At 69.1% G+C, this 54,591-nt stretch carries 56 protein-coding genes and 3 tRNA genes (2 of these 59 only partly in view); 33 read left to right on the forward strand and 26 right to left on the reverse strand.

Annotated elements, in window-relative coordinates; all coding sequences use genetic code 11:
- Positions 1-529, forward strand: the 3' portion of a protein-coding gene (locus tag ACFWJ8_RS01750) for a response regulator transcription factor (protein ID WP_378808170.1). Its footprint begins 146 nt before the window's first position; 529 of the gene's 675 nt are visible here — the last part of the coding sequence; its start codon lies beyond the left edge, outside the window; the stop codon is at positions 527-529.
- A 59-nt stretch (positions 530-588) separates the two neighbouring features.
- Here ACFWJ8_RS01750 and ACFWJ8_RS01755 read toward each other — a convergent pair whose 3' ends face one another.
- Positions 589-1,071 carry a Dps family protein gene (locus ACFWJ8_RS01755; RefSeq protein ID WP_378808173.1) on the reverse strand — a complete coding sequence of 161 codons (483 nt, stop codon included), beginning with the start codon at positions 1,069-1,071 and terminating at the stop codon, positions 589-591.
- A gap of 165 nt (positions 1,072-1,236) precedes the next feature.
- On the opposite strand from ACFWJ8_RS01755, the gene ACFWJ8_RS01760 reads away from it, so the two are divergent.
- Together ACFWJ8_RS01760 and ACFWJ8_RS01765 are read left to right on the forward strand one after the other, a co-directional pair.
- A complete protein-coding gene (locus ACFWJ8_RS01760) occupies positions 1,237-3,384 on the forward strand; it encodes an acyltransferase family protein (RefSeq protein ID WP_378808175.1) in 2,148 nt (715 codons plus the stop codon).
- Positions 3,381-3,920, forward strand: coding sequence for a gamma carbonic anhydrase family protein (locus ACFWJ8_RS01765; RefSeq protein ID WP_378808178.1), 540 nt, complete (start codon positions 3,381-3,383; stop codon positions 3,918-3,920). Before ACFWJ8_RS01760 ends, ACFWJ8_RS01765 begins: the two co-directional genes overlap by 4 nt.
- 14 nt (positions 3,921-3,934) lie before the next feature.
- On the opposite strand, the gene ACFWJ8_RS01770 is transcribed toward ACFWJ8_RS01765, so the two are convergent.
- The 16 genes from ACFWJ8_RS01770 to ACFWJ8_RS01845 all read right to left on the reverse strand — a co-directional run bounded on the left by ACFWJ8_RS01770 (position 3,935) and on the right by ACFWJ8_RS01845 (position 14,501).
- On the reverse strand, positions 3,935-4,837 hold the full coding sequence (locus ACFWJ8_RS01770; RefSeq protein ID WP_378808180.1) for an alpha/beta fold hydrolase: 903 nt from the start codon (positions 4,835-4,837) through the stop codon (positions 3,935-3,937).
- Between the two features lie 375 nt (positions 4,838-5,212).
- Positions 5,213-6,085 (reverse strand): hypothetical protein, encoded by an 873-nt coding sequence (locus tag ACFWJ8_RS01775; RefSeq protein ID WP_378808182.1) that lies wholly within the window; start codon positions 6,083-6,085, stop codon positions 5,213-5,215.
- A gap of 25 nt (positions 6,086-6,110) precedes the next feature.
- Positions 6,111-6,476: a hypothetical protein gene (locus ACFWJ8_RS01780; protein WP_378808185.1), complete on the reverse strand. Its 366-nt coding sequence runs from the start codon at positions 6,474-6,476 to the stop codon at positions 6,111-6,113.
- A gap of 118 nt (positions 6,477-6,594) precedes the next feature.
- Positions 6,595-7,374, reverse strand: coding sequence for a hypothetical protein (locus tag ACFWJ8_RS01785; protein ID WP_378808187.1), 780 nt, complete (start codon positions 7,372-7,374; stop codon positions 6,595-6,597).
- A gap of 179 nt (positions 7,375-7,553) precedes the next feature.
- A complete protein-coding gene (locus tag ACFWJ8_RS01790; protein ID WP_378808190.1) occupies positions 7,554-7,772 on the reverse strand; it encodes a hypothetical protein in 219 nt (72 codons plus the stop codon).
- Positions 7,769-8,077 (reverse strand): hypothetical protein, encoded by a 309-nt coding sequence (locus ACFWJ8_RS01795; RefSeq protein ID WP_378808193.1) that lies wholly within the window; start codon positions 8,075-8,077, stop codon positions 7,769-7,771. The genes ACFWJ8_RS01790 and ACFWJ8_RS01795 overlap by 4 nt, the downstream gene beginning before the upstream one ends.
- Positions 8,074-8,295, reverse strand: coding sequence for a hypothetical protein (locus ACFWJ8_RS01800; RefSeq protein ID WP_378808195.1), 222 nt, complete (start codon positions 8,293-8,295; stop codon positions 8,074-8,076). The genes ACFWJ8_RS01795 and ACFWJ8_RS01800 overlap by 4 nt, the downstream gene beginning before the upstream one ends.
- The gene (locus ACFWJ8_RS01805; RefSeq protein WP_378808198.1) at positions 8,292-8,543 is read right to left on the reverse strand and encodes a hypothetical protein; all 252 of its coding nucleotides are present in this window, start codon (positions 8,541-8,543) and stop codon (positions 8,292-8,294) included. Before ACFWJ8_RS01805 ends, ACFWJ8_RS01800 begins: the two co-directional genes overlap by 4 nt.
- Positions 8,540-8,953 carry an HK97 gp10 family phage protein gene (locus tag ACFWJ8_RS01810; protein WP_378808201.1) on the reverse strand — a complete coding sequence of 138 codons (414 nt, stop codon included), beginning with the start codon at positions 8,951-8,953 and terminating at the stop codon, positions 8,540-8,542. Before ACFWJ8_RS01810 ends, ACFWJ8_RS01805 begins: the two co-directional genes overlap by 4 nt.
- On the reverse strand, positions 8,953-9,150 hold the full coding sequence (locus ACFWJ8_RS01815) for a helix-turn-helix transcriptional regulator (protein ID WP_378808204.1): 198 nt from the start codon (positions 9,148-9,150) through the stop codon (positions 8,953-8,955). Before ACFWJ8_RS01815 ends, ACFWJ8_RS01810 begins: the two co-directional genes overlap by 1 nt.
- A gap of 9 nt (positions 9,151-9,159) precedes the next feature.
- A complete protein-coding gene (locus ACFWJ8_RS01820) occupies positions 9,160-11,751 on the reverse strand; it encodes a hypothetical protein (RefSeq protein ID WP_378808207.1) in 2,592 nt (863 codons plus the stop codon).
- A gap of 169 nt (positions 11,752-11,920) precedes the next feature.
- Entirely contained in the window at positions 11,921-12,211 is a 291-nt protein-coding gene (locus tag ACFWJ8_RS01825; RefSeq protein WP_378808210.1) for a hypothetical protein, read from the reverse strand.
- 181 nt (positions 12,212-12,392) lie between these two features.
- A complete protein-coding gene (locus tag ACFWJ8_RS01830; protein WP_378808213.1) occupies positions 12,393-12,554 on the reverse strand; it encodes a hypothetical protein in 162 nt (53 codons plus the stop codon).
- Positions 12,551-13,900: an AAA family ATPase gene (locus tag ACFWJ8_RS01835; protein WP_378808215.1), complete on the reverse strand. Its 1,350-nt coding sequence runs from the start codon at positions 13,898-13,900 to the stop codon at positions 12,551-12,553. The genes ACFWJ8_RS01830 and ACFWJ8_RS01835 overlap by 4 nt, the downstream gene beginning before the upstream one ends.
- Complete coding sequence (locus tag ACFWJ8_RS01840; protein WP_378808217.1) at positions 13,897-14,172, reverse strand: hypothetical protein; 276 nt, start codon at positions 14,170-14,172, stop codon at positions 13,897-13,899. The genes ACFWJ8_RS01835 and ACFWJ8_RS01840 overlap by 4 nt, the downstream gene beginning before the upstream one ends.
- Positions 14,173-14,243: 71 nt before the next feature.
- Positions 14,244-14,501 carry a hypothetical protein gene (locus tag ACFWJ8_RS01845; protein WP_378808220.1) on the reverse strand — a complete coding sequence of 86 codons (258 nt, stop codon included), beginning with the start codon at positions 14,499-14,501 and terminating at the stop codon, positions 14,244-14,246.
- Between the two features lie 381 nt (positions 14,502-14,882).
- Here ACFWJ8_RS01845 and ACFWJ8_RS01850 point away from each other — a divergent pair, with 381 nt between their 5' ends.
- Positions 14,883-15,938, forward strand: coding sequence for a tyrosine-type recombinase/integrase (locus ACFWJ8_RS01850; protein WP_378808222.1), 1,056 nt, complete (start codon positions 14,883-14,885; stop codon positions 15,936-15,938).
- Between the two features lie 54 nt (positions 15,939-15,992).
- Here ACFWJ8_RS01850 and ACFWJ8_RS01855 read toward each other — a convergent pair.
- Positions 15,993-16,066: transfer RNA gene (locus ACFWJ8_RS01855), tRNA-Gly, on the reverse strand.
- Between the two features lie 130 nt (positions 16,067-16,196).
- On the opposite strand from ACFWJ8_RS01855, the gene ACFWJ8_RS01860 reads away from it, so the two are divergent.
- The 9 genes from ACFWJ8_RS01860 to ACFWJ8_RS01900 all read left to right on the forward strand — a co-directional run bounded on the left by ACFWJ8_RS01860 (position 16,197) and on the right by ACFWJ8_RS01900 (position 24,954).
- A tRNA-Pro gene (locus ACFWJ8_RS01860) sits at positions 16,197-16,270 on the forward strand.
- A gap of 78 nt (positions 16,271-16,348) precedes the next feature.
- Positions 16,349-17,866 carry a trigger factor gene (tig, locus tag ACFWJ8_RS01865; protein WP_378808225.1) on the forward strand — a complete coding sequence of 506 codons (1,518 nt, stop codon included), beginning with the start codon at positions 16,349-16,351 and terminating at the stop codon, positions 17,864-17,866.
- 168 nt (positions 17,867-18,034) lie between these two features.
- Positions 18,035-18,637, forward strand: a complete 603-nt coding sequence (locus ACFWJ8_RS01870; protein WP_378808227.1) for an ATP-dependent Clp protease proteolytic subunit — start codon at positions 18,035-18,037, stop codon at positions 18,635-18,637.
- Between the two features lie 32 nt (positions 18,638-18,669).
- Positions 18,670-19,347: an ATP-dependent Clp protease proteolytic subunit gene (locus ACFWJ8_RS01875; protein WP_018171011.1), complete on the forward strand. Its 678-nt coding sequence runs from the start codon at positions 18,670-18,672 to the stop codon at positions 19,345-19,347.
- Positions 19,348-19,557: 210 nt separating this feature from the next.
- Complete coding sequence (gene clpX / locus ACFWJ8_RS01880) at positions 19,558-20,826, forward strand: ATP-dependent Clp protease ATP-binding subunit ClpX (protein WP_378765465.1); 1,269 nt, start codon at positions 19,558-19,560, stop codon at positions 20,824-20,826.
- A 30-nt stretch (positions 20,827-20,856) separates the two neighbouring features.
- A complete protein-coding gene (locus tag ACFWJ8_RS01885; protein ID WP_378808230.1) occupies positions 20,857-21,828 on the forward strand; it encodes a serine hydrolase domain-containing protein in 972 nt (323 codons plus the stop codon).
- A gap of 35 nt (positions 21,829-21,863) precedes the next feature.
- Positions 21,864-22,982 carry an epoxide hydrolase family protein gene (locus ACFWJ8_RS01890; RefSeq protein WP_378808232.1) on the forward strand — a complete coding sequence of 373 codons (1,119 nt, stop codon included), beginning with the start codon at positions 21,864-21,866 and terminating at the stop codon, positions 22,980-22,982.
- Between the two features lie 117 nt (positions 22,983-23,099).
- Positions 23,100-23,888 (forward strand): hypothetical protein, encoded by a 789-nt coding sequence (locus ACFWJ8_RS01895; protein ID WP_378808234.1) that lies wholly within the window; start codon positions 23,100-23,102, stop codon positions 23,886-23,888.
- A 4-nt stretch (positions 23,889-23,892) separates the two neighbouring features.
- Positions 23,893-24,954, forward strand: a complete 1,062-nt coding sequence (locus tag ACFWJ8_RS01900) for an alpha/beta fold hydrolase (RefSeq protein WP_378808236.1) — start codon at positions 23,893-23,895, stop codon at positions 24,952-24,954.
- Positions 24,955-25,026: 72 nt separating this feature from the next.
- Here ACFWJ8_RS01900 and ACFWJ8_RS01905 read toward each other — a convergent pair whose 3' ends face one another.
- Positions 25,027-27,078, reverse strand: a complete 2,052-nt coding sequence (locus ACFWJ8_RS01905; protein WP_378808238.1) for a M3 family metallopeptidase — start codon at positions 27,076-27,078, stop codon at positions 25,027-25,029.
- Positions 27,079-27,183: 105 nt separating this feature from the next.
- Between ACFWJ8_RS01905 and ACFWJ8_RS01910 the strand changes: the two genes are divergently transcribed.
- From ACFWJ8_RS01910 to ACFWJ8_RS01920, 3 genes are read left to right on the forward strand one after another with little or no spacing between them, the layout of a single operon-like run.
- Positions 27,184-27,804 (forward strand): ArsR/SmtB family transcription factor, encoded by a 621-nt coding sequence (locus ACFWJ8_RS01910; RefSeq protein ID WP_378808241.1) that lies wholly within the window; start codon positions 27,184-27,186, stop codon positions 27,802-27,804.
- A 10-nt stretch (positions 27,805-27,814) separates the two neighbouring features.
- Positions 27,815-28,042: a hypothetical protein gene (locus tag ACFWJ8_RS01915; protein WP_378808243.1), complete on the forward strand. Its 228-nt coding sequence runs from the start codon at positions 27,815-27,817 to the stop codon at positions 28,040-28,042.
- Positions 28,042-29,406, forward strand: coding sequence for an MFS transporter (locus ACFWJ8_RS01920; RefSeq protein ID WP_378808245.1), 1,365 nt, complete (start codon positions 28,042-28,044; stop codon positions 29,404-29,406). Before ACFWJ8_RS01915 ends, ACFWJ8_RS01920 begins: the two co-directional genes overlap by 1 nt.
- Positions 29,407-29,464: 58 nt before the next feature.
- On the opposite strand, the gene ACFWJ8_RS01925 is transcribed toward ACFWJ8_RS01920, so the two are convergent.
- The 4 genes from ACFWJ8_RS01925 to ACFWJ8_RS01940 form a co-directional block, all read right to left on the reverse strand.
- Positions 29,465-29,704 carry a hypothetical protein gene (locus ACFWJ8_RS01925; RefSeq protein WP_378808247.1) on the reverse strand — a complete coding sequence of 80 codons (240 nt, stop codon included), beginning with the start codon at positions 29,702-29,704 and terminating at the stop codon, positions 29,465-29,467.
- 1 nt (position 29,705) lies between these two features.
- Complete coding sequence (gene valS / locus ACFWJ8_RS01930; RefSeq protein ID WP_378808249.1) at positions 29,706-32,285, reverse strand: valine--tRNA ligase; 2,580 nt, start codon at positions 32,283-32,285, stop codon at positions 29,706-29,708.
- A 143-nt stretch (positions 32,286-32,428) separates the two neighbouring features.
- Positions 32,429-33,766 carry an MFS transporter gene (locus tag ACFWJ8_RS01935; protein ID WP_378808251.1) on the reverse strand — a complete coding sequence of 446 codons (1,338 nt, stop codon included), beginning with the start codon at positions 33,764-33,766 and terminating at the stop codon, positions 32,429-32,431.
- 62 nt (positions 33,767-33,828) lie between these two features.
- On the reverse strand, positions 33,829-35,319 hold the full coding sequence (locus tag ACFWJ8_RS01940) for a GH1 family beta-glucosidase (protein ID WP_378808253.1): 1,491 nt from the start codon (positions 35,317-35,319) through the stop codon (positions 33,829-33,831).
- Between the two features lie 306 nt (positions 35,320-35,625).
- Here ACFWJ8_RS01940 and ileS point away from each other — a divergent pair, with 306 nt between their 5' ends.
- From ileS to ndk, 4 genes are read left to right on the forward strand one after another with little or no spacing between them, the layout of a single operon-like run.
- On the forward strand, positions 35,626-38,991 hold the full coding sequence (gene ileS / locus ACFWJ8_RS01945; protein ID WP_378808255.1) for an isoleucine--tRNA ligase: 3,366 nt from the start codon (positions 35,626-35,628) through the stop codon (positions 38,989-38,991).
- Positions 38,988-40,346 carry a bifunctional folylpolyglutamate synthase/dihydrofolate synthase gene (locus tag ACFWJ8_RS01950; protein WP_378808258.1) on the forward strand — a complete coding sequence of 453 codons (1,359 nt, stop codon included), beginning with the start codon at positions 38,988-38,990 and terminating at the stop codon, positions 40,344-40,346. Before ileS ends, ACFWJ8_RS01950 begins: the two co-directional genes overlap by 4 nt.
- Positions 40,343-40,753, forward strand: coding sequence for a DUF4233 domain-containing protein (locus ACFWJ8_RS01955; RefSeq protein WP_378808260.1), 411 nt, complete (start codon positions 40,343-40,345; stop codon positions 40,751-40,753). The genes ACFWJ8_RS01950 and ACFWJ8_RS01955 overlap by 4 nt, the downstream gene beginning before the upstream one ends.
- Before the next feature lie 38 nt (positions 40,754-40,791).
- Positions 40,792-41,205: a nucleoside-diphosphate kinase gene (ndk, locus tag ACFWJ8_RS01960; RefSeq protein ID WP_141894404.1), complete on the forward strand. Its 414-nt coding sequence runs from the start codon at positions 40,792-40,794 to the stop codon at positions 41,203-41,205.
- A gap of 70 nt (positions 41,206-41,275) precedes the next feature.
- Here the strand turns inward: ndk and ACFWJ8_RS01965 are convergent, their stop codons facing one another.
- Positions 41,276-41,884, reverse strand: coding sequence for a vitamin K epoxide reductase family protein (locus ACFWJ8_RS01965; RefSeq protein WP_378808263.1), 609 nt, complete (start codon positions 41,882-41,884; stop codon positions 41,276-41,278).
- Positions 41,885-42,201: 317 nt separating this feature from the next.
- Between ACFWJ8_RS01965 and ACFWJ8_RS01970 the strand changes: the two genes are divergently transcribed.
- Together ACFWJ8_RS01970 and ACFWJ8_RS01975 are read left to right on the forward strand one after the other, a co-directional pair.
- Positions 42,202-44,640, forward strand: a complete 2,439-nt coding sequence (locus ACFWJ8_RS01970; RefSeq protein ID WP_378808265.1) for an Rne/Rng family ribonuclease — start codon at positions 42,202-42,204, stop codon at positions 44,638-44,640.
- A gap of 83 nt (positions 44,641-44,723) precedes the next feature.
- Positions 44,724-45,812 (forward strand): glycosyltransferase, encoded by a 1,089-nt coding sequence (locus tag ACFWJ8_RS01975; protein ID WP_378808267.1) that lies wholly within the window; start codon positions 44,724-44,726, stop codon positions 45,810-45,812.
- A gap of 7 nt (positions 45,813-45,819) precedes the next feature.
- Here the strand turns inward: ACFWJ8_RS01975 and ACFWJ8_RS01980 are convergent, their stop codons facing one another.
- Positions 45,820-46,086 carry a DUF4031 domain-containing protein gene (locus tag ACFWJ8_RS01980; protein ID WP_378808270.1) on the reverse strand — a complete coding sequence of 89 codons (267 nt, stop codon included), beginning with the start codon at positions 46,084-46,086 and terminating at the stop codon, positions 45,820-45,822.
- A gap of 220 nt (positions 46,087-46,306) precedes the next feature.
- Here ACFWJ8_RS01980 and rplU point away from each other — a divergent pair, with 220 nt between their 5' ends.
- The 10 genes from rplU (at position 46,307) to ACFWJ8_RS02030 (ending at position 53,297) form a co-directional block, all read left to right on the forward strand.
- The gene (rplU, locus tag ACFWJ8_RS01985; RefSeq protein WP_026305464.1) at positions 46,307-46,615 is read left to right on the forward strand and encodes a 50S ribosomal protein L21; all 309 of its coding nucleotides are present in this window, start codon (positions 46,307-46,309) and stop codon (positions 46,613-46,615) included.
- Between the two features lie 18 nt (positions 46,616-46,633).
- Positions 46,634-46,891 carry a 50S ribosomal protein L27 gene (gene rpmA / locus ACFWJ8_RS01990; RefSeq protein WP_191171088.1) on the forward strand — a complete coding sequence of 86 codons (258 nt, stop codon included), beginning with the start codon at positions 46,634-46,636 and terminating at the stop codon, positions 46,889-46,891.
- Positions 46,892-46,984: 93 nt separating this feature from the next.
- Positions 46,985-48,505, forward strand: a complete 1,521-nt coding sequence (obgE, locus tag ACFWJ8_RS01995; RefSeq protein ID WP_378808273.1) for a GTPase ObgE — start codon at positions 46,985-46,987, stop codon at positions 48,503-48,505.
- Positions 48,502-49,326 (forward strand): glutamate 5-kinase, encoded by an 825-nt coding sequence (gene proB / locus ACFWJ8_RS02000; RefSeq protein ID WP_378808276.1) that lies wholly within the window; start codon positions 48,502-48,504, stop codon positions 49,324-49,326. Before obgE ends, proB begins: the two co-directional genes overlap by 4 nt.
- Before the next feature lie 32 nt (positions 49,327-49,358).
- Positions 49,359-50,618, forward strand: coding sequence for a glutamate-5-semialdehyde dehydrogenase (locus ACFWJ8_RS02005; RefSeq protein ID WP_378808278.1), 1,260 nt, complete (start codon positions 49,359-49,361; stop codon positions 50,616-50,618).
- 56 nt (positions 50,619-50,674) lie between these two features.
- Positions 50,675-50,899, forward strand: coding sequence for a hypothetical protein (locus ACFWJ8_RS02010; RefSeq protein ID WP_378808280.1), 225 nt, complete (start codon positions 50,675-50,677; stop codon positions 50,897-50,899).
- A 10-nt stretch (positions 50,900-50,909) separates the two neighbouring features.
- Positions 50,910-51,506 (forward strand): nicotinate-nucleotide adenylyltransferase, encoded by a 597-nt coding sequence (gene nadD, locus ACFWJ8_RS02015; RefSeq protein WP_378808282.1) that lies wholly within the window; start codon positions 50,910-50,912, stop codon positions 51,504-51,506.
- Entirely contained in the window at positions 51,503-52,774 is a 1,272-nt protein-coding gene (locus ACFWJ8_RS02020; RefSeq protein WP_378808283.1) for a hypothetical protein, read from the forward strand. The genes nadD and ACFWJ8_RS02020 overlap by 4 nt, the downstream gene beginning before the upstream one ends.
- A complete protein-coding gene (gene rsfS / locus ACFWJ8_RS02025) occupies positions 52,774-53,154 on the forward strand; it encodes a ribosome silencing factor (RefSeq protein WP_378808285.1) in 381 nt (126 codons plus the stop codon). The genes ACFWJ8_RS02020 and rsfS overlap by 1 nt, the downstream gene beginning before the upstream one ends.
- Before the next feature lie 70 nt (positions 53,155-53,224).
- Positions 53,225-53,297: transfer RNA gene (locus ACFWJ8_RS02030), tRNA-Ala, on the forward strand.
- Between the two features lie 73 nt (positions 53,298-53,370).
- Here the strand turns inward: ACFWJ8_RS02030 and ACFWJ8_RS02035 are convergent.
- Positions 53,371-54,006: a M15 family metallopeptidase gene (locus ACFWJ8_RS02035; protein ID WP_378808287.1), complete on the reverse strand. Its 636-nt coding sequence runs from the start codon at positions 54,004-54,006 to the stop codon at positions 53,371-53,373.
- A gap of 86 nt (positions 54,007-54,092) precedes the next feature.
- Here ACFWJ8_RS02035 and ACFWJ8_RS02040 point away from each other — a divergent pair, with 86 nt between their 5' ends.
- Positions 54,093-54,591 carry the 5' portion of a response regulator transcription factor gene (locus ACFWJ8_RS02040; protein ID WP_378808289.1) on the forward strand. The gene runs 188 nt beyond the window's last position, so the window shows 499 of its 687 coding nt (coding positions 1-499); the start codon lies at positions 54,093-54,095; its stop codon lies beyond the right edge, outside the window.

The following is a 54,591-nucleotide window of genomic DNA, read 5'->3' on the forward strand; positions in this document are numbered from 1 at the left end:
GTCGCGCGTGCGCGACGCACGGGCAGACGTGGCCATCCTCGATGTGCGGCTGCCCCCGGGGTTCCGTGACGAGGGGATCAAGGCGGCACTCGCGCTGCGGGCCGCGCTGCCCGCGGTGGGCATCCTGGTGCTCAGCCAGTACGTCGAGGGCGTGTACGCCCGCGAGCTCCTCGCCGGCGGCGAGGGCGGCGTCGGGTACCTCCTCAAGGACCGCGTGACGTCGCTGGAGGAGTTCTCGGATGCCGTCGTGCGCGTGCGCGAGCGCGGCACGGTGCTCGACCCGCTGGTGGTGCAGGGCCTCCTGTCGGCCCGGCCCGATCCGCTGTCGACGCTGACCCCGAGGGAGCGCGACGTGCTGACCTTGATGGCGGAAGGCCGCAGCAACGCCAGTATCGCGCAGCGGCTGTTCATCGGCGTCGGCGCCGTCGAGAAGAACATCAGCGCGATCTTCGCCAAGCTCGGGCTGGAGGAGTCGGGCACCGAGCACCGCCGTGTGCTCGCGGTGCTGGCCTTCCTGCAGCATCCCTGACCCACGCCGACATGACGAAGGCCCCGGGGACACCCGGGGCCTTCGTCATGTCGTTGCGTTCACTCGGCGAGGTGGGCGAAGAGGAACCAGCGATCCTTCTCCAGCGTCTCCTTGATGCCGATCACGATGTCCTGGCTGGTGAGGTCGAACTCGTCGAGCCCGTCGATCGCCTCCTGGACGTGGCCGATGGCGACATCCATGTCGGTGATCACGTTCCGGATGAGCGCCTCCCACTGGGTGAATCCGGCCGGGACCGTGCTCGCGGTCTTCTCGGCCACCGTGCTCACGCGGGCGTCGATCGGCAGTCCCAGGGCGACGACGCGCTCGGCGGCCTGGTCGGCGCCGGCCTGCGCGTTGGCGACCACCGAGTCCAGCAGCTCGTGGATCGCGATGAAGTTCGCTCCGCGCACGTTCCAGTGCGCCTGCTTGCCGTTGACGGCCAGAGCCTGCAGGTCGAGGACCACGGGCGTGAGGAACTGTGCGGTCGCGGCCGCGACGTCGGGGTTCGCGGCGGTTGCGGGAACGGTCTTCGTGTTGGTCATGTCTCTCGCCTCCATCTGCGGAGTGCCGCCGAGCGGGCGGTCGTCCTCCAATGACTGCAACGCTACTCACGGGGAGTCATTCCGCAAGCAAGAGAAGGCTGGGCTTATCGGCCGTTCCGACCTGTCGTTGCGGGAGCGTCCGCCCGGACCGGCTAACGTCGATGCGTGCCTTCCGCAGATCACGACCTCGGACCGCAGCATCTGGGCGTCCCCGCCAAGACCGTGACCCGAGAGCCCCAGGACCGCTCACCCGAGCACGCCGAACCCTCGCGCTTCCTGCCTCACGTGCAGGGTTTGCGCGCGATCGCCGTGCTGTGCGTCGTGCTCTACCACTTCTGGCCGGGGCGGATCACCGGCGGCTACATCGGCGTCGACATCTTCTTCGTGATCTCGGGCTTCCTCATCACGTCGCACCTCATGCGCGAGGTGACCGCGACGGGGACGGTCAAGCTCGGACAGTTCTGGGCACGCCGCGCGCGGCGTCTGCTGCCGGCATCCCTGCTCGTCCTGCTGTTCTGCGCGGTCGTCGTGATGTCGCCGTACCTCATGCCGACGTCGGCCTTGCCGAACGAGGTGCGCGAGATCCTGTCGTCGACGTTCTACGTCGAGAACTGGTACCTCGCGCTGAACTCGGCGGACTATCTCAACCACTCCGGCTCGCCGACGACGGTCCAGCACTACTGGTCGCTGTCGCTGGAAGAGCAGTTCTACGTGATGTGGCCGCTCATCATGCTGCTGGCCGCGTGGATCGGCGTGAAGTTCTTCCGCGGCGCCCGGCGCCGCGCGATCCTCGTCGCGCTCGGCATCGTCACCGTCGTCTCGTTCGCCTTCTGCGTCGTCTTCACCATCACGAACCCCGCGCCGGCGTACTTCGTCACGTTCGGCCGCATGTGGCAGTTCGGCGTCGGCGCGATGATCGCGCTCGTGCCGATGCTGCGCGTGCGCAACGCCATCGGCAGCTTCGTGCTCGGCTGGGCCGGCATCCTGCTGCTCGTCTACGTGACCTTCACGTTCGACGGCCAGACGCCGTTCCCCGGCTACATGGCGGCACTGCCCACGCTGGGCGCGGCGGCGGTCATCGCCGCGTCGAACTCGGAACGCTGGTGGTACCCGACGCGGATCCTCTCGATCCGTCCCGCGCAGTTCGTCGGCGACATCTCGTACTCGCTGTACCTGTGGCACTGGCCCCTCATCATCATCGCGCCGTCGGTGCCGTTCTGGGGCCTCACGATCTACCACCGCGTCGCACTGCTCATCATCTGCTTCGTGCTCGCATGGCTCACCAAGCGCTTCGTCGAAGACCCCGCGCGCGGCTGGAAGGTGCTCACCTCGCGTCCGGCCCGCGTCACGCTGTGGTCCTCGCTCGCGGCGATGGTCGTCGTCGCGCTCGTCGCCGCGACGGCATGGTTCGTCAACGCGCCGCTGTACAACCAGGGCACCCGCGACATCGCCGAACTGCAGCAGAATCCTCCGGAGTGCTTCGGTGCGGCATCCGTCCTCGACCCGACCTGTGCGGGCACGGACTTCGGCGACACGATCCTCCCGGCCCCCGGATTCGCCGGCATCGACCGCCCCGAGGACCCGCAGTGCTTCGTACAGCTGACTGACTCGCGCCCCGTGTCGTGCGAGTTCGGCTCGGACGACCCCGACGCACCGCGCGTCGCCCTGATCGGCGACAGCCACGCGTACCAGCTGCTGCCCACTTTCCAGCGCATGGCCGAGGAGAACGGCTGGAAGCTCATCACCTGGTTCAAGGGCGCGTGCCCGTGGAACACGACGCCGCTGTCGACGCCCGGCGCCTTCGGTGCGGCCTGCACGGACTGGCGGGCGGGCGTGCAGCGCGCGATCGACGACACCGACCTCGACGTCGTGTTCACGGCCGCCATCGCCAACACGCCCTACTCGCCGGCCGGCTACGACTCGTCGCACGATGCGGCCGTCGCGGGCTACCGCGACGCGTGGAGCACGGTCACCGACCGCGGCATCCCGGTCATCACCGTGGTCGACAACCCGGTGTGGGAGACCGACCCCAACAAGTGCCTCCGCACGAGGGATGCGTCGGAGTGCGACGGCGCACGCTCCGACGTGCTCGTCGAGAACGATCCGCTTCGGGATGCCGCCGCCGGCCTGGACTCCGTCACGCTCCTCGACTTCACCGACGTGTTCTGCGGCGACGACGCGTGCGCCCCGGTCGTGGGCGGAGCCAACATCTACCGCGACCAGGACCACCTGACCGTGACGTTCGTGGACACGCTGGCCCCCTGGTACACCGAGGCCATCACGACCGCGCTCGCCGGTAGGGTCGCACCATGACGGTCGCACCAGGAGCCTCGGTCCTCTTCGCCGCGGGCAGGACCCCCGCGCTCGATCCCACGTCGTTCGTCGCGGCCGGCGCCCGCGTGATCGGGGGAGTGACCCTCGGTCCGGGCGCGAGCGTCTGGTACAACGCAGTGCTCCGTGCCGACGGCGACACCATCACGGTCGGGGCCCGCAGCAATCTGCAGGACAACGTCTCGGTCCACGTCGACGCCGGCCACCCGGTCCGGATCGGGGAAGACGTGTCGGTGGGCCACAACGCGGTCGTCCACGGCTGCACGATCGGCGACGGCTCGCTCATCGGCATGGGTGCGGTCGTGCTCAACGGTGCGAAGATCGGCGCGGGATGCCTCATCGCCGGTGGCGCCGTGATCCTCGAAGGGGCCGAGATCCCCGACGGCTCGCTCGTCGCCGGGGTTCCCGGCAAGGTGCGTCGCGAACTCACCGATGAGGAGCGCTCCGGGCTGCTGCGCAACGCGGAGCACTATCTCCTGCACATCGAAGAGCACCGCGGCGCGATCTCCGTCGCCTGACGGGGCGCCCGGCCTCAGCCCTGCGTCGGCGGGTGGTGCTTGCCCCTGTGCACCTCGTAGAGGCGCACATGGCCGGGCCAGGTCGGGTCGTTCGCGATCGGGCGGTCGTCCATGAACGCCCGGATGATGTGTGCCAGCTGTCCGGGGTGGCTGTAGTTGATGGCGTGCGCCGCGCCTTCCAGCATCACGACCAGCACATGGCTGTCGGTCTGGCTCGCGATCTCGTCCACACGGTGCGCGTGCGGCAGCAGCGGGTCGCGTTGCCCGAGCACCACGAGCGTGGGGACGCGCAGCTCGAGGAGACGCTGCAGCGACGGATACTGCGTGAGCGAACGGAACATGCGCATCGTGCTCGGGATGCCGAACCGCACGTAGTCGGGCACCGCCACCGTCGCCATCTTGAACGGCTCGCGCGGCGCATCGGCCGAGAGCTGGCCGATGGCACGCCGGAGGGGCTGGTTGTAGATCCCTCCGGCGGGCGAGACGAGCACGGCCCGATCGATGCGGTCGGGGTAGCGGTGCGCGTACTCGATGATGACGGGGCATCCCATCGAGTTGCCCACGAGCGTGGCTTTCTCGACGCCGCGGTCGTCGAAGAAATGCAGCGCCGCCCGTGCCAGGTCGGGGATGTCGAGCATCCCCTTGCTCTTGCCGCTGCGGCCGAAGCCCGGCAGGTCGGGCACCAGCGTGTGGAACTCGTCCGACAGTCGCTCCGCCGTCGGCAGCAGATACCGGCCGGAGAGTCCGAAGCCGTGCACGTGGGCCATCACGCGGGCGCCGGCGGGGGGATTCGGCGACTCGCGGTAGAACACGTCGACGCCGTCGACGCGCGTCCACTTCTCGGCGAGCGTCGACGCCGGGCGGCGCGGAAGCTTGCGCGGCGTGTCCGGCGGGCGTGACGATGACGCGGCGTTCATTGCGGCTCCCAGAAAGGCATCGAACGGTGCGAAGCCAGTCTGCCGCGTGGACGCGCAGTGCGGGAGACCCACGCAGAAGCGTGCCCCGATCAGGTATGTGGAGGGGATGACGGGAATCGAACCCGCACCATCAGTTTGGAAGACGTGACGGCACTCCCGATAGCCGTAACAGCCCGCAGGATTCTGCGGTTGAGAGCAGGGTGACGGCGACAGTTGCCGTGCCCGAGCGATACGGCTATGGGCACGCGACGGGCACGGAAAGTCCGACTTTCGGGGGACACCGGGTGAGCCCGTCGACAGCGAGACGACGGCACTACGCTCTCTGTCTCAGAGTGCCGATCTGGTGCCCCTAGTTATGTCCCACGGAACGACTCTCTAGGCCTCAGGAGACGCAGCATCCAGCAATTCTTGATACCTGCGTCGACCAAACATGTACTCGATCCGGTGATCGGCTTTGGCGTGAAGAGTCCGCACGACTCGCTGACCCGCGAGGGTTGCATCATGCCGCACTTGCCGCACAGCCTTCTTCCGCACCGGACGCGGGCGCGAGGGCTTCCGTCCACTCCGCTTGTAGCGCTCCATCGCTGCGTCAACACGCTCGTTGATGAGCGCGTTGTAACCGCTCTCGAATGCGTCGCGGCTTGCAAGGTACGCCCGTCGACACCCCTCGAACATGGTCCGCTGAACGAGGTATTCCTTTACGTCGGCGATCAACCGAGCGTCGTCTACAAGGCCGCGCGCATGATCTTCGGCCCAGTACTCAGCCCACAGTCGGGGCTTCTCTCGGAACGACTGGTGAAGGTATTGGCGAAGCGCTTGTCGCTCATCGCTCGCCCAGGGGTCGGGGAGGGTTATGAGGGAGGCCGCGCGCAACTCGATCTTCCCCGCGACGATCTTCATGAGGTCCCACTGATGCAACATCTGGCGCAGGAACTCATACTCCGCAAAGAACGAGTCTCCTTCGCCCTCACCCACTTCCTTCATGCGCTGGTCGATACGCGTGAGGTCTAGGTCAAGCGGCATCAGCGAGTCACCGGAGTACTGAAGCGTGGGCGTGACCCAGCGCGCACAGTCTCTCGCGGCCTTGCGCTGCGAGCGCGACACCTCGCGTGCGCGACGCTTGCCGTCAAGGATGCGTTCGGCGATGAGGAGCACCGCGCCGATGACGAGACCGGTGAACAGCGCAACGATCATGTCTGGCCAGAATGATGACCAATCGATCGATGGTGACGGCGCTGTCGCTGACATGCGCCAACTCTAGGGGTGAAGGAACCTAGGCCGACTGACGGTGTGCCGCCATGCGGCAGCGCGTCGAGCAGTAGACGGCATCGGACCGATAGCCATTGAGCGATTCGCCGCAATAGGCGCAGAACCGCTCGGGTGTCGACGGCTTCACGCTCTTGTCGTGGCTGACCTCGCACCTGTCGCCGAGGAAGACGTGCCCGCCGATCGAACACCACCGATGCTTACCGGCTGGCACGTGCCTGCCGCAGTAGAGCGTGCCGTCAGCGTCGCAGGGGGTGAACTTGCGGGCGTCGAACTCTTCGCCGCACTCTGCGCAGGTGTACGTCCAGACGTACACGGCAGCCTTCTTGGCAGAGGGGTGCGGCTTGGGGGAGTGACCGACGCGGAGAACCACGTTACGAATCTAGGGGTACACCTGCGATAGTGCACAGGCGTATCAGAGGGGATGCCCTCGCCCATCGTCCACCAGAGCGCTACGCACGCCGCCGCGAGGTTCAGGCATCCCCTCGTCGTCACCAGGCCAAAGCGTCCTGGCGAGCCTCTGTCTCGCGGGCCTGAGCCGCCATTGCCGCGTAGGCGTCACGGCGGCGCTGCACGAACTCGTCGTGACGGTCTGCCGGTGCGCAGTCCGGCTGCCACGTCCAGACCTTCTCGATGAACGCCGTCAGCCCCTCGGACCACGACCACGGCTCTTCCAGGCCAGCAGGATCAGCGGCCTTCGACTCGGCGAACAGACGGAAGTTGTCCGGCGCGCTATCGCCCAGCGACACCGGCGAGCCTGTCGCGGCTTCGACGCCGACGCGGCGCAGGTCATCGATGAACGTCGGCCCGCCAAGACGGTCCCAGGTCCCCGCGCACGACGCGCAGAACGCCACGCGCGAGCCGTCCGGCCACGTGAGCGTGTGCGGCGCGTCATACCAATCGCCAAGTGCCCGAGAGCGGCCACACATGCCGCATGCGCCACGTTCGGAGGTGTTCGGCAGGCTGTCCGCGATCGCATCGGCCCACGCCTTCCGCACCCGGCTTTCGTCTGCGTCTGTCAGGTGTCGCCAGGGTTTGCCCGTGGCGACACCGTGAGCCTTCGACGTGACACCGCCGACGAACTCACCACGGGTGTAGGTCACGAGGTTAGCGAGCAGCGCGGACGCCGCCGACTCGTTCAGGTCATGCGGTCCGACCAGAGAGCCGAGCATGAAGCGCGCCAGGCGGCCCTCTTCGCGAGCGACCGCACAGACGCCACACTCGCGACGCCAGTCGTCGAACTCGGCAGCCAGGTTCGCCTTCTTCGCCATCTCGATCCGCACCTGTCGCTGTTCACCTGACTCCCACGGAGCCGCTTCCGGTTCCCGTGTGCCGGTGCCCGCTGACGCCCAGCCGCCACAGGTGCGGCAGTAGGCCTTAGGCAGTTCGCGCTCACGTTCTGCACGCGCGCTCAGCGCCTCTCTGAGCCCTCGAATGCTCGTTGTACGGTTCATCGGTGCCAAGCCTCCATGTCTCGCGTCAGACGGGCGTCTGCGCCTCTGCCTTCACGTTTGATCGCGCCCTTCGCGGCCAGGCGACGGGCGACACTTGCGAACTCGCGGTCTGACATGTGCGACATGCGCTCGCGGACTTCCTGCCAGGTCCGGCCACCCATCAGACCCAGGGCCGCGAGCATCCGCTTCTCGTCTGCAACGTCGGTGTTAGTCATGCCTTGACTCCTTCCCGTCGCACCGGCAGCAGCCAGCGATAGTGCGGGCGTTCCGCCTCGCGTTCGTTGCGCGGGATGAGGTTCTGCACGCGCACCTCGCCGCGCGAAATCAGATAGTTCTCAGCAGTTCCGAACTGACGAATCGTCATGCCGATCTGGGCCGCGAGAAGTCGACGCTGTGACACCAGCGTCGGGCACTTCTCGCCAGGACGTGCGTGGGCTTCGAGGTAGTCGAGCAGCACGGCGGCATCGGCAGGGATGCGGGCGCGTTCGGCATCCGTCAGCGGGCGCTTGTACTTGCTCACGATGACCTCCGGTTTTCCAGCCAGTCAGCGCACACGTCGACCGGCAGGTGCAGTCCAACCGCGCCGAGCGCAGCCTGCACGCTCTCAGGCGTCGCCTTGCGCGGATCGAGCCGAGCAAGGGCGAGGCGCGCAGCATCGTCCATCGACGCGCCCCGGTGCGGAGAGTCTGACTTTCCGGGGCCAAGGGCAGGTGCGTGCGGCACCGGCACGACGATCATCCGAGCGCCTCCTTGAACGCGTCGCTGCCAACGATGTAGCGGGCCACCAACTCGGTCTGAAGGGGCGGCCCTGGCGGCAGGGCCGTCGCCACGATCGCGACGACAGCGGCAGCCTCTACCGGCTTGCCGAGCGCGTTGCGGACGCGATACCGGTACTTGCCCTGACGCCAAACGACGCGGCCTCGCAAGGCCGGTGCCACCTTCGCAGCCAGCGCGTCGAGGTCGATGCTGTCGAGTGCACCAGTCACAGCAGCCCCCGCAGAGCGAACGTCGACACGAGAGACTCGCCGAGGAAGTTGTTTGCCGCCTGACCACGCACCGAACGACGAAACACGGGTACGCCGTACCAGGAGTTCGGCGCGGGCCGGACGCGCAGGTACTCGCCGCGCGGGCGGATGGGGCCGGTCGTGCCGCCCAGCACGAAGCGTGCATGGTCGGTGCCGACGCCGACGCGGTAGGTCGTCCGGAACGCTCCCGACGCCTGCACGTCGCTGTCGATCGAGTCGCGCATGGCACCGGTCCGAACAGGTGCCTTCGCCTTCGCGACGGCACGATTCAGACGGCTTGTGGAACGCATCTGCCCGTAGACCATGCCGCCCGGCATGAAGGCGGCAGCGATACGCGCGTCGTAGACCTTGACGTGAACGGTCGTGGCCATCAGTAGCCCCGCCTCGCGTCGTTCAGGAAGTCGATCAGGTCAGGCAGCGGATACCGGATGGTGCGATGCGACAGCCGGACGAAGACGGGCCCGGTGTTCTGCTCGCGCCACAGGCGCAGCCTGCGCGGCTCGATGTCGAGAAGGTCGCAGACCTCTCCCGGTGTCAGGAGTTTCGGTACGCGGGTACGCGTCGTCATGGTGTCCTCCTAGCCCGCCACGTCCATGGCGAGACGCCGGATGACCTCGTTCGCGGTGCGCCGAGGATCGCCGGACCGGTCGTTGATGTTGAAGGTGTTGTTCTGGACGCGGCCAGCGCCGACGACACCGCCGCTGGCCATGGCCGTGGTCTTGCCCTGCGCGATGGCCGAGAGCGCACGCACGGACGGGTCTACCGAGCCGAGCGAGCGGTTCAGGGGCACGATCGCTTCAGGTCCAGCCTCGCCCGCCAGGATGTGCGCCGGGCCGGTCAGGATGCCGCCCGAGGCGAAGCCCTGACCGCTGAAGACGCTGCCGATCGCGCCGAACGGGTTCGAGGCAATCTGCTGAATCTTCGACACGATCTTGTCGACGGTCGAACGCACTGTGTTCCAGGCGTTGTCTGCGGCAAGCCCGAGGCCGCCCCAGAAGTTCTCCCAGTTCCGTTTCACGTCGCCGAAGAATGACGTGAACGGCGAGGCCAGGCGTGCGAGCCCGCTCTGAAACTCCGACGCCATCCGGCTGAACCAGCCCGGCACGGCGACAGTCCAGAAAGCCACGAAGCCTGCCCACGCGGCTCTCACCGGCTGCGCGAAGGTCTGATCAAACCACCGCGAGACACCGGCCCAGCCCTCGCGGAACCACTGTCCGGCGCGGGTGAAGAAGGCCGGGACCTCGACAGTCCAGAACCGTACGAAGCCGTTCCACGCCCGCTCGATCGGCTGACCGAAGTTCGTGTCGAACCATGCGGCCACCGCCGCCCAGCCGGTCGCGAACCACTGACCGACAGAGCCGAAGAAGCCGGGAACCTCGACCGTGAAGAAGTTCACCGTGTCTGCCCAGAACTGTTCGATGGGCTGACCGAAGTTGGTGTCGTACCAGGCAGCGACGGTCGCCCAGCCGTCCGCGAAGGCCTGACCGAAGTCCCGGAAGAAGTTCGGAATCTCGGTCTTGAAGCCTTCGAGGGTGTCGCCCCAGCGCGTGACCACCTGATCGAGCCAGCCGCCGCCTGCCTCAGCGATAGCCGGGTCCGGCCCCATGAGGTTGTTCTGGAACCACTTCTTGAGTTCGCCGATGCCCGCGCCGCTGTAGTTGTTCGGGTCGAACAACTGGTCCCAGCCGTTCTGCCACGAGCCCTTGACCTCGGGTGTCAGGAAGACGTCGTTGATCATGCTGGCGATGAGGCCGGCGAGGGTGCCGACCAGGGCACCGATCGGACCGGCGAGCGAGGCACCCGCAAGAGCGCCACCGATCGCAGACAGCCCCGCGCCGCCTTCCGTCGCGTTCTGGTCTGAGAGGCCCTGAAGCGCCACTGTGAGGCCGGTGACGGCCCCAGCCATCTTGGTGATGGTGCTGACCTTCCCGGCCTTCAGAGCGCCCCAGAACGTCGACATCGCGCCCGCCGCGCCAACGATGATCTGACCGCCCTTGAACAGCAGAAACGCCGTCGCGAGGTCGGTCAGCGCTGTCGCGACGGCCTCGGGGTTCTGCCGGATGAACTCGGTGGCGAAGTCGAGAATCGGCTTCAGGGCGTTGCCGAAGTTGTTGAGGGTGTCGACGACGACGCCGGGAATGTCCAACTGGTCAAGGAACTCGATGAGACTCTTGCCCGGACCGTCGAAGAACTGAGCCAGCCCGTCGATGAAGTCGTTCAGGTTGTCGGTGCTCTGCTTGTCGAACAGTCCCGAGAGCGCGCCGCCAATGCTCGTGATCAGGCCGCCCAGGTGCTCGAAGACAGAGACGCCGTTGGTGACCCACTCGGCATAGGCCGGGCTGTTCACGAACGCGTCAAAGCCTTTGGCCAGGTCGCCGATCCAGCCGACCAGCCCATCGACGGCAGAGACCATCGCCGGGTTGGCGAAGGCCGTGAGAAGGGCGCTGCCGAACGTGCCCACGCTACGGACGATGCCGTCGAACACACCGGCCGAGTCCGAGATGATCCGGGCCAGGTTCTCGAAGTTCTGAGTGCCCGGCGCGAGGTTCTTTGCGAAGTCGGTGATGAGGTCGTGCACCACGTCGGCGACATGGCCGAGCGGTTCGCGCAGACCCTTCACGGTGTCCGTCAGCGAGTCCCAGGCCTTCTCCGTGTCGCGGAAGACGCGAGAGGTCAGTTCGCCGTTGATATCGCTGAGGGTGTCCCGCAGTCGGTCGAAGGCCTTGCGCGCGCCGCGCACGTCGGCGGGCACGTCGTCCAGGTCGCCGGTCAACCGCTTGAAAGCGGCGACGGTCACACCGATGCCGATACCGACCGACGTGAACGCGCTGCCGAGAGTGAGAAGCCCGACGCCAGCCGCACCAGCCAGCGTGCCGATCTGGGGGAGTGCTGCTGTAACGGCACCGATGATCAGCGCCCACTGACGCGCGTTGTACGACAGGCCGCGCCACGACCGCGACAGCCGCTGAATGTCGCCGCGAAGGCCCTTCATGCGCTGACTCAGGCTGTTGAACGCGTCGCTCTTCTTGAGCGTCTTGCCCAGAGAGCGGTTGAACGAGTTCCCGGCCTCGCGCCCTCCGGTCTCACCGACGCGGCGGGCAATGGTGCGGACCTGAGCGGGCAGCCCGCGCCCGTCAGCCGTGACGACGATGGTGGCTTCGCCCCACACGACGGCGATGAGTCAGCCCGCCAGATCAGCGAGGTTGTGTGCCTCGATCGTCGCCACGTTCCGCATATTCGTCACCAAAGTCTCGCGTGTTATCGTCGCTAACATTCTGCCACATATGGCCACTAATGCCCAGGTCAGAGGCGTAATGTGGTACGGAATGCGGACTGCCCTACGTGTCCCAGATTTCTTCGATGAGGGCCCGGTCGGACGTTCGCGACACGGCCTCGATCGCCTCGGCCATCTCGTCGACAGAGACGTACTCGTGACGGTCTAGCCGTGCGAGCAAGGAGAAGTAGAGCGACATCGCCTCGAACGACTGCACGCCCGCCTCGTCGGCGGCGCTGAGTCCGTCCTGCGCGATGCCCTCCGCGCGGCGACACTCCGCCTGTTCTGCCGTGAACGCGGCCACGCGGGCGGCATCCCAGCCCTCGGCGAACCACTCGCCACGGTTGGTGGCCATGGCTACAACCTCGCCGCGAGCCAGCACCGTGTAATCGAAGCCGTCGTCGGTCATCGCGCCACGTGCTCGCGTGCCGGAAAGTCGGACTTTCCGACGCATTCAGGCATCCTGCCCATGCGCCGAGTGAGGCCAGATACAGACGCGCGACGCGCTGTCTTAGCCACTAACGGGGAAATGGGCCTCACGCTGACCTCTCAGACCTGAGGTAGCGGCGATACCAAGGGCAGGTGTCGTCATGGATCAGGGTCAGGTGCCAGATGCCCAGAGCATCGCGGGTCAGACGCTTGTCGGCGTCGCAGTCAGGACAGGCATAGGCGCGGGCGAAGTCGTCGACATGAGTCATGCGGCAGCCCTCCCGCCGCAGTGGCTACACCGTGAGCCGAGAGTGACGCCATGGACGCAGCAGCACAGTTCGTCGTTGTCGTCGTAGACGCCAGTTTCAGCGGGACGAGGTTCGCCTGAACTCCGTCCCAACCTCGTACCTCGTCCTATAGACGAGGTGGACGAGGTTGTAGGTTCGTCCGGACGAGGCTGGGACGAGGTGGACGAGGTTGTAGGAAAGTAGGCGTTTCCGCCACCGCTACCGGTGCGCTTGGCCGCGACGATTGCGCCCTTGGTCACAAGGTCCTCCCTCGCCTTCCGGACGTGAACAGCCTTGCCAGCCACTGACCGCTCAATGTCCGCCCCGCTGCATCCGGGGTTCGCCGTGACGTGCGCGAGCACCTTAGGGGCGAGGTCGTCGACAGCGGCATCCGTCTTCGCCTCACGCCGGGAACCCTCGCCATACGTCAAGGCACGAGTCGCACTGTCGTACCCCAGCCGCCCCTCGTGCACGTCCACGTCACGCCCCATCGCGGAGAAGTAGCGCGGCGAGGCCGGGTCGTCGCTCTCGCGCACGATCCGCCATGTGGCATCCGGCCAATCGAGGATGCGTGAGTCACCGCGCGAGCGCTCGCCGTTGTGGCCCATGTGGTGCACGATGACCGACTCGGCGATGCCCGCTTCTGCGCGCAGGCTGTCGAACGCCACGAGGAACCGGCCCGCGTCGTGGTTCTCGTCCAACCCGAGCGCGTCGAGCACGGGTCGCAGGCAGTCCAGGATGATGATGTCCGCCCCGCCGATCTTCTCGGCCCATGCCGCCCGCGTCGCCGGGTCGAGAATGTCGAACGTCGACAGCGAGCCGCGCAGCGACAGCACCTCGATACATTCCTGACGCACGATTCCGTGAGCGGACAGCCACCGCCGCAGAGTGCGCGGGTCGAGTTCGTTGTCGATGAGGACGACGCGCGTCACCGGTGCCGTGGTCCAGCGTCCGAGGAAGTCGTCTCCATCAGCGAATGACCGCAGCAGGTTCCCGACCAGCGTCGACTTGCCCGCCTTGTACTGTGCCGCCAGCACCACGTTCCCGCCTGTTGGCATCAGGCACTCGATGCGGAACGCGGCATCCTCGTCAGGCTGTGAGAGGAAGCGGTCAAGCCGGGTGAGTGAGGGGAGTGTGAGTGTCGGCGCGGCAGACTCGGCGGCAAGCCGAGCGCGCGCCTCCCTCTCGATCCTCAGCGCCGCTACGCGCTCGGTCACACGCTGTTCGTGCTCATAGTTCTCCTCGCGACGGGCCACGTCATCCCACGTCGCGAGCGGGTCGTCAGGGTCAGCCTGCGACAGCGGCACATCGTCATAAGCGCCGGTCACGGGATGAGCCCCTGCCGCTTGCGCTCTGCCTGATAGGCGGCCCGGCCCTGGCGCTCTGCCTCGTCCAGCCGTCTCAGCCGTGCGTCGGCGGCCTCACGGGCAAGGCGAACATCCATCGCACGCTGCGCAGCGTCAGCCGTGAACGCGTCGGACGACGGAGCGCCGGAGAGCGATTCGAGAGCCGACTGATAGCCCGCGTCGTAGGCGTCACGGATGGTGAACTCGGGTTCCGCGTCGACACCCGTCGACTGCATCCGCGCCTCGGCGTTCATCGCCTGTATGCGGTCTCTGGCCTGCCGGAATCCAGCCAGCCGGTCAACCCGCAGTCTCACCCTTCTGGCGCTCACGCGCTCGCCGCCTCGGTTGCCTCGGCGCGGAGTGCATCAGCGATGGCGTCGATCTGGTCGTCGGTCAGCGGCTCCATGCCGTCGTTGCGCTGCTTGTCGATGATGTCGAGCAGGCGCGCGGCACGGAAGGCCTGCCGCACCAGCCGCACGGTCGGGGAGTTCTTGCCCTCGGTGCGCGTCTTGCTTGCCAGCAGGGCGCGCAGTTGCGTTGTGGACGAATCAGGGTCGATGACGAACGGGCGAGAACCAGACATGAGCACAATCCCCTCGGGCACATCTGCGCCCGCATCACTCTGATTCGGGCGGTCGCAGCCCCGAGACGCTTGTTGAAGCGGCTACGGCCCCGGACTCTCACCGAGGGGTCGGCTCGTTTGGTTTCTCTCTCGTACCTCCATCTTAACGGACTAGGGCATGCCAAGCAAACGATAAACCCCAGGTCAGATACCAGAATGGTGGTGCAGTGCTTGAGAACCAGACTGGTGGGAAAGTCAGACTTTCGTTAATCTCGGTTACGGCTAGACGTACTGGCATGAATCACGAGAGGCGTAACGCACATGGCAACCCGGAACGGCTTCGGCAGCACACGGAAACTGCCCTCAGGGCGATGGCAAGCCAGGTGGACGACGGACGCAGGCGTGCGACAGACCGCACCGCGCACCTTCGACACGAAGAAGGACGCGGAGAAGTACCTTGCCCAGACACAGACCGACCTCGCGCGCGGATCGTTCATCGACCATCGCGCCGGTCAGGTCACGTTCCTCTCATACGCCTCTGACTTCATCGCGAACGGCGGCACCCGTGGCCGTCTCGCGCCACGGACAGCGGAACTGTATGAAGACCTTCTACAACGGGACCTAGAGCCGTTCCACGCGGTCACCATCGCCTCTGTGAAGCCTCAGGACGTGCGGTCGTGGTACGTGAGCCGGGCGGCTCATCCGACGCGTCAGCGACAGGCCTACGCGCTCGCCAAAGCCGTGTTCGGTACAGCGGTTCGTGACCGTCTGATCGCGTCGAACCCCTGCACGATCGTTGGTGCCGGTGTCGCCAAGGCCGAAGAGCGCCCGTACCTCGCGCCGGACGTGCTGGCCACCATCGTGGCCGCGATGCCCGAGCACTACCGAACCCCGCTCGCGGTCGCCTATGGCGCGCACCTTCGACTCGGCGAACTCATCGGCCTACAAAGAGGTGACTTCGACGCCGACGCCGGGACGCTCCGAGTAGAGCGCCAGGTGGTCACCGTTAAGAGAGAGGTGCTGACGACGAAGACGAAGACCGGGCAGGCTCGCACGGTCGCTCTGCCGCCGTCCACGCGTGACCTATTGACGATGCACTTAGCCGCGACACGGGGGAGTGCGAAGAGTCCGATGTTCGTTGACGCCAACGGCGAGCGAGCGCTGACACGGAACGCAGCGCAGCAGGCGTGGGCCAAGGCGGCGAAGGGTCTAGGGCTGTCGCAGTTCCACCTTCACGACGTGCGGCACGCCGGGCTGACGACGGCAGCACAGGCCGGTGCGACGACACGTGAACTCATGGCCCGCGCCGGGCACCGCACGACGGCAGCAGCGATGGTCTATCAGCACGTCGCGCAGGAGCGGAGCCACCTCCTCGCGGAGCGCATGGACGCCCTGTCTATGGGCACGAATCAAGAGGCATCGGGCACGTATCGGGCACGCGAGGCGATAGACGCCTGAGCCTGTCGACAGCCGGACATGAAGAAACCCCCGAGTTATCGGGGGTTTCTGTCGTGGAGGGGATGACGGGAATCGAACCCGCACCATCAGTTTGGAAGACTGAGGCTCTACCATTGAGCTACATCCCCGCAGCAGCGAGCCGCGGCATCCGTCAGTCTATGGCACATGACGGCCAAGACCGGCATCGCAGGCGGTGCCCGGGCGGGTCGGCTAGACTTCTCGGGGCCGAAAGGCGCACGCAGTGCGTGCGAACCCGCCCGGGGCGTAGCTCAGCTTGGTAGAGCGCCCGCTTTGGGAGCGGGAGGCCGCAGGTTCAAATCCTGTCGCCCCGACATCACGGCCCTCAGAATTGCGAACCCAGACCTTCATGCCGCGCGCTCGCGCGGTCCGATAGAGGAGAAGTAACAGGCATGGTGAACAGCACCGTCGAGAAGCTCAGCCCGACCCGGGTCAAGCTGCACATCACGGTCAGCCCCGACGAGCTCAAGCCGTCGATCAAGCACGCGTACGAGCACATCGCTCAGGACGTCCAGATCCCCGGCTTCCGCAAGGGCAAGGTCCCCGCGCCCATCATCGACCAGCGCATCGGCCGCGTCGCGGTGCTCGAGCACGCTGTCAGCGAGGGCCTCGACAACTTCTACCGCGAGGCCGTCTCGGCTCACGAGCTGCGCGTCCTGGGCCGTCCGGCCGCCGAGGTCACCGAGTGGCCCAATGAGAAGGACTTCTCGGGCGACCTCGAGGTCGAGGTCGAGGTCGACGTGCGTCCCGAGTTCGACCTGCCCGCGTTCGAGGGCACCACGGTCGAGGTCGAGGCCATCGAGGTCGACGACGCCGCCATCGACGAGGAGCTCGACCGCCTGCGCGGCCGCTTCGGCACCCTCGTGACCGTCGACCGTCCCGCCGCATCGGGCGACTTCGTCGAGCTCGACCTCGTCGCCACGATCGACGGCAACGAGATCGACCGCGCCGAGGGCGTGTCGTACGAGGTCGGCTCGGGCGAGCTGCTCGAGGGCATCGACGAGGCCATCGACTCGCTCACCGCCGGTGAGGACACCACGTTCCGCTCGAAGCTGGTCGGCGGCGACCACGCCGGCGACGAGGCCGAGGTCTCGGTCTCGGTCAAGGCCGTCAAGGAGCGCGAGCTGCCCGAGGCGGACGACGACTTCGCCCAGATCGCGAGCGAGTTCGACACGATCGCCGAGCTGCGCGACAGCCTCAAGGAGCGCGTCGGCCAGCAGAGCGCCTTCACGCAGGGTTCGGCGGCCCGCGACAAGCTCATCGAGGTCCTCCTCGAGCAGGTCGAGATCCCCGTCCCGCCGCAGCTGATCGAGGACGAGGTGCACAACCACCTCGAGGGCGAAGGCCGCCTGGAGGACGACGTCCACCGCGCTGAGGTCGCCGAGGCCAGCGAGAAGCAGTTCAAGACGCAGATGCTGCTTGACAAGATCGCCGAGTCGGTCGACGTCCAGGTCTCGCAGGACGAGCTCACGCAGTACCTCGTGCAGTCGGCCGCCCAGTACGGCATGGCCCCGCAGGACTTCGTCAACGCGCTGCAGGAGGGCAACCAGCTGCCCGCCATCATCGGCGAGGTCGCGCGCAACAAGGCACTTGCCGTCGCACTCGGCAAGGTCACGGTCGTCGACACGAACGGCAAGCCGGTCGACCTGAGCGGCTTCATCGCCGTCGACGACGAGGCCGAGGCTGAGGAAGAGGTCGTCGAGGAGGCGCAGGAGATCGCGGATGCCGCGGCCGACGCCGACGCGATCGTCGAGGCGGAAGAGGCCGCCGCGCCCGCCAAGAAGGCCCCCGCCCGCAAGCCCGCCGCCAAGAAGGCCGCGGCCGACGAGGCCGCCGCCGAGGAGAAGGCTCCCGCCAAGAAGCCGGCCGCCAAGAAGGCTCCGGCCAAGAAGGCCGCCGACGCGGAGTGACGCACGGATGACGGTCGCTGTTCCAGCGACCTCGTGAAGGAGAGGACGGATGCCGCGGCATCCGTCCTCTTCTGTGTCCGGGGCGCGCTCTGCCCAGGGCGAACACGGGCGGGTCGGCCGCGGTGCGCCGGTAGATTCGATGGCACCGACACGGAATCAGGAGTACACATGGCCGAACCACTTGTCGCGACGAGCGTCTTCGACAGGCTGTTGAGGGACCGCATCATCTGGCTCGGGTCCGAGGTGCGCGACGAGAACGCCAACGAGATCTGCGCGAAGATCCTGCTGCTCGCCGCTGAGGACTCCGAGAAGGACATCTACCTGTACGTCAACTCCCCGGGCGGCTCGATCACGGCCGGCATGGCGATCTACGACACGATGCAGTTCGTGCCGAACGACATCGTCACGGTGGGCATCGGCATGGCGGCCTCGATGGGCCAGCTGCTGCTGACGGCGGGCACCAAGGGCAAGCGCTACATCACGCCCAACGCCCGCGTGCTGCTGCACCAGCCGCACGGCGGCTTCGGCGGCACCGCGAGCGACATCCAGACGCAGGCGCAGCTGATCCTCGACATGAAGAAGCGCCTCGCCGAGATCACGGCGGCGCAGACCGGCAAGACGGTCGAGCAGATCAACGCCGACGGCGACCGCGACCGCTGGTTCTCGGCGCAGGAGGCGCTCGAGTACGGCTTCGTCGACCACATCCGCGAGTCGGCCGTCGACGTCATCGGCGGCGGCGGAACCGACGGCGGCGCCCGCGCGGCGGACTGACGGCACCGAAGGCGAAAGAGAGAGAACCCGGAATGCAGACCCCCACCTTCGGCGGTGCCCCGATGGCACCCCAGGGCCTCCAGATGCCCGGCAGCCGCTACATCCTGCCGCAGTTCGAGGAGCGCACCGCCTACGGCTACAAGCGCCAGGACCCGTACAACAAGCTGTTCGAGGACCGCGTCATCTTCCTGGGCGTCCAGGTCGACGACGCCTCGGCGGACGACGTCATGGCCCAGCTGCTCGTGCTCGAGTCCCAGGACCCCGACCGCGACATCATCATGTACATCAACTCGCCGGGCGGCTCGTTCACGGCGATGACGGCGATCTACGACACCATGCAGTACGTGTCGCCGCAGATCCAGACGGTCGTGCTCGGCCAGGCGGCCTCGGCGGCCGCCGTGCTGCTTGCGGCCGGCGCTCCCGGCAAGCGTCTCGCGCTGCCGAACGCCCGCATCCTGATCCACCAGCCCGCGATGGGCGAGGCGGGCCACGGTCAGGCGTCCGACATCGAGATCCAGGCGCAGGAGATCCTCCGCATGCGCACGTGGCTCGAGCAGACGCTGTCGAAGCACTCGAACAAGACGGTCGAAGAGGTCAACAAGGACATCGACCGCGACAAGATCCTCTCGGCCGAGGAGTCGGTCGCGTACGGTCTCGTCGACCAGGTGCTGACGACGCGCAAGCGCGGTCAGCAGGCGCTGACGAAGTAGACGCGTCGATCGAGCGCGCGGATGCCGCGACACCCCGTCGCCCGGATTCTCCGGGTGGCGGGGTGTTCTGCTGTGCGCCGACGCGGTTCCGCTCACCGCGAACCCGGGTCATCCACAACGTGCGTCGCAATGCCGCCGCATGTCGGCCTCAGCTATTAGGCTCGGAGGACAGCTGGGGGGCTTCCCCCCGACGCGACGAGGAGGAGCCTCATGGCACGCATCGGTGAGAGCGCCGACCTGTTCAAATGCTCCTTCTGCGGTAAGAGCCAGAAGCAGGTCCAGCAGCTGATCGCCGGTCCCGGCGTCTACATCTGCGACGAGTGCGTCGAGCTGTGCAACGAGATCATCGAAGAGCGCATGGCGGAGTCCTCGTCGGGCGTCGTCGCCGACTTCGACCTCCCGAAGCCCCGCGAGATCTTCGCGTTCCTCGAGGAGTACGTCGTCGGACAGCACGACGCCAAGCGCGCGCTGTCGGTCGCGGTCTACAACCACTACAAGCGCGTCCGCGCGCACGGCACGATCCAGTCCGCGGAGCAGCGGGCCGACGAGATCGAGATCGCCAAGAGCAACATCCTCCTGCTCGGTCCGACCGGGTGCGGCAAGACGTACCTGGCCCAGACTCTGGCGAAGCGGCTGAATGTGCCGTTCGCCGTCGCTGACGCGACGGCGCTGACCGAGGCCGGCTATGTCGGCGAGGACGTCGAGAACATCCTCCTGAAGCTGCTGCAGGCCGCCGACTTCGACACCAAGCGCGCCGAGACCGGCATCATCTACATCGACGAGGTCGACAAGATCGCCCGCAAGGCCGAGAACCCGTCGATCACGCGTGATGTGTCGGGTGAGGGTGTGCAGCAGGCGCTGCTGAAGATCCTGGAGGGCACCGTCGCGTCCGTGCCACCGCAGGGCGGACGCAAGCACCCGCATCAGGAGTTCATCCAGATCGACACGACGAACGTCCTGTTCATCGTGGCGGGAGCGTTCGCGGGACTCGAAGACATCATCTCGTCCCGCGTTGGCAAGCACGGCGTCGGCTTCGGCGCTTCGCTGCATCGCAAGGACGAGGACCTCAATCTGTTCGGCGACGTTCAGCCCGAGGACCTCCACAAGTTCGGCCTGATCCCCGAGTTCATCGGCCGTCTGCCCGTCGTGGCGTCGGTGTCGCCGCTCGACCGCGAAGCGCTGATGGAGATCCTCACCGAGCCGAAGAACGCGCTGGTCAAGCAGTACCACCGCATGTTCGAACTCGACGGCGTCACTCTCGAGTTCGATCGCGAGGCCCTTGAGGCGATCGCGGATCTGGCCGTCGCCCGCAAGACGGGTGCACGTGGCCTGCGCGCGATCCTGGAGGACGTGCTGGGGCCGATCATGTTCGAGATCCCGTCGACCGACGACGTCGACAAGGTGATCGTCACGCGGGCCGCGGTCGACGAGGGCGCCCCGCCCACGCTGGTGCTGCGCGAGAAGCGCAAGAGCGCCTGACCCGATCCGCTCCTTCACCGGGGGTATGCGATGGCTGACCTCGAACCCGATCTCGAGGGCTTCAGCGGAGTCGTGAGCGCGCGCCGCGGCGACGAGGTCCTGGGGGAGTGGACGGCCGGGATGGCCGACCGGACGTGGAGCGTCCCGAACGCCCCCGATACCAGGTTCGGGCTGGCCAGCGGCACCAAGACCTTCACGGCGATCACCGTGCTCTCGCTCGTCGGCGACGGTGTGCTGTCGCTCGACACGACCGCCCGCGAGGTGCTCGGCGCAGACCTGCCGCTGATCGCGGATGACGTCACGGTCGACCACCTGCTGACCCACCGCTCGGGCATCGGCGACTATCTGGACGAGGAGGTCGACGCGTTGGCGCCGATGACGGTGCCGGTCCAGCAGCTCGATTCGACGCCCGCCTACCTCGCCGTGCTGGACGGATTCCCGACGAAGTTCCGCGCGGGGGAGCGCTTCTCGTACTGCAACGGCGCGTTCGTCGTGCTCGCCCTCATCGCGGAGCGCGTGTCAGGCACCCCGTTCCCCGAGCTGGTGAGGCAGCGGGTGTTCGTGCCCGCCGGGATGACGGCATCCTCGATGCCTCGCTCGGACGCGCTTCCGCCCTCGACCGCGACGGGGTACAAGGACGATGGGCGCACCAATGTCTTCGAGCTGCCGGTGCAGGGGTCCGGCGACGGCGGGGCGCACTCGACGGCACTCGATCTGCATCGGTTCTGGCTGGCGCTGACCGGCGGGCGGATGCTGTCGGCTCGACTCGTGGCGGCCGCCACGGCACCTGTCACGCCCGACACCGGCGACGGGGTGGGCTACGGCCGGGGCATCTGGCTCGACGAGGGCGACTTCGTGCTGTCGGGCGGTGACCACGGCGTCACCGCCGTCAGCCGCCACGATCCCCGCACAGGGACGACGGTCACGGGCCTCGCCAACATCGAGGCGCCCACGTTCGGCCGGGTGAAGTCGCTCATGGCTGCGCTGCGGGAGCCGCGCTGAGGTCGATGTCGGAGCCCCGGCGTAGCTTTCGGCGCATGTCCACTCCGCAGCCGTTCTCGATCGCTGTCGCCGACCGCGAACTCGTCGACCTGCACGAGCGCCTCGACCGGTTCCGCCCCCTGCCCGACTCGCCCCGCCGCCCGCCGGTCGGCATGACCGCCGACTACCTCGGCGAACTCGTCGCGAGCTGGCGCACGTGGGACTGGCGTGCGCGCGAGGCGTGGCTGAACGGGCATCCGCAGTTCCTCGTCGACATGGACGACACGACCTTGCACTTCGCGCACCTGAGGTCGGATCGTCCCGATGCACCGGCGCTCCTCGTGATGCACGGCTGGCCCCACACGTTCGCCCTGCAGCTCGACTTCGCGGACCTGTTGCCCGACTTCCACGTCGTGGTGCCGAGCTTCCCGGGATTCGGCTTCTCCACCGCGTACGAGCGGGGGCCGATCACCGAGAAGAGGCTCGCGGCGACGATGCACACGCTCATGACGGAGGTGCTCGGTTACCGCCGGTACCTCACGTACGGCGAAGACGTCTCGGCCAATGTCAACGACCTGATCGCGGGCAGCTACCCCGACTCGGTGTCGGGCATCATCGCGACGCATTCGCACTTCCCCTCGCGGGCGGAGCGGCCCCTGCTGACGGCGCCCGACGAGGTCGCGTTCTTCGAGCGGCTCGACAGCTGGGGCGGAGCCAACGGCGCCTACGGCCATGTCCAGGCCACCCGTCCCGACACGTTGGCCGCGGCCCTCAACGACTCGCCCGCCGGATTGATGGCCTGGCTCGCAGAGAAGCTGGTGGAGTGGAGCGACACCCCCGAGGGTGCTCCCCAGGCGGTCGAACGTCGCATCTCGCGCGACAGGATCCTCACCGAGGCGATGATCTACTGGACGACGCAGAGCATCGGCACCTCGTTCCGTCCCTACTACGAGGGGGCGGATCAGCCCGATGAGATGCCGCGGGTCGAGGTGCCGGCATCCGTCCACATCCAGCGGCACGAGTGGGACTATCCCGAGTCGCTGGCCCGGCGGTTCTACCTCGACCTCCGCACCTTCGAGCGCCTGGACGAGGGCGGACACTTCACCGTCGCGGAAGTGCCGGAGGCGATGGCGGAGCGCGTGCGCACGTTCGCCCGCGGCATCGCCCTGCTGTGAGGGCCGCGCCGATGTCGGCGGCGAAGAGGGCGGGTCCCCGATCTGGCTGATCCGGGCCATCCGGAATGGCCCCTCATGGCGATGAGGCGCGCGGGGGCGTACGACTTGACTCGGGCCATGTCATCACACCTTCTCTCGGGCGCCGTCACCGGAACCCTCGTCATCGACCCGCGGCTGAACGGCCCTCGCCGCTCGGCGAACGGCGGCTTCGCCGCCGGGTTCATCGCACGCAGCGTCGATGCCGACGTCGTCACAGTGAGACTCCACAAGCCGGTGCCCCTCGGCCGGAAGATGAACGTCGTCGAGGACGACGGCGCCGGGATCCGCGTCGTCGACGGCGCACGGACGATCGCGAGCGCGCACCGGGGTGTGCTCGCCGCCACGGATCCGCCTGAGGCACCGTCGTATCGCGACGCGGTGCTGGCGCGCGCCGCGCATCCGCTGGCAGGTATGCAGCACCCGTTGTCGGACTGCTTCGTGTGCGGACCGCACCGCCCGGACGGCATGCACGTGACTCCGGGCTTCGTTCCGGACCGCCCCGACCTGCTCGCAGCACCGTGGGTGGTGGGGGCGGACGTCTCGAGCTCAGGCATGGCCCACTTCGCCGCTGTCTGGGGAGCGATCGACTGCACGAGCTATCCGGCGCGCGCGCTGCGCGGCGGTGAGCTGTGCCTGCTGGGCACGATGACCGCCGTCGTCGAGCGCCGTCCCCGCGTGGGCGAGAAGCTCGTCGTCTACAGCTGGACGAGGTTGCACGAGCGCCGACGGTACGAGACGTCCGCGGCGATGGTCGACGCCGCCGGCGCCGTCGTCGCGCGGGCGGACGCCACCTGGATCGCCTTGCGGGGCCAGCGTCTGCATGCGCTGCGCGTCCGGCGTCGGCCTGCACCGCGTGTCTCATACTGATGTCGTGGAGTTCTCCGTGGGGCCGATCCGGTACGCGCGAGCGGGGTCGGACGATGTCGCCTGGTCCGAGTCGGGCACGGGCCCACCCATGATCCTCGGGGGATGGTGGATGAGCCACCTCGAACGCGACCTCGAGTACGTTCCGATCCGCTCGTTCCTCGCAGCGCTCTCGGCCCATCGCCGGGTACTCAGGACAGACCCCATCGGGAGCGGTCTCTCGCGATCGAGGCGCGCCACGCCCTCGACGCTGACACCGCACGTCGACGCGCTCACCGCCGTCCTGGATGATGCGGGAGTGGAGCGGACCACGGTGCTCGCGGGCTCGTCGGGCTGTCCCGTCGCGATCGCGTTCGCTGCTCACCACCCCGACCGCGTCGAGCGCCTCGTCCTCTGCGGCTCGTACCTGGACGGCGCCACCATCGCCTCCGCGTCAGACCGCGGCGCGCTGATGGAGGTGGTGCGTCGCAGCTGGGGGGTGAGCGCGCGCCTCATGTGCGAGATCTTCTACCCGGACGCGACACCCGACGAGCAGCGCGCGTACCTCCGTCACCAGCGGACGGTCGGTTCGCCCGACAGCGCTGCTGCGGCGCTCGCGGCGGTCTACGCGTTCGACGCCCGCGCCGAGGCGGAGGACGTGCGTGCGCCGACGCTGGTCCTGCACCGCCGAGGCGACCGTGCGATCCCGCTCGCGCTCGGCGTCGAGACGGCGAACGCGATGGCACATGCGCGGCTGGCGATCGTCGACGGCACCGCGCACCACCCGTGGCACGGGGACAGCGCGGCGATCGTGCGTCAGGTCCTCGCCTTCGACGGGGTCGATCCGGATCTGCTCACGGACGAGGCAGCCTCCTCGGAGCCGGCAGGCACGGTGCACCCGGGGTTGCTGTCGGAACGGGAGCGCGAGGTCCTCCTGCTCGTGGCCCGGGGGATGACCGACACCGAGATCGCCGCCGAACTGTATCTGAGTCCGCACACGGTGCACCGTCATATCGCGAATGTGCGCAGCAAGCTCGGGGTGCCGACGCGAGCGGCGGCGGCCGCGTGGGCTGCCGTCAACCTGGCGTGACGGAATCCGGACGGGTGCCGGTGTGGTCGCGAGCTCCGCGGGAACGCTGCACGGAGCTCGCGACCGTGCTGGTCAGTCCGCGAGACCGCGACGTGCCAGGAGCGGCTGGATGACGGCATCCCGTCCACGGAAGTCACGGTAGGCCTCGAGCGGGTCCTTCGAGCCGCCGACGCCGAGCAGGCGGTCGCGGAAGCGGTCGCCGTTCTCGCGACGCAGCCCGCCGTTCTCGCGGAACCACTCGACGGTGTCGGCGTCGAGCACCTCGCTCCAGATGTACGAGTAGTAGCCGGCGCTGTAGCCGCCCGAGAACACGTGGGCGAAGTACGTCGACGAGTACCGGGTGGGCACGGCCGGGTTGTCGAGCCCGATGTCGGCGAGAGCGGCGGCCTCGAAGGCGGCGACGTCGATGTCGTCGGCCGTCTCGGCCGCCGACAGCGAGTGCCAGGCCTGGTCGAGCCATGCGGCGGCGAGGTACTCGCTGGTCGCGAAGCCCTGGTTGAACGCCTCGGAAGCGTGCAGCTTCTCGACGACGTCGGCCGGCAGCGGCTCGTCGGTATCGATGTGACGCGCATACGACGCGAGGATCTCGGGCCAGTAGATCCACATCTCGTTGACCTGGCTCGGGAACTCGACGAAGTCGCGGAACACATTCGTGCCGGCGAAGTGCGGGTAGGTGACGGTCGCGAACAGACCGTGCAGCGCGTGCCCGAACTCGTGGAAGAGCGTCGTGACCTCGTCGAGGCTGAGGAGCGTCGGGCGGCCCGCGGCGGGCTTCGGGACGTTCAGGTTGTTGACCACGATCGGAGCGGTGCCGCGCAGGCGCGACTGCAGGACGATCGAGTTCATCCACGCGCCGCCGCGCTTGGTGTCGCGTGTGTACAGGTCGAGCACGTAGAGCCCGAGCGCCGACCCGTCGGCGTTGTGCACCTCGAACACGCGAGTGTCGGGGTGGTAGCCCTGCAGGTCGTGCCGCTCGGTGAAGCTGATGCCGTACAGGTCGGTCGCGGCGCGGAAGACGCCGTCCTGCAGCACCCGCTCGGCCTCGAACCACGGACGCAGCGCGGCGCGGTCGAGGTCGTACTCGGCGGCCCGCACCTTCTCGGTGTAGAACGCCCAGTCGTGCGCCGCGACGGGGAAGGGCGACGGCTCGCCGTCGACGATCGCCTGTAGCTTCTGCTGCTCGCGCACGGCGTTGCGGGCCGCCGGCACGGCGAGCTCGCGCAGCAGGCTGTGCACGGCGGCCGGGGAGCCCGCGGTCTCGTCCGACGTGATGTATGCCGCGTGCGAGTCGTACCCGAGCAGCGCGGCGCGCTCGGCACGGAGCCGCACGATCTCGAGGAGCGTGGCCCGGTTGTCGTGCGCGTTTCCGCGCGAACCGCGGGAACGGGATGCCGCCAGCAGGCGCTCGCGGGCGGACCGGTCGGTGAGGCTCGAGAGGTAGGGGTGCCCGGTGAACAGCGTCAGTGTGACGACCCACTTGCCTTCGAGGCCACGATCGGCGGCGGCCTGCGCGGCGGCGGACAGCTCGCCCTCACTCAGTCCGTCGAGGTCGGCCTCGTCGTCGAAGACGACGGCGAGGTCGTTCGTGTCGGCGAGCAGGTTCTTCTCGAACTGCGTCGTGAGGGTCGACAGTCGCTGGTTGAGGTCGGTGAGCCGCTTCTTGGCGTCGTCGTCGAGGCCTGCTCCGGCGTGGGACATCTCGGTGAAGTGCCGCTCGACGAGGTAGCGCTGCTCGGCATCGAGTCCGAGCTCGTCGAGCTGATCGTGCAGCGTCTTGATGCGCCAGAACAGTGCGGAGTCGAGCTGGATCGAGTCCTGGTGCGCCGACATCAGCGGGGCCAGCTGCTCCTCGATCGCCTGGATCTCGTCGGTCGCATCGGCCGACGACACGGTGTAGAACGTGCGGGCCACGTCGCCCAGCAGCCGGCCGCTCGACTCGAGGGGAACCAGCGTGTTCTCGAACGTGGGCATCGATCGCACGACGGTGATGCGGGTGACCTCGGCGCTGTGCTCGGCGAAGGCCTGTTCGAACGCGGGGAGGTAGTGCTCGGGGCGGATCGCGGAGTAGTCGGGAAGGCCGTAGGGGAGCGTGCTGGGGGAGAGGAGCGGGTTGTCGGTCGCCATTGCGCCAGCCTAGTGCGCGATTCGCGGGTTGCCGCCGTCTCTTTGCAAAAGGAACATTGCAAAGAAGTGCTTGCAAAGAAGTCTTTGCATTGCTATCTTGGGGACATGGAAGACGAGACCCCCCGCACCGCGGACACGACAGCCGACAATCCGCGCGGCGACCGCGTCCTCGATGCCGGCGCCCTCCGGGCACTGGCGCACCCGCTGCGGGTCAAGATCTACGACATCCTCAGCCAGTACGGGCCGCAGACCGCGAGCTCGCTGGCCGAGCGGCTGGGCGAGTCCTCGGGCTCGACCAGCTACCACCTGCGGGCGCTCGCCAAGCACGACCTCATCCAAGAGGTCGACGGTCGCGGCTCGGGCCGCGAGCGCTGGTGGGAGCGTCCCCAGGGCGGCGTCTCGTTCGCGAACGCCGAGGCCGTCAAGACGCCGTCCGGCAAGGCCGCCACGCAGATCGTCATGGGCGAGTTCTTCAAGCTCCGTCAGGAGCAGCTCATGCGGTTCATCGACCGCGGTCTCGCCGAAGAGGAGGACGACTGGCAGGAGGGGAGCATGATCTCCACCGCCACCGCCCGCCTCACCCCGGAGCAGTCCGCAGAACTCTCCCGCAAGATCATGGCGCTGATCGACGACGCCGTGGACAACTACCGCAACCAGACCGGCGAGAACGTCCGTCCCGTCACCATCCGGGCCGACCTGTTCCCGCTTCCGGAACTCGAAGACTAGGAGCAGTGCCATGACCACCATCACCGCCCACCACGTCGTGTCGTCCCGCACCGCCGCGCGCACCACCGCGTTCGAGCGCGCGCTGCTGCAGGCGGCATCCACTCTCGACGGCTTCGTCGCAGCGCGTCTGGAGCGTCGCAGCGATGCGGCCCGCCGCCAGGCCGTCGCGGTCCAGGATGCCGCCGCCCGCACCCGCTCGGCGGCCGAGGCCCGCGCCGCGCTGGGTATTCTCCCGTGATGAGCGACGCCGTCGACACCGCGTCGGAGACCGAATCGTCGGCCGAGCGGGCACGCAGGGTCCCGCTCGGCCGCGACTTCGGAAAGCTCTGGACCGCCGCAGCCTTCAGCAACCTCGCCGACGGCATCGGGCGCACGGCCGTCCCGCTGGTCGCGACGACGCTCACCCACGATCCGCTGATGATCTCGGTGCTCGGCGCCCTCGCCTTCCTGCCGTGGCTGCTGTTCGGCCTGCCGGCGGGCATGATCGTCGACCGGTTCGACCGCCGCATCGTGATGGCCGTCGCGAACACCTTCCGCGGCGCCGCCGCGCTCGCGCTCGCCGTCCTCACGGTGACCGGCACCCTGTCCATCTGGGCCCTGTTCGTCGGCACGCTGGTGTTCGGGCTCGGCGAGACGCTGTTCGACAACGCCACGAACGCGGTCATCCCGGGCGTCGTGACCCGCGACCAGCTCGACCGCGCCAACGGCTGGATGCAGGCCGCGCAGATCACGATCGACAGCTTCATCGCCACGCCGATCGGCGGCGTGCTCTTCGGCATCGCCCTGGCAGTACCGCTGTGGGTGGGCGGGGCGGCGTATCTCGTCCCCATCGTGCTCGCCCTGCTGCTGCCGCTATCGGCTGCTCGGCCGCTGCGGGCGCCGGCGCCCGCGCCCGAGTCGGTGCCCGACCCGACGGCCCCCGACGTCGCTCCGGCCGGAGCGACCTCCGAGCCCGTGCCCGCCCCGGTCGCGCAGTCCTCGGTGTCGGCGCGGGAGGCCGTGCGCTTCCTGTGGCACCACTCCTACCTGCGGTCGATGGTGCTGTTCACCTCGGTGGTCGGATGCTGCCTGTCGTTCGCGCAGGCTGTCACGGTGCTGTTCTTCCTCGACGTTCACCACGTCGACCCGGTCGCGATCGGCTTCGTCACCGCCGGGATCGGCATCGGCGCGCTCGTCGGTTCGCTGCTCGCCTCGCGACTGGTCGCCCGGTTCGGGCGCGGCGCCGTGATGGTCGCCGCCAACGCCATCGTCGCGGTCTCCTCCGTGCTCGTGGGGCTCGCGCCGAACGTCGGACTCGCGATCGCCGCGTACGCGCTCATGGCCTTCGCGGTGTCGACCTGGAACGTCCCGTGGGGCGCGCTTCGCCAGCAGATCATCCCGCCGCACCTGTTCGGACGGGTGCTCGGCATCACGCGCATGCTGACGTGGGGCATCTTCCCGATCGCGACGCTGCTGGGCGGACTCGTCTCGCGCGTCAGTCTCCAGCTGCCCTTCGTGATCTCGGGCGTGGTCGTCGCCGTCGCGACGCTTGTGGCGATGCGGCTGCTGATCGTCGGCACCCGCGAGGCGGGCGCAGAGGCCGGGGCCGCGCCGGCCGTGTGACGCACGACGAAGGCCCACGAACCGCAGTTCGTGGGCCTTCGTCGTGTGCGGGCTGCGGTCAGGCGAACTCGTCCTCGTCGTCGTGACGCACGACGACGGCTCCTGAGCGGTCGATCGTCACGATCACGCCGGTGTCGAGCTCGGCGACCGGGCGTCCTTCGAGCCAGGTCAGGGTCCAGCGCGGAGCCGGCGAGCCCGGCGGCAGATCGCGCTCCACGGCGGCGAGCTGCGCGTGAAGCTCCTGCGGAACGGCGGCCGGCGGCTGCTCTCCGGCGGTCCAGCGTGTGCCGAGCTGCATCTCAGTCCTCCTGCGGGGCGAGTTCGATCGCGGTGACGGCCAGCGTGTCGGCATCCACGTACTCGACGGCGGCGATGCGGCCCACCGCCTTCAGGTCGCCTTCCGCGAGCTTGATGAGGTCGAGGGATGCCGCAGGGCCCGCGATGACCGCGCGCGCGACCTCCGCCTTCTGCGACACCTTGGCCTCGGTCTTCGCGCGGCGCACGCCGATGAGGGCCTCACCCACGACGGAGAGCACTGCGGGGTCGCCCCACTCCTCGTCGGGGGCGACGGGCCAGGGGGCCGTGTGCACGGAGCCGTCGTTGAACCACGACCACGACTCTTCGGTCGCGAACGACAGCACCGGCGCGAGCAGGCGCAGCAGCGCCGACAGCGCCAGGCGCAATGCGAGGGCCGCCGAGGCCTGTCCGGCATCGGTCTGGTTGTACGCGCGCTCCTTGACGAGCTCGAGGTAGTCGTCGCAGAACGTCCAGAAGAACGACTCGGTCACCTCGAGGGCACGCGCGTGGTCGTAGTTCTCGTACGCCTTCGTGGCCTCTCGCACCACGCCGTGGAGCGCCGCGAGCATCGACGCGTCGAGCGCGTGCGTGACCTCTGCGCCATCCGGCACCGGGAACGACAGCACGAACTTGGCGGCGTTGAGCACCTTGATGGCGAGGCGGCGGCCGATCTTGATCTGCGTCGGGTTCTGCGGGTCGAAGGCGGCGTCGGTGCCGAGACGGCTCGACGCCGCCCAGTACCGCACCGCGTCCGAGCCGTGCTGCGACAGGATGTCGGCGGGCGTGACCACGTTGCCCTTCGACTTGGACATCTTCTTGCGGTCGGGATCGACGATGAAGCCGGAGATCGCGGCATCCGTCCACGGCGCGCGGTCGTCCTCGAGGGCGCTGCGCAGCATCGTCGAGAACAGCCACGTGCGGATGATGTCCTGGCCCTGCGGGCGCACGTCGAACGGCGCGACGAGGTTCCACAGCTCGGGGTCGCGCTCCCAGCCGCCCGCCAGCTGCGGCGTCAGGGACGAGGTCGCCCACGTGTCGAAGATGTCCTTCTCGCCCTCGAAGCCGCCGGGGACCCCGCGCTGCGCCTCGGTGAAGCCCGGAGGCACATCGGTCGTCGGGTCCACGGGCAGGTCGGCGAGATCGGGCGTGAGCACGCGCTGGTAGTCCCGATCTCCGTTCTCGTCCAGGCCGTACCAGACCGGGATCGGCACGCCGAAGAACCGCTGTCGCGAGACCAGCCAGTCGCCGGTGAGCCCGCCCACCCAGTTCTCGTACCGCACGCGCATGAAATCGGGGTGCCAGTCCATGCCCTTGCCCAGCGCGAGGAGCTTGTCGCGCAGTGCCTCGTCGCGAGCCCCGTTGCGGATGTACCACTGTCGGGTCGACACGATCTCGAGCGGACGGTCGCCCTTCTCGTAGAACTTCACCGGGTGGCTGAAGGGCTTCGACACCTCCAGCAGCTCGCCCGACTCCTCGAGCAGCTCGACCATGCGCTTCTTGGCGCTGAACACGGTCTTGCCCGCGAGTTCCGCGTAGGCCGCCTTGCCGGCCTCCGCCACGATCGCCTCGGGCACGTCGGCGAGGATGCGCCCGTCCATCCCGAGGATGGTGCGGTTGGGGAGGTCGAGCTCTCGCCACCAGACGATGTCGGTGACATCGCCGAAGGTGCAGATCATCGCGATGCCGGTGCCCTTGTCCTGCTGCGCCAGGTGGTGGGCGAGCACCGGGACCTCCACGTCGAAGACGGGGGTGCGCACCGTCGAGCCGAAGTACGGCTGGTAGCGCTCGTCGTCAGGGTTCGCCACGAGTGCGACGCACGCGGCGAGGAGCTCGGGGCGGGTCGTCTCGATGACGATGTCGCCCGAGCCGTCGGTCTTGTGGAAGGCGACCTTGTGGAACGACGCCTGCTGCTCCCGGTCCTCGAGCTCGGCCTGGGCGATCGCGGACCGGAAGTCGATGTCCCACAGCGTGGGCGCGAGCGACTGGTACGCCTCACCGCGCTCGATGTTGCGCAGGAACGCGCGCTGACTGGTGCGGATCGTGTCGTCGGAGATCGTGCGGTACGTCTGCGTCCAGTCCACGGACAGTCCGAGCTGGCGGAACAGGTCCTCGAAGTGCTTCTCGTCTTCGAGAGTGAGGGCCTCGCAGAGCTCGATGAAGTTGCGGCGGCTGATCGGCACCTGATCGGCGGGCTTGAGGCTCTTGGCATCGCCCTGGAACGGCGGGACGAACTCGGCGGTGTACGGCAGCGACGGGTCGCACCGGACGCCGTAGTAGTTCTGCACGCGGCGCTCGGTGGGCAGGCCGTTGTCGTCCCAGCCCATCGGGTAGAAGACGGTCTTGCCGCTCATCCGCTCGAACCGCACCTTGACGTCGGTGTGGGTGTAGCTGAACACGTGCCCGATGTGCAGCGATCCGGATGCGGTGGGCGGGGGAGTGTCGACGGAGTACACGCCGTCACGGCCGGCTTCGGCGGCGCGGACGCGGTCGAACAGGTACGTGCCCTGCGCCTTCCACGCTTCATCCCACTTGGTCTCGAGGCCCTCCAGTGCGGGCTTCTCCGGAATATGCGCGTCGGACATGGATCTCCTCGATCGATATGTGCGGCACTGTGTGAGCGTGCCTGAGTGTGGGATGTCGCTCGAGTCTACCGGGGTGAGCAGTACACCCGGACGACGTGGATGCCGGCGGCCCCTGGGCCGCCGGCATCCACTCGTCTTCGTCGTCAGGCGGCGACGGTCGCCGTCTCGGGCTGCGTCTCGATCTCGGGCTCGACCGGCCGACGGGCGGCGAGCCACGCCGACACGAGCGTGACGACCGACATGATCGCGAGGATCACGCCGGGGTGCCACCACGCGAACGCGGTCGCCGAGCCCAGCTGGAGGGTGAGGTACGGCACGAAACCGCTGATCGTCGCGGCGAGGGCGTACGCGAACGACAGTGCCGAATAGCGGAAGTGGTCGGGGAACAGGTCGTTCATGAGTCCGCCGAGCGCGGCCCACGCCATGGTCGGCAGGATGCCGCCGACGATCATCGTCGCGACCAGGATGGGGAAGGTGGCGAACTGGAGCAGGAAGTACATCGGGAACGTGATGACGAGCGTGCCGAGGGCGCCCCACAGCACGACGCGGGCGGAGCCGATGCGGTTCGCCCACGCGCCGAAGAGCGGGATCGTCACCAGCTGCAGCAGACCGCCGATCGTGGTCGCCACCAGCAGGTCCTGGAAGCTGAACCCGAGCTCGGTGACGCCGTAGTTGACGGTGTACGTGTTCATCAGCGAGTACGAGCCGATGCCCAGGAGCGCCGCGCCGACGGCGATCGCCATGGCGCCGGGGCGCTTGGCGAACATCGACACGAACGGCACGCGGTCGCGGCGGCCCTCGGCGACCAGCCCGGTGAACACCGGCGTCTCGGTGATCGACCAGCGCAGGTAGAGCGACACGAGCAGCAGCGGGACCGCGAGCAGGAACGGGATGCGCCAGCCCCACGCCGCCATCTGGTCGGGCGGGAGCACCGCGGTCATCACGATGAACACGACGGCCGAGAGGATCGACCCGACGGGGGAGCCGAGCTGAGGCACGGCCGCGTAGAACGCGCGCTTGAGGGGTCCGGAGTTCTCGGTCGCGATGAGGATCGAGCCGCCCCATTCGCCGCCGAGCGACAGGCCCTGAACGATGCGCAGCAGGATCAGCAGCACCGCGCCGAGCCAGCCGGCCTGCGCGTACGTGGGCAGCAGGCCGATGAGGCCCGTCGCGACACCCATGATCCCGACCGTCCACAGGAGCGTGGCGCGGCGGCCCAGGCGGTCGCCCATGTAGCCGAAGATGAGCGCGCCGATCGGGCGCACGACGAACGCCAGCGCGATCGTCAGGAACGCGACGCTCGTCGCCCCGACCGCGCCCAGGGGGTCGAAGAACAGCGGGCCGACGAAGAACGCCGAGAAGTACGCGTACAGGTAGAAGTCGAAGGATTCGAGGGACGTGCCGACCATCGAGGCCCACGCGACACGGCGCGTGGGGGAGCTCTCGGGAGCGATGGCGGCTTGAGGTGCTGCTGCGGTCACGGACGTCAATCTTGGCACGAGTCCAGAAACCCCGCCGCCGCTGCAGGAATTCCCGTGCCGAGTCAGTCCCGGTTGACGGAGTTCGCGGCGATGACGTCGGTGAAGAAGCCGGCGCTCGCCTTCGGCGTGCGCTCCTGTGTCGCGAAGTCCACCGCGACGATGCCCCATCGTTGCGTGTACCCCTCCGCCCACTCGAAGTTGTCGAGCAGCGACCACACGTAGTGCCCCTCGAGCGGCACGCCGTCGCCGATCGCGCGGGCGGCCTGCTGGAAGTGCGAGCGCAGGAACGCGATGCGATCGGGGTCGTCGACGGTGATGTCGGGCGTCGGGTCGGGGATGCCGTTCTCGGTGATGATCAGCGGGATCGCCGGGTACTCGTCCTTCAGTCGCACCAGCAGGTCGTAGAGGCCCTGCGGGTCGATCTGCTGCCAGGTCGCGGCCGAGGTGGGCGCGATGTCGACGGTGTTGCCGATGCCGTCGACACCGGTCACGCCGTAGTACTGGATCGCGAGCAGGTCGCACGGCGCAGAGATCACCTCGAGGTCGCCGGGCTGCTGGAGCTCGAGGAACGCGGCAGGATCTGCCGGCAGCTGCCCCGGCTGGTCCCCGACGGCGTCGTCGGGATACGTGCCCTTCAGGATCGGATCGAGGAACAGCCGGTTCTCGCGCGCGTCGGTGAACGTCGCCGCCTCGGGATAGTCCGGTTCCGTGGCGATCACCGGGATCAGGTTGAGCGCGGCGCCGATGCGCCCGGGCGCACCGCTGTCGCGGAAGCGCTGAACGGCGAGCCCGTGCGCGAGCAGCTGGTGGTGCACCGCCGCCGCGGCCGTGTCGGGGCTGCGCAGCCCCGGCGCGTGCACGCCGTACCAGTGGCCGACGAACGCGTGCGTCTTCGGCTCGTTGAGCGTCAGCCAGTCCGCCTCGGCAGCGCCGAGCGCCTCGAAGCAGACGCCGGCGTAATCCGCGAAGCGCTCGGCCGTGTCGCGCGATGCCCATCCGCCGGCATCCTGCAGCGCCTGCGGCAGGTCCCAGTGGAACAGCGTGATGGTCGGGCGGATGCCGGCGCCGAGGAGCTCGTCGACGAGGCGCCGGTAGTAGTCGAGGCCCGCCTGGTTCACCTCGCCCGCGCCCGTCAGCAGCACACGCGACCACGAGATCGAGAAGCGGTAGGCGCCGAGACCGAGCGAGCTCATGAGCGCGACGTCGTCGGCGTAGCGGTGGTACTGGTCGGCGGCGGGGTCGCCGGTCGAATCGTCGGCGATCTTGCCGGGGAGGGCGGCGAACGTGTCCCACACGGACGCTCCCCGGCCATCGGCCGTCAGCGCCCCCTCGATCTGGAACGCGCTCGTCGACGCGCCCCACGTGTACCCCTTCGGGAACGTCATCGGCTCGGCGGGCGGCGACCAGGGTGCCGGTGTGGCCGATCCGCTCGGCGAGGCGGTCGTCGCGCCCGGCGTGCAGGCAGCCAGCGCCGCCGTGAGGGTGAGCCCGCCGGTGGCGAGCAGGAAGGTGCGGCGGGAGAGATCGCCGTCGCGGCGCAGGGGAGTGGGCATCGTCGCCTTCGTGTGCGGTGAAGCGTGGGAGCGCTCCCACGCTGGACACAGCTTAGTGCATCGTGGCCGGGTAGAATCAAGGCCAACGACTGCGATCCGGCCATCACCGGGGAGTCTTCGGAAGAACGCGGGGCATGCCCCGTCACTAGAACCGAACGGGTCAGGCCCGTCACAGCCGCAGTGAGAGGGGATGGATGCCGGGCGACCGGCATCCATCAATGCAGGGTGGTACCGCGGTAGGCCTGGATCCACGTCCAGGCCGATCGTCCCGGCAGGAAGCACACGAGCGAGCACCTGCGAGAGATGATGACCTACCCCCGCCCCTCCGCCTTCGGCCCCGCCGCCGACGCGGCGCCAGATCCCGTCGTCCCCAGCCCGCGCTTCCCCGACATCGAGCAGGAGACGCTCGCGTTCTGGGAGGCCGACCAGACCTTCCGCGCGTCCATCGCGCAGCGCGACGGCGCCGAGGAGTGGGTCTTCTACGACGGTCCGCCCTTCGCCAACGGCCTGCCCCACTACGGCCACCTGCTCACCGGCTACGCCAAGGACCTCTTCCCGCGCTTCCAGACCATGCGCGGCAAGAAGGTCGACCGCGTGTTCGGCTGGGACACGCACGGGCTCCCCGCGGAGCTCGAGGCAATGAAGCAGCTCGGCATCACCGAGAAGAGCGAGATCGAGGCGATGGGCATCGCCACCTTCAACGCCAAGTCGCGCGAGTCGGTGCTCGCCTACACGCGCGAGTGGGAGGACTACGTCACCCGCCAGGCGCGCTGGGTCGACTTCGAGCGCGGTTACAAGACGCTCGACCTCACGTACATGGAATCCGTGCTGTGGGCGTTCAAGACGATCTACGACAAGGGCCTCGCGTACGAGGGCCATCGCGTGCTCCCGTACTGCTGGCGCGACGAGACGCCGCTGTCTGCGCACGAGCTGCGCATGGACGACGACGTCTACAAGATGCGCCAGGACCCCTCGGTCACGATCACGTTCCCGCTCACCGGCGTCAAGGCCGAGGCGCTCGGGCTGACCGGCGTGCGCGCGCTCGCGTGGACGACGACGCCGTGGACGCTGCCCACGAACCTCGCGCTCGCGGTCGGCCCCGACATCCGGTACGTCGTCGTCCCCGGCGGCCCCAACGGCGCTGCCGACGTGCCCGCGGGCGACGACCCCGAGGGTGCCACAGCCCACCGCTACCTCCTCGCCGAGGAGCTGCTGTCGGGCTACGCCAAGGACCTCGGCTACGACTCGGTCGAGGCCGCCCGCGATGCCGTCGACCAGACGGTGCTCGGCTCCGAGCTCGAGGACGTCACCTACGACCGCCTGTTCGACTACTACGCGGATGCCTCGACCTGGGGCACGCAGAGCGCCTGGCGCATCCTCGTCGACGACTACGTCACCACCGGCGACGGCACCGGCATCGTCCACCAGGCCCCGGCCTTCGGTGAGGACGACCAGCGCGTGACCGAGGCCGCCGGCATCCCGCTCATCATGAGCCTGGACGACGGCGGGCGCTTCCTGCCGCAGGTGACCGATGTCGCCGGCGAGCTCTGGATGGATGCCAACCGTCCGCTCATCCGCCTGCTGAAGCAGGAGGGGCGGCTCCTCCGCGAGGCGAGCTACGAGCACTCGTACCCGCACTGCTGGCGGTGCCGGAACCCCCTCATCTACCGCGCCGTGTCGAGCTGGTTCGTGCGCGTGACCGACATCAAGGACCGCATGATCGCCGGCAACGAGCAGATCACGTGGGTTCCCGAGAACGTCAAGCACGGTCAGTTCGGCAAGTGGCTCGAGGGTGCGCGCGACTGGTCGATCAGCCGCAACCGCTACTGGGGCTCGCCGATCCCGGTGTGGAAGAGCGACGATCCCGAGCACCCCCGCGTCGACGTCTACGGCTCGCTGGAGGAGCTCGAGCGCGACTTCGGCCGCCTTCCGCGCAACGCCGAGGGCGAGGTGGACCTCCACCGCCCGTACATCGACGACCTGACCCGCCCGAACCCCGACGATCCCACCGGCACGAGCACGATGCGCCGCATCGAGGACGTCTTCGACGTGTGGTTCGACTCCGGGTCGATGCCCTACGCCCAGGTGCACTATCCGTTCGAGAATCAGCAGTGGTTCGACGAGCACTCGCCGGCGGACTTCATCGTCGAGTACATCGGGCAGACGCGCGGCTGGTTCTACGTGATGCACGTGCTGTCGACGGCGCTGTTCGACCGCCCCGCCTTCACCGGCGTGTCGTGCCACGGCATCGTGCTGGGCAGCGACGGCCTCAAGATGTCGAAGTCGCTGCAGAACTACCCCGACGTCAGCGAGGTGTTCGATCGCGACGGGTCCGATGCGATGCGCTGGTTCCTGATGTCGAGCTCGGTGCTGCGCGGCGGCAACCTGATCGTCACCGAGGAGGGGATCCGCGCCGGCGTGCGCGAGTTCCTGCTGCCGCTGTGGAACGCGTGGTACTTCTTCGCGACCTACGCCAACGCCGCCGGTGGAGCGGGCGGCGAGGCGTACCAGGCGTCGTGGCGCACGGATTCGACCGACGTGCTCGACCGGTACATCCTGGCGCTCACCGGCGACCTCGTGCGCGATGTCGCGGCCGACCTCGACGTGCTCGACTCGACGCTCGCTGCGGCCAAGCTGCGCGACTTCACTGAGGCGCTGACCAACTGGTACATCCGCCGTTCGCGCGACCGGTTCTGGGTGGGCGTCTCCGACGACCCGAAGAGCCGCGAGGCGTTCGACACGCTGTACACGGTGCTCGAGACGCTGACCCGCGTCGCTGCGCCGCTCATCCCGCTCGTGGCCGAGAAGGTCTGGCAGGGGCTCACCGGCGGACGGAGCGTCCACCTGCAGGACTGGCCGGACGCGTCGCTGTTCCCCGAAGCCGCCGACATCCGCACCGCGATGGACGCGGTGCGCGAGGTGTCGAGCGTCGCGAACGCGCTGCGCAAGAAGGAGGGGCGCCGCGTGCGGCTCCCGCTTCCGCGGCTCACGGTCGCGGTTCCGGATGCCGCCGCCCTGGCCCAGTTCGACGGCATCCTGCGCGACGAGCTCAACGTCAAGGCGGTCGAGCTGATCGAACTCGTCGACGACCTGTCGGCGCGCTACGGCATCAGCAAGCGGCTGAGCGTGAACGCGCGCGCCGCCGGCCCCCGGCTCGGCAAGCAGGTGCAGCACGTCATCGCCGGTGCGAAGTCGGGCGTGTGGGAGGAGCGCGACGGCGTGGTCGTCGTCGACGGAGTCGCCCTGCAGGAGGGCGAGTACGAGCTCACCCTCGAAGCGGGCGGTGTCGACGAGGGCACCGCGATCGCGCTGCTGGCCGAGGGCGGCTTCGTGCTGCTCGACACGGCGACCACGCCCGAGCTGGAGGCCGAGGGACTCGCGCGCGACGTCATCCGCGCCGTGCAGGACACCCGCAAGGCCGCCGGGTTCGACGTCAGCGACCGCATCCGGCTGACGCTGGTCTTCGACGATGCCGAGGACGGCGCGGCGGTGCAGTCCGCGTTCGACGTCGCCGACGTCGCGGGCGAGACGCTCGCGGTCGAGCATGCCGTGCTCGTCGCACCCGACGCCCTCGTCGACAGCCATGATCACCAGGCCACCTTCCCCGCGGGGACGTTCGCCAATCGCGGCGAGTTCACGGTGGCCGTCACGAAGGCGGAGGCATCGGCATGAGCGATCGCGACCGACGGAGGGCCGACGCGGTCTACGACTCCCTCCTGCAGCGGCAGGGTGAGCGGTGGGTGCAGCCGCGGGTCGAGCGCACCCGTCGCGTGCTCGAGCTGCTCGACGACCCGCAGCGGACGTACCGTGTGGTGCATGTCACGGGCACGAACGGCAAGACGTCGACGAGCCGCATGATCGAGAGCCTCGTCCGTGCCCACGGACTGCGCACCGGCCTGTTCACGAGCCCGCACCTCGAGCGCTTCACCGAGCGCATCATGGTCGACGGAGAGCCGATCGACGACGCCGCGATCGCGGACGCGTGGGACGAGATCGCCCCGTTCGTCGAGATCGTGGATGCCGAGCTCGAAGCCGCGGGCGACGCATCGCTCACCTTCTTCGAGCTGCTCACGGTGCTCGCCTTCGTGGCCTTCGCCGACGCGCCGATCGACGTCCTCGTCCTCGAGGTGGGCATGGGCGGATCGTGGGACTCGACCAATACCGCGGACGGCGACGTCGCGGTGTTCGCCCCGATCGACCTCGACCACGCTGACCGGCTGGGCGACACCATCGCCGAGATCGCCACCGTGAAGTCGGGCATCATCAAGGACGGTGCGGCGGTCGTGTCGGCGCGACAGGATGCCGCGGCCGAGAGCGTCCTGCGGGCCGCTGCGGCGGCGCACGGTGCGACGATCGCCTTCGAGGGCGCGGAGTTCGCGCTCGCACAGCAGCGGCTCGCGGTCGGCGGCCAGCAGATCACCGTGCGGGGTCTTGCCGCCACGTACGACGACGAGTACCTGCCGCTGTACGGCGCCCACCAGGGCTTCAACGCGGCCCTGGCGATCGCCGCGGTCGAGTCGCTTGTCGGCGGCGGCATGCAGCCGATCGCCGGTGACGTGCTCGCCGACGGGCTCGGCGGCGCGACCTCGCCCGGCCGGCTGCAGCTGGTCGGTGCGGCGCCTACGGTGCTCGTCGACGCCGCGCACAACCCGCATGGCGCGCGCGCCCTCGTCACCGCGCTGCGGGAGTCGTTCGACTTCGACGAGTGGGGCGTGGTGCTCGGCGTGCTCTCCGACAAGGATGCCTCCGGCATCGTCGACGCGCTCGCCCCCGTCGCCGCTCACGTGTTCGCGACGGCTCCGGACTCGGAGCGCGCGCAGGACGCCGATGCGATCGCCGACCTGGCCGAGGCGCACGATCTGCGCGTGTCGGTGCACCGCGACCTCGCGGACGCCGCCGATGCGGCGCGTGCGTGGGCGGCAGCAGCCGATCGGCGCGCCGTCGTGATCGCCGGTTCCGTCGTGCTCGCCGGCGAGGCGCTCGCGCTGTCGGCTGCCGAGGACTGGAAGAGCGGGTGGAGCGAATGAGCGCGGCGGAGCCCGGCCCCGGTCCCACGCCGCGCGTCCGCCGCGCCCGCGGCGCGGAGGAGTCCCTCGCGACCATCGTGCTCGGCTTCGAGTCGATCATCGCCTTCCTCGGCGGCCTCGTCGTGTACGGGCTGAAGGCGCTCCCAGACGGGATCGAGCCCTGGTGGGGGATCGTGGCGGGCAGCGTCGTCGCGGTCCTGATGGTCGCCACGACGCGGGTCACACGGTACCGCTGGGGCATCATGCTCGGGTGGGCGCTGCAGGTCGTCGTGCTGCTCGGGACGTTCCTGGTGCCGGCACTCGCGATCGTCGCGGTCATTTTCGGCGTGATGTACGGGTATGCCACCATCAAGGGGGCTGCTCTCGACCGGCGCAATGCGCGGCTCGCCGCCGATTCCGCCGAGTAGTCCTGCCCCCGAAAAGTCTGATCCGAACGGAGACTCCCATGGCCACCGAAGAGACCCTCGTCCTCGTCAAGCCCGACGGCGTCGCCCGCGGCCTCACCGGCGCGATCCTCGCGCGCATCGAGGCGAAGGGGTACGCGCTCGTCGACATCCGGCTCGTCGAGCCCGACCGCGAGACCCTCGAGCGCCACTACGCCGAGCACGAGGGAAAGCCGTTCTACGAGCCGCTCGTCGAGTTCATGATGTCGGGCCCGTCCGTGGCGATCCGCCTGGCAGGCAACCGCGTGATCGAGGGCTTCCGCTCGCTCGCGGGCACGACCGACCCGACGACCGCCGCGCCCGGCACGATCCGCGGCGACTTCGGCCGCGACTGGGGCCTGAAGGTGCAGCAGAACCTGGTGCACGGATCGGACAGCCCCGAGTCGGCCGCGCGCGAGCTCGACATCTGGTTCTGACCCACTGCGAAAGACGCGGGGCGCACTCTTCCGAGTGCGCCCCGCGTCTTCGTGTGCGGACGACCTGGCGTCAGAAGAGCGTCGCGAGGATGTTCAGCTGCAGCTGAGCTGCGCCGAAGATGATGACGTAGCCGACGATCACGATGAGGGGCACCCATCCGGCGATCGCGTCGCCGAACTTCTTGAGCGCACCGCCGGCCAGCCCGCCGCGGAGGTTGCGCACCGTGACCGCGAGGAACATCGGGATCGTGACGAGGTAGACCAGCGAGCACCAGGGGCACAGCGTGCCGATGTCGAAGATGCTCTGGAAGGCCAGCCAGTACACGAACGAGATCGCGAACAGCATGCCGGCGTTGAAGATCCACCAGAACCAGTCGGCGAACCGGGCGCGGGCCAGGAGCGCGAAGCCCACGACCACTGGCGCCGGGAACGTCATGAGGCCCAGGATCGGGTTCGGGAAGCCGAAGACGCTGCCCTGCCAGGACTCGATGTTCTTTCCGCAGTTGACGACGGCGTTCAGGTTGCAGGTCAGTGCCGCGTCGGGGTTCTTCAGCAGATTGATGTCGTCCATCGTCAGCGCGAACGACGCGAGGAGCCCCAGCAGCCCGCCGACGATCAGCACGATCGCGAGCGCATAGGGGGGCCGCGCCTCCGGGCGCTCGACGGGGGTATCAGCCATGCTCGGATTATGGCATCGACGCCTGCGCAGAAGCCCATCGCGGAGCCGTGCGAAACCCGCGGCGCGGCGCGAATGGGCAATCTGCCGGGGGAAGTGCGATAATGGGGGTCGATGGCAAGCGGCCGCGCCGCGACGATCATCACCAGAAGACTTCAGGGCGACGAATGCCCTTGGCAGCGCGAGCATCCGCCTAGCGCCGGACCTCCGCTGCAGACCGAGTGAGTTCGCGGCACCGCCCCGTCCGGAGGGCATGGGCGGCGCCGCACGAGATTTCGCCGGGCGACGCGCGGTGTCGCCCCGCTAGGAGTACGCCAGTGATGGCTGATGGAAACGATGCAGAATTCACCCCTCAGGCCGAATCGGACGCTCCGCTAGACGCGGACGCCGTTTCGACGGCGTCCGTCGAGGCGGAGCCGGTCGCCGAGTCGGCTCCTGAGGAGGGCGCGGTGGATGCCGCACCCGACGCCGTTGCCGCGGCCGACGCCGACGGCGACACGGAGGAGCCCGAGGTGCCCTCGGAAGCGGAAGCCACTGCCACCGCTGAGTCCGAGCCCGCCGACGCCGAGGTCGCTGACGTCGAGCTCGCTGAGGCTGAGCCCGAGGCCGCCCAGGCCGAGGTCGCTGAGGCTGAGGCCGAGGCCGAAGAGGCGCCCGACGCACCCGTCGCCGATGCGCAGACGCCCGAGGAGCCCGCCGGCCCGGCCACTGCCGCGAGCCTGGGGCTGCTGCCCGAGGTGTTCGTGTCCGCGGTGTCGACGGACCTGCACTTCTACGCCCCGGCGTTCTCGGTGCTCCCCGCCCGTCCGGGCCGCGAGCCGCAGCCCGAGCCCGAGGCCGCCGCCGCCACCAGCACGTCGCGTCGTCGCAACCGCCGGCGTGGCGGCGAGGGCCGGGACGAGGCATCCACCCCGTCGGAGCCCTCGCAGCCGCGCCAGCGCGCCGTCGAGCTGATCACCGAGCCGCAGCGCATCAAGGGGTCCACGCGCCTGGAGGCCAAGAAGCAGCGTCGCCGTGACGGCCGGGAGGCCGGTCGCCGTCGCGCCGTCGTCACTGAGGCCGAGTTCCTCGCCCGCCGCGAGGCTGTCGACCGCGACATGATCGTGCGCTCGCGCAACGGTCGCATCCAGATCGCCGTGCTCGAGGACAACGTGCTCGTCGAGCACTACGTCGCCCGCAACCAGGACGCCTCGCTCATCGGCAACGTCTACCTCGGCCGCGTGCAGAACGTCCTGCCGAGCATGGAGGCCGCGTTCGTCGACATCGGCCGCGGCCGCAACGCGGTGCTGTACTCGGGCGAGGTGGACTGGGATGCCGTCGAGACGGGCAACCAGCCGCGCCGCATCGAGCTGGCGCTCAAGACGGGCGACCGCGTGCTCGTCCAGGTCACGAAGGACCCGGTCGGGCACAAGGGCGCCCGCCTGACCAGCCAGATCTCGCTTCCGGGCCGCTACCTCGTGTACGTGCCGGGCGGCAACATGAACGGCATCTCGCGCAAGCTGCCCGACACCGAGCGCGCGCGCCTGAAGAAGATCCTCAAGGAGGTGCTCCCCGAGTCGTCCGGCGTGATCGTGCGCACCGCCGCGGAGGGCGCCACCGAGGACCAGCTGACCCGCGACGTGCAGCGTCTCACCAACCAGTGGGAGCACATCTCGAAGCAGATCGAGACCATCCAGGCGCCTGCTCTGCTGCACTCCGAGCCCGACCTGCTCGTCAAGATCGTCCGCGATGTCTTCAACGAGGACTTCTCGAAGATGCTCATCCAGGGTGAGGACGCGCACCACACGATCTCGAAGTATCTCGAGTCCGTCGCGCCCGACCTGCTGGAGCGCGTCGAACGCTTCGAGGGCGACCACGACCCGTTCGACGAGTTCCGCGTCACCGAGCAGATCGAGAAGGCGCTGGACCGCAAGGTGTGGCTGCCCTCCGGCGGATCGCTCGTCATCGACCGCACCGAGGCCATGACTGTCGTCGACGTCAACACCGGCAAGTTCGTCGGCTCGGGCGGCAACCTCGAAGAGACCGTCACCAAGAACAACCTCGAGGCCGCCGAGGAGATCGTCCGCCAGCTGCGCCTGCGCGACATCGGCGGCATCATCGTCGTCGACTTCATCGACATGGTCCTGGAGTCCAACCGCGATCTCGTGCTGCGCCGCCTCGTCGAGTGCCTGAGCCGCGACCGCACGAAGCACCAGGTCGCCGAGGTGACCTCGCTCGGCCTCGTGCAGATGACCCGCAAGAAGCTCGGACTCGGCCTGCTCGAGACCTTCAGCGAGCCGTGCGAGGTCTGCGCGGGCCGAGGCCTCATCGTGCACCACGACCCGGTCGTCAAGCATCGCGCGCCCGGCGCCGGTGCGGCTCCCGCGGGCGGCGGCCGTCGTCCGCGCGGCGGCAACGCGCCCGCGCCGGCGTCGAACGGCTCCAGCGGAACCCACGTCATCACGGAGAGCATGAAGTCGGCCCTCGCGCAGATCGCGGCATCCACGATCCACCACACGGACGAGGCGGCGCCGGCTGCCGCGGTCGTGGAGGACGTCCCCGTCGAGCGGCCGAAGAAGCAGCGCAAGAAGCGCTCCGAGTCCGCGGCGAAGCAGCCCGCGGCGAAGAAGGAGCCGAAGACCGAGAAGGACATGCTCCTGGATTCGGTGCTCAATGCGCTTCCCGAGCCCAAGGCACCCGGCCAGGGGCGCGCGCGCCGTCGTGTGACGACCGCTGCGCTCACCGGCACGCCGGTGCCGCACACGCCCGCCGAGGACTGATCCCGCGGCCACACCGCGTCACCCACTGTCGCCCCGGGTCCTCCCGTCGCTAATCTTGGCGGCGGGGACCTGGGGAGGGCGCCATGGCGCGCTTTGTGTTCGTGACGTGGGACGGCGGCGGGAATCGCATGCCCACCATCGCGATCGCGCGCGCCCTCCAGCAGCGCGGTCACGACGTGCTCGTCCTCGGGCACGACTCGCAGGCCGAGGCGTACCGCGAGGCAGGGCTGGCCTTCACGGCCTACCCGAGCCGTCTGGGATTCGTGCTCGACGCGGGGCCGCTCAGCCTGCTGCGCCTGGTGTTCGACCACCGCATCGCCGACGACGCCGTCTCGCTGCTGGTGGACTTCCCCGCCGACGTGGTGGTCGTCGACTGCCTGTTGGTGGGGGTGCTCGACACGCTCGACCGCATGGGGCGGCGCTATGCGGTGCTCGAACACACGCTGCACGGGTTCCTGGTGTCGGGGATGCGGGCCCTCGGCGCGATCAGCTGGGTGCGCGGGGTCCGGGTGGCCGCACCGCGGTCGCACGCGATGCCGATCGTCGTGGCATCCGTCCCGGATCTGACCGCGCCGTTCGCCGTGCAGCCGCCGCTGTCGGCGAGCCCGGGCGCGGTCGTCTACGCGGGCGCCATGACCGCGGCCGTGGCGGCGAGCCCGTCCGAGCCCACGGTCGTGTTGAGCCTCAGCACCTTCCGGTTCCCCGACCTCGTCGCGACGTGGCAGCGCGTGCTCGACGCCGCGGAGTCCTTGGACGCCCGTGTCGTGGCCACCCTCGGTCCCGCGGTGTCGGTGGCGGAGCTGCGCATCCCGCGGACGGTCGAGGTGCGCGAATGGATGCCGCACCACGAGCTGTTCCCGTCCTCGTCGATCCTCGTGGGCCATGGCGGACACGGCACGACGCTCGCCGCGCTCGCGCACGGGGTGCCGGTGCTGGTGCTGCCGCTCGACGCCACGTCCGACCAGCCCCGCGTCGGGCGCGCCGTGGCGCGGGCGGGGGTGGGACTGACAATGTCGCGCCGGTCCGATCCGGCGGCGATCAGGGCCACGGTCCTCGCGCTGCTCGGTGACCCCGCGATCCACGATCGTGCGCAGCGCCTGGGGGAGGCCGTGCGCGCCTTCGACGGCCCCGCACGCGCTGCCGAAGTGCTGGAGATGTCGGCGGTCGCCTGACGCGACGTCAGTGCCGGTCGCGCGCCCGCACGCGCAGGCCCGACGCGATGAGGCGGCGCACCAGCTCGTGACCGTCGACGTGCTGGGCGCCCGCGGCGATGAGCCGTGCGTGCGCGTCCTCGGGCACGTCGTAGTGGTCGAGATCGAACCCGCGCCGCGGAATGCCGTTCGCGTCGGCGAACGCGTGCAGCTCGGCGAGCGAAGCGTCGCTCACGAGATGCGCCCACAGCCGCCCGTGCGCGGGCCAGCGCGGGTCGTCGATCAGGATCGTCACGTCCAGATACTATTCATCGTCCCCACATCTCTCGACGCGTCGCCTCGCGCAGCGCGGAGAGCCGGGTGTGAGAGCCCCAGGCGGCGACACACGGTCGCGCGCTTTCGCGGACTGTTCCGGCATCTGGTAAAGTAGACCCTTGGTGCGTCGAGACATCCGCACCAAGTCTTTGTTGACGTCCTGAGCGCGTGCGCGTGCTCCCAGAAGAAACAGGTGTGAAGTGGTTTACGCAGTTGTGCGCGCCGGCGGCCGGCAGGAGAAGGTTGAGGTCGGCACGATCGTCGTTCTCGACCGTCAGGCCGCGAAGGTCGGCGACAAGATCGAGCTCCCCGCGGTGCTCTTCGTCGACGGCGACGCCGTGACGACCGACGCCGAGAAGCTCGCGAAGGTCACCGTGACCGCCGAGGTGCTCGGTGAGGAGCGCGGCCCGAAGATCGTGATCCAGAAGTTCAAGAACAAGACCGGCTACAAGAAGCGCCAGGGGCACCGTCAGGACCTCACGCGCGTCAAGGTCACCGGCATCAAGTAAGCCACAGGAGACGCAGAGATGGCACACAAAAAGGGCGCAAGCTCCACCCGCAACGGTCGTGACTCCAACGCTCAGCGCCTCGGCGTGAAGCGTTTCGGCGGCCAGGCCGTCAACGCCGGCGAGATCCTCGTCCGTCAGCGTGGCACGCACTTCCACCCCGGCGCCAACGTCGGCCGCGGTGGCGACGACACGCTGTTCGCGCTGGCCGCGGGCTCGGTCGAGTTCGGCCACAAGGGCGGCCGCAAGGTCGTCAACATCGTGGCTGCGGCGGAGTAATCCACCGGGTTCACACACACTTCGAGGAGGGGGCGGGCTACGGCTCGCCCCTTCCCTTTACTCTGGGGAGCACCCAGGCCTGAGGGGGACCGCATGGTCACGTTCGTCGATCGCGTGACGCTCCATCTGAGCGCCGGCAAGGGCGGCAACGGCTGCGTGTCGGTCAAGCGCGAGAAGTTCAAGCCGCTCGCCGGCCCCGACGGCGGCAACGGCGGTCACGGCGGCGACGTCGTGCTGGTCGCCGACCCGCAGGTCACGACGCTGCTCTCCTACCACCACTCGCCGCACCGCTCCGCGGGCAACGGCGGGTTCGGCATGGGCGACCACCGCTCGGGCGCTTTGGGTGAGTCGCTGGAGCTGCCGGTCCCGGTGGGGACCGTGGTGAAGGACCCGTCCGGCGAGACCATCGTGGACATGATCGAGCCCGGCATGCGGTTCGTCGCGGCCCCCGGCGGTCTGGGCGGACTCGGCAACGCCGCGCTCGCCACGCCGAAGCGGAAGGCCCCCGGCTTCGCGCTGCTGGGCACGCCCGGCTGGACCGGTGACGTCCTCCTCGAGCTGAAGACGGTGGCCGACGTCGCCCTGGTCGGGTTCCCGTCGGCCGGCAAGTCGAGCCTCATCGCCGCGATCTCCGCCGCGCGTCCCAAGATCGCGGACTACCCGTTCACCACGCTGCACCCCAACCTCGGCGTCGTGCAGGCCGGCGACACGCGTTTCACCGTCGCGGACGTGCCCGGACTCATCGAGGGCGCGAGCGAGGGCAAGGGCCTCGGTCTCGAGTTCCTGCGGCACGTCGAGCGTTGCACGGCGCTCGTCCACGTGCTCGACTGCGCGACGCTCGAGCCGGGTCGCGACCCGCTCACCGATCTCGACGTCATCCTGGCCGAGCTTGCCGCCTACCCCGTGCCGGAGGGACAGCTGCCGCTCCTGGAGCGCCCGCAGCTCGTCGCCCTCAACAAGGTGGACGTGCCCGAGGCCAAGGACCTCGCGGACCTCGTGCGACCGGACCTCGAGGCGCGCGGCTTCCGTGTCTTCGAGATCTCGACGGTGAGCCACGAGGGCCTGCGTCAGCTCACGTTCGCGCTCGGCGACATCGTGGCGACGCATCGTGTCGAGCGGGCGGCCGCGCCGGCACCTGAGCGGATCGTGATCCGCCCCAAGGGCGCCGACAAGGAGTTCTCCGTCCGCGTCGAGGGCGGCACGTACGGCAACGTCTACCGCATCCTCGGCGACAAGCCGGTGAAGTGGGTGCAGCAGACCGACTTCCAGAACGAGGAGGCCGTCGGATACCTCGGCGACCGGCTCGAGAAGCTCGGCGTCGAGAACGAGCTGTACCGTGCGGGCGCCGTCCCGGGCGCGACGGTCGTCATCGGCGAGGGCGACGGCATCGTCTTCGACTGGGAGCCGTCGGTGTCGTCGACCGCGGAGCTGATGACCGCGCCGCGAGGCACGGATCCCCGCCTGCTGCGCAGCACCCGTCGCACGACGTCCCAGCGCCGTGACATGTACCACGACATGATGGACGCGAAGGCGGAGGCCCGCGCCGAGCTCGAGGCCGAGCGCCTCGCCGAGCGCGGTCCGAGCCCCGAGTGGGCCGACGGGGACGACGAGTGAGCACACGCGAGCGCGGTGACATCCGCACCGCGCGCCGTGTGGTGGTCAAGGTCGGCTCGTCGTCGATCAGCGGCGACAACGCCCACAAGATCCGTCCGCTCGTCGACGCCCTCGCCGCTGCGCACGGTCGCGGCACCGAGGTGGTGCTGGTCTCGTCCGGCGCCATCGCGACGGGCATGCCGTTCCTCCTCCTCGACGAGCGGCCGAGCGACCTTGCGACGCAGCAGGCTGCGGCCGCCGTCGGGCAGAACATCCTGATCTACCGCTACCAGGAGGCGCTGCGCCCCTTCCGGATCGTGGCCGGCCAGGTGCTCCTGACCGCCGGCGACCTCGAGAACACCACGCACCGCGAGAACGCGCGTCGCGCCATGGAGCGTCTGCTGGGCCTGCGCATCCTCCCGGTGGTGAACGAGAACGACACCGTCGCCACGCATGAGATCCGCTTCGGAGACAACGACCGCCTGGCGGCCCTCGTCGCGCAGCTGATCGGCGCCGACGCGCTCGTGCTCCTCAGCGACATCGAATGCCTGTACACCCGCCCGCCGGACGAGCCGGGGGCGGTGCCGATCCCGCACGTCGCGTTCGGCGACGACCTGCACGGGTTCGAGTTCGGCTCCGTCGTGGTCAACAGCGTCGGCACCGGTGGTGCGGCCACCAAGGTGTCGGCGGCGCGCCTGGCCGCGGCATCCGGGATCGGGGTCCTCGTGACGAGCGCCGATCTGGTCGGCGAAGCGCTGTCGGGTGATGAGATCGGCACCTGGTTCGAACCGAACCCGGTGCCGGCGCCGTCGGCCATGACGGGCGCGGTGCGCACCGGCTGATCGCCCACCTCCGGCCGTCCTAAACTGGGCGGATGACGACCACCGCCACCACGGCCCGCGAACGGATGCTCCTCGCGAAGGACGCCGCCCGCAGCATCGGCCTGCTCGGCGACGACGAGAAGCGCGATGCGCTGCTCGCGATCGCGGACGCGATCCAGGCGGCCACGGCCGACATCGTCGCGGCGAACGCCGAGGATCTGCGGCGGGGGAGTGCGAGCGGCCTCTCCGTGGCGCTGCAGGACCGCCTGCGGCTCGATGAGCCGCGTGTGTCGGCCCTCGCTGCCGCCGTGCGCGAGATCGCGGCGCTGCCCGACCCGGTCGGGCGCGTGCTCGACGAGCGGACGCTCGACAACGGCGTGTCGCTCACCAAGGTTTCGGTGCCGTTCGGCGTGGTGGGGTCCATCTACGAGGCGCGCCCGAATGTGACCGTCGACATCGCGGCCCTCGCGCTGCGGTCGGGGAACGCCGTGGTCCTGCGCGGCGGCACGGCTGCGGAGCTCACCAACGCCGCCCTGGTCCGCGCCATGCGCGGAGCGCTGGGCGATCGTGGCATCGATCCCGAGGCGATCCAGACGGTCGACGACTTCGGCCGCGAGGGGGCGCGCGAGCTCATGCACGCCCGCGGCATCGTGGACGTGCTGGTCCCGCGGGGCAGCGCCCAGCTGATCGAGACCGTCGTCACCGAGTCTTCGGTGCCGGTGATCGAGACCGGCGCCGGCGTCGTGCACATCGTGCTCGACGAGAGCGCGCCGCTGGATTGGGCGCGCGACATCGTCGTGAACGCCAAGACGCAGCGGCCGAGCGTGTGCAACGCTGTCGAGACGGTGCTGGTGCATCGCGGCGCTGCCGAGCGCCTCGTCGGTCCGGTCGTGGCTGCGCTGCAGGAGAGCGGCGTCACCGTCCACGGCGATCCCACGGTCTTCCGGCTCGCCGCCGACGTCACCCCCGCGACGGAGGAGGACTGGGCGACCGAGTACCTGAGCCTCGACCTCGCGATGCGGGTGGTCGACGACCTCGACGACGCGCTCGATCACATCCGGCGGTACTCGACGCACCACACCGAGTCGATCATCACGCAGGATGCCGCCAACGAGGCGCGCTTCCTGGCCGAGGTCGACTCCGCCGTCGTGATGGCCAACACATCGACCCGTTTCACCGACGGCGGCGAGTTCGGCTTCGGCGCCGAGGTGGGCATCTCGACGCAGAAGCTGCACGCTCGCGGCCCCATGGGACTGGCCGAACTGACCAGCTCGAAGTGGCTGGCGCGCGGCGCCGGACAAGTCCGCGCGTGACGGAATAGACTGTTGCAGTCCCGCGCCCCAGAGGCGAACCCCGAAACGGAGCACGAATGACACTCGCCACGATCATCGCCATCGCCGCCGAAGAGGCGGAGCACACCGGCAACGTCGCCCTCGAGACCGTGGGCTACGGCATCGTGGCGGTCGTCGTGTTCGCCGCGCTGGCCCTGGTGACGCTGTCGTACCGCAACGTGGCCAACCGCCACTCGCAGAAGGCCGAGGCGTACGCCAAGGCTCACGCCAACGACGTCCAGCGATCGGGGCACGGCCACTGAGGCAGCCCGAATGGTCGGCACGGAGGCCTCGAGGATCGGGGTCATGGGTGGGACGTTCGATCCCATCCACCACGGTCACCTCGTCGCAGCGAGCGAGGTCGCTCAGTGGTTCGACCTCGACGAGGTCGTCTTCGTGCCCACCGGCGAGCCCTGGCAGAAGGCCGACGTCTCGCCGAGCGAACACCGCTACCTGATGACCGTCATCGCGACGGCATCCAATCCCCGCTTCACCGTGAGTCGGGTCGACATCGACCGCGACGGACCCACCTACACCATCGACACGCTCCGCGATCTGAAGGCCCAGCGCCCCGACGCGGAGCTGTTCTTCATCACGGGCGCAGACGCCATAGCGCAAATTCTCAGTTGGAGAGACCATGATGAGTTGTGGGATCTCGCCCACTTCGTCGCTGTGTCTCGCCCAGGACATGTGCTGAGCACGGACGGCCTGCCCAGCGACGACGTCAGTCAGCTCGAGATCCCCGCCCTCGCCATCTCGTCGACGGACTGCCGCGACCGGGTGGAGCGAGGACACCCGGTGTGGTACCTCGTGCCCGACGGGGTCGTCCAATACATTGCGAAGCATCATCTCTACCGGAGCAAGGAATGAGTACACCCGAGCAACCGGCATCGCCCGCCCTCACCCGCAAGCAGATCCGCGAGCTGCGTAACACGGGCTCGACGCCTGTGATCACCGCGACGCCGACCGACGAAGCGGTCCCTGAGGCCCCTGCACCCGTCGAGCCCGTCGCGCCGACCCCGCCTCCCGCGGCCGTCGTGCCCGTCTCCGCCGTGCCCGTCTCCGCTGCGCCGTTCCCGCGCCCGGCCGAGCCCGCCGTCGTCGCGCCCGCCCCGGTCGCGGACTCGAGCGTCGACCTCGGCGTGTCGCCTCTGACGCGTCGCCAGGCGCGCCAGCAGGAGCGCATCCGCACCGCGTCGGTTCCCGTGATCACGCCCGAGGTCGTCGCCGCACACGCCGCCGCGACGGGTGCCCCGGCGTTCGCGTTCTCGCCGTCGCCCGAGCCCGCACCGGCTCCCGCCTTCGAGCAGCCGCTGTTCGCGGAGCCCGAGCCGGCCGCCGAGCCCACGCCGTCCCTCTTCGTCGAGTCGCCGGACTCGGGCGAAGTGAGCACCGACAGCGGCATGCACGCGCTGTTCGGCATCCCGCGCGACACCGCAGCGTCCGAGCCTGCCGGCCCCGTTGCCGCCGCGCCTGTCGCCGCGCCCCCCGTGGCCGCTCCGGCTGCGCCTCAGGTGTCGTGGATCCAGCCGGTGGCCGACGAGAACACGGGCATCGACGCGTTCGACGCCGCCCTCGCCGGCGTCGAGGATCCGATCGCCGAGGAGCAGAAGGCCGTCGTGAGCCCGCTGTTCGGCGCCGGGCTGCTGGAGGCGCAGGCGGAGACCCCGGCCGCGACGTCCGAACCCGAGCCCGACGCTCCGGAGTTCCCGGCGTCGTTCGACCAGCTGCTGTCGCGCACCACCGGTGCGATCGCACTTCCGAGCGCGCTGATCGTCGCGCAGGCGCCCGAGGTGTCGCCGCTCGTGGCACCCGTCACCGCGACGGGTGAGGTCATCGTCACGGGTACGTTCAATCTGCCCGAGGGCCTCGGCTCGACCGGGCACGCCAAGGGCACCGCCGACGGCAAGGAGATCGACGCCACCCTGGTCGATGGCGAGCTGCCGGTGCACTCGTCTCCGACGCCGATCGCCGCGAGCGCGGCGGTGAGCACGGTCAAGATGCCCGGCGACGTCATCAAGCCCCCGGTGCCCGAGAAGGGCGGCAAGCTCATGATGTCGCTCGCCGTGACCGCCGGTGTGCTGGCCCTCGCCCTCGTGGGCGTCCTCATCCTCGCCTTCGCGACAGGAGTCTTCTGATGACCGCGACCCCACAGTCCATCGACATGCTCCAGATCGCGGCGACCGCCGCGGACGCGAAGGGCGGCGAGGACCTGATGGCCCTCGATGTCTCGGAGCCGCTGCCGCTCGTCGACATCTTCCTGCTCGTGACGGGGCGCAACGAGCGCAACGTCGCCGCCATCGCGGACGAGATCGAGGACAAGCTGCTGGAGGCCGGCCACAAGCGCCTGCGCCGCGAGGGACGCCAGGAGTCCCGTTGGGTGCTGATCGACTTCGGCGACCTCGTCGTGCACGTCTTCCACGAGCAGGAGCGCGTGTACTACGGGCTCGAGCGACTCTGGAAGGACTGCCCCGTCGTCCCGATCCAGCTGCCTGCGCGCGCCGGCGCCGAAGACTGACCGTGGTTCGGAGCACCCCTCGGAGTGTTGTAAGCTAGACGAGTTGCCCCGCGAGAGCGGGAAACGGTCAGGGCCTGTGGCGCAGCTGGTAGCGCACCTGCATGGCATGCAGGGGGTCAGGGGTTCGAGTCCCCTCAGGTCCACCGAAAGAAGGCCGCCCGATCGGGCGGCCTTCTGCTTTTGCCGGGCACACCAGCGAGGAACGACGACGCGCCCTCAGCGCTGCATCCGCGGGTCCTCGGTGGGGTCACGGTACAGCGGCGGACACCCGTCCCGGACGGCGTCCGGGCGCAGCTCGAAATGCCACGCCTCGTTGTCGTATGTGCGGCACAGCCCGTAGCCGGCCCCGTGCGCGATCATCCAGTCGGCCGCGGCATACGGGCCGATGTCGACCGCTTCGCCCGCGACGTGCGCCGACGTGGCCGGGGTGGCGACCCAGCGCGCAGCCTCGGCCTCGGAACCGTACTGGGTCACCGCCTCGTGCAGCAGCTGCTCCTGGTACTCGGCCGACCGCCAGCCGCTGTTGACGCGGACGTCGACGCCGTGTTCGGCGGCATCCGTCGCCGCCCGGCGCAGCGCCTCGAGCAGGGCGGGTGTCAGGCGGGCGATGCCGGGGGAGTCGTCGTCGAAGGGGCTCGCCGCGTCGGGGAGGATGCCGTCGACCTTCGTCACGGCGCCATCCCTCGTCTCGTCGACAGCGGCGGCTCCCGTGTCCGCAGGCGGCAGGGTGGTCGCCGCAGCGGACCGGTACGCGACGATCCCGACGACTGCGGCCAGGAGCATCGCGAGCGCGATGACCACGCCGAGGAGCGTGCGACGACGCCGTGCAGGCCTGGACGGGTTGCTGTTCATTCCTTCAGCCCACACGCGCGCGCGTTGCGGGGCCGTATGCGGTTTTCGCTACACGGACGATATGCGTCGCCTCGTAGCATCAAGGGATGCGCGTGCTGGTGGTGGAGGACGAACCCCTGATGGCGGTGGCCATCCGCGACGGCCTTCGGCTCGCCGCGATCGCGGCCGACATCGCGGGCGACGGCGACACCGCGATGGAGCTCCTGAGCGTCAACGCGTACGACATCGCCGTGCTCGATCGCGATATCCCGGGTCCCTCGGGCGATGAGATCGCCGCACACCTCGTCGCGGCGGGGACCGGCATCCCGATCCTCATGCTGACCGCCGCGGACCGGATCGACGACAAGGCGACCGGGTTCGAACTGGGGGCCGACGATTACCTGACCAAGCCGTTCGACCTGCAGGAGCTCGTGCTGAGGCTGCGTGCGCTCGACCGTCGGCGCGCGCACAGCCGGCCGCCCGTGCGGGAGCTCGCCGGCCTGCGCCTGGATCCGTTCCGCCGGGAGGTGTTCCGTGACGGCAGGTACGTCGCCCTCACGAGGAAGCAGTTCGCCGTGCTCGAGGTGCTGATCGGCGCCGACGGCG

Origin of the sequence: Microbacterium sp. NPDC058389, from assembly GCF_042722305.1 — a bacterium.
Lineage (GTDB): Bacteria > Actinomycetota > Actinomycetes > Actinomycetales > Microbacteriaceae > Microbacterium.

What these genes read in the sequence shown, in the direction of transcription:
- ACFWJ8_RS01920 (WP_378808245.1), top strand. Translation starts at nt 28,042, where the DNA reads ATGAGCGACGCCGTCGACACCGCGTCGGAGACCGAATCGTCGGCCGAG.
- ACFWJ8_RS01755 (WP_378808173.1), bottom strand. Translation starts at nt 1,071, where the DNA reads ATGACCAACACGAAGACCGTTCCCGCAACCGCCGCGAACCCCGACGTC.
- ACFWJ8_RS01870 (WP_378808227.1), top strand. Translation starts at nt 18,035, where the DNA reads ATGGCCGAACCACTTGTCGCGACGAGCGTCTTCGACAGGCTGTTGAGG.
- ACFWJ8_RS01915 (WP_378808243.1), top strand. Translation starts at nt 27,815, where the DNA reads ATGACCACCATCACCGCCCACCACGTCGTGTCGTCCCGCACCGCCGCG.
- ACFWJ8_RS01925 (WP_378808247.1), bottom strand. Translation starts at nt 29,704, where the DNA reads ATGCAGCTCGGCACACGCTGGACCGCCGGAGAGCAGCCGCCGGCCGCC.
- ACFWJ8_RS01825 (WP_378808210.1), bottom strand. Translation starts at nt 12,211, where the DNA reads ATGGCCACCAACCGTGGCGAGTGGTTCGCCGAGGGCTGGGATGCCGCC.
- ndk (WP_141894404.1), top strand. Translation starts at nt 40,792, where the DNA reads ATGGCCACCGAAGAGACCCTCGTCCTCGTCAAGCCCGACGGCGTCGCC.
- ACFWJ8_RS01875 (WP_018171011.1), top strand. Translation starts at nt 18,670, where the DNA reads ATGCAGACCCCCACCTTCGGCGGTGCCCCGATGGCACCCCAGGGCCTC.
- ACFWJ8_RS01905 (WP_378808238.1), bottom strand. Translation starts at nt 27,078, where the DNA reads ATGGCGACCGACAACCCGCTCCTCTCCCCCAGCACGCTCCCCTACGGC.
- ACFWJ8_RS01940 (WP_378808253.1), bottom strand. Translation starts at nt 35,319, where the DNA reads ATGCCCACTCCCCTGCGCCGCGACGGCGATCTCTCCCGCCGCACCTTC.
- obgE (WP_378808273.1), top strand. Translation starts at nt 46,985, where the DNA reads ATGGTCACGTTCGTCGATCGCGTGACGCTCCATCTGAGCGCCGGCAAG.
- nadD (WP_378808282.1), top strand. Translation starts at nt 50,910, where the DNA reads ATGGTCGGCACGGAGGCCTCGAGGATCGGGGTCATGGGTGGGACGTTC.
- ACFWJ8_RS01965 (WP_378808263.1), bottom strand. Translation starts at nt 41,884, where the DNA reads ATGGCTGATACCCCCGTCGAGCGCCCGGAGGCGCGGCCCCCCTATGCG.
- rsfS (WP_378808285.1), top strand. Translation starts at nt 52,774, where the DNA reads ATGACCGCGACCCCACAGTCCATCGACATGCTCCAGATCGCGGCGACC.
- ACFWJ8_RS01890 (WP_378808232.1), top strand. Translation starts at nt 21,864, where the DNA reads ATGTCCACTCCGCAGCCGTTCTCGATCGCTGTCGCCGACCGCGAACTC.
- ACFWJ8_RS02005 (WP_378808278.1), top strand. Translation starts at nt 49,359, where the DNA reads ATGACGACCACCGCCACCACGGCCCGCGAACGGATGCTCCTCGCGAAG.
- valS (WP_378808249.1), bottom strand. Translation starts at nt 32,285, where the DNA reads ATGTCCGACGCGCATATTCCGGAGAAGCCCGCACTGGAGGGCCTCGAG.
- ACFWJ8_RS01950 (WP_378808258.1), top strand. Translation starts at nt 38,988, where the DNA reads ATGAGCGATCGCGACCGACGGAGGGCCGACGCGGTCTACGACTCCCTC.
- tig (WP_378808225.1), top strand. Translation starts at nt 16,349, where the DNA reads ATGGTGAACAGCACCGTCGAGAAGCTCAGCCCGACCCGGGTCAAGCTG.
- ACFWJ8_RS01815 (WP_378808204.1), bottom strand. Translation starts at nt 9,150, where the DNA reads ATGACGACGCGTACCCGCGTACCGAAACTCCTGACACCGGGAGAGGTC.
- ACFWJ8_RS01895 (WP_378808234.1), top strand. Translation starts at nt 23,100, where the DNA reads ATGTCATCACACCTTCTCTCGGGCGCCGTCACCGGAACCCTCGTCATC.
- ACFWJ8_RS02020 (WP_378808283.1), top strand. Translation starts at nt 51,503, where the DNA reads ATGAGTACACCCGAGCAACCGGCATCGCCCGCCCTCACCCGCAAGCAG.
- ACFWJ8_RS01955 (WP_378808260.1), top strand. Translation starts at nt 40,343, where the DNA reads ATGAGCGCGGCGGAGCCCGGCCCCGGTCCCACGCCGCGCGTCCGCCGC.
- ACFWJ8_RS01970 (WP_378808265.1), top strand. Translation starts at nt 42,202, where the DNA reads ATGGCTGATGGAAACGATGCAGAATTCACCCCTCAGGCCGAATCGGAC.
- ACFWJ8_RS01910 (WP_378808241.1), top strand. Translation starts at nt 27,184, where the DNA reads ATGGAAGACGAGACCCCCCGCACCGCGGACACGACAGCCGACAATCCG.
- ACFWJ8_RS02010 (WP_378808280.1), top strand. Translation starts at nt 50,675, where the DNA reads ATGACACTCGCCACGATCATCGCCATCGCCGCCGAAGAGGCGGAGCAC.
- ACFWJ8_RS01810 (WP_378808201.1), bottom strand. Translation starts at nt 8,953, where the DNA reads ATGGCCACGACCGTTCACGTCAAGGTCTACGACGCGCGTATCGCTGCC.
- rpmA (WP_191171088.1), top strand. Translation starts at nt 46,634, where the DNA reads ATGGCACACAAAAAGGGCGCAAGCTCCACCCGCAACGGTCGTGACTCC.
- ACFWJ8_RS01765 (WP_378808178.1), top strand. Translation starts at nt 3,381, where the DNA reads ATGACGGTCGCACCAGGAGCCTCGGTCCTCTTCGCCGCGGGCAGGACC.
- ACFWJ8_RS01885 (WP_378808230.1), top strand. Translation starts at nt 20,857, where the DNA reads ATGGCTGACCTCGAACCCGATCTCGAGGGCTTCAGCGGAGTCGTGAGC.
- ACFWJ8_RS02035 (WP_378808287.1), bottom strand. Translation starts at nt 54,006, where the DNA reads ATGAACAGCAACCCGTCCAGGCCTGCACGGCGTCGTCGCACGCTCCTC.
- ACFWJ8_RS01790 (WP_378808190.1), bottom strand. Translation starts at nt 7,772, where the DNA reads ATGACTAACACCGACGTTGCAGACGAGAAGCGGATGCTCGCGGCCCTG.
- ACFWJ8_RS01845 (WP_378808220.1), bottom strand. Translation starts at nt 14,501, where the DNA reads ATGTCTGGTTCTCGCCCGTTCGTCATCGACCCTGATTCGTCCACAACG.
- ACFWJ8_RS01830 (WP_378808213.1), bottom strand. Translation starts at nt 12,554, where the DNA reads ATGACTCATGTCGACGACTTCGCCCGCGCCTATGCCTGTCCTGACTGC.
- ACFWJ8_RS01800 (WP_378808195.1), bottom strand. Translation starts at nt 8,295, where the DNA reads ATGATCGTCGTGCCGGTGCCGCACGCACCTGCCCTTGGCCCCGGAAAG.
- clpX (WP_378765465.1), top strand. Translation starts at nt 19,558, where the DNA reads ATGGCACGCATCGGTGAGAGCGCCGACCTGTTCAAATGCTCCTTCTGC.
- ACFWJ8_RS01785 (WP_378808187.1), bottom strand. Translation starts at nt 7,374, where the DNA reads ATGGCGAAGAAGGCGAACCTGGCTGCCGAGTTCGACGACTGGCGTCGC.
- ACFWJ8_RS01770 (WP_378808180.1), bottom strand. Translation starts at nt 4,837, where the DNA reads ATGAACGCCGCGTCATCGTCACGCCCGCCGGACACGCCGCGCAAGCTT.
- ACFWJ8_RS01775 (WP_378808182.1), bottom strand. Translation starts at nt 6,085, where the DNA reads ATGTCAGCGACAGCGCCGTCACCATCGATCGATTGGTCATCATTCTGG.
- ACFWJ8_RS01975 (WP_378808267.1), top strand. Translation starts at nt 44,724, where the DNA reads ATGGCGCGCTTTGTGTTCGTGACGTGGGACGGCGGCGGGAATCGCATG.
- ACFWJ8_RS01840 (WP_378808217.1), bottom strand. Translation starts at nt 14,172, where the DNA reads ATGAACGCCGAGGCGCGGATGCAGTCGACGGGTGTCGACGCGGAACCC.
- ileS (WP_378808255.1), top strand. Translation starts at nt 35,626, where the DNA reads ATGACCTACCCCCGCCCCTCCGCCTTCGGCCCCGCCGCCGACGCGGCG.